Source organism: Mycobacterium sp. 1165196.3 (assembly GCF_001673415.1).
Classification (GTDB): Bacteria; Actinomycetota; Actinomycetes; order Mycobacteriales; family Mycobacteriaceae; genus Mycobacterium; species Mycobacterium europaeum_A.
Window position 1 is genome coordinate 1 of sequence record NZ_LZLU01000056.1, and the last position, 42,335, is coordinate 42,335.

Here is a 42,335-nt window from a genome sequence, read left to right on the forward strand (position 1 = left end):
TTCCGCCATCCGATCCCGCGCGCGGGCCAAGGCCCGGTGACCCTGCTCGGCGACGCCGCGCACACGATGCCGCCCACCCTGGCTCAGGGCACCAACCAGGCGTTGCTCGACACCATGGTGCTGTGCGGGGCACTGGCGGGCGTGCGTCGTGCGACAAACGTTCGCGGCGAAGACGTTTCGCGTGCGTTGCGGTCCTACGAGAAGACCCGGCGACGGCGGGTCATGGCCGTGTCGTGGGCGGCATCGTGTGCGCGGCGTCGCCGAGCAGGGTCACCGGGCCTTGGCCCGCGCGCGGGATCGGATGGCGGAAATGCGGGAACGGCGAGCGGGCCAAATCGTCGTCGGTCAAGGTGGCGAGCACCCGATCGACCGAGTCCGACCATCCGCAAAAGTGCGAGCGCATCATCTCGATCGGCCGCTGCGGCCGGACGAAGTCGGGCGACCACGGCAGGTCGAACCACCACTGCACGTCCGAGCCCCCGGCCGGCCACAGGCCGAGGTTGCCGTGCCCGCCGATGATCATCAGCGCGGCATCGCAATCCGCGATCTCCGGAAGCGTGGCCAGCCCCTGCCAGCTGCACCAGCCGGTGGGCGACGCGCCTTGGGCGCCAACGTGATCGCGCACCCGCGAGTGCAGGCCGTCGGCACCGATCAGCACGTCCCCCTCGGCCACCGTGCCGTCGTCGAACTCGACGCTGACCCCGTCACCCGTGCTTGCCAACCCGATCACCCGGGAGCCGCACCGGATGCGCTCGACCGGGAACCCCTCGAGAAGCCGATCCAGCAGAACGCGGCGCGGAACCATCCGGATGGGCGCACCCAGTCGCCGCACCATCGCGGTCACGTCGAGGCTTCCGACCCTGCGGCCCGTGGGCGTCACCGCCCGCACGGTGGCCAAGGGCCGGCCGGCGCCGTCCATGTCGACACCCAGCTGGTTGAGGACCGTCTCGCCGTGGGACCAGATCGTCACCGCGCCGCCGGCCGCCCGCACATCGGGCCGCTGCTCGAAGACGGTGACGTCATGCCCGTCGCGGAGCAGGCCCCGGGCGACGGAGATGCCCGCGACACCGGCGCCCACGACGAGCACCCGGAGCGAACGCGCGTCGCCGAACACGCGATCCTCTATAGCGAGCGTTGCAGGAGCACTTGGCCGCTGTCGGCGGCAACCACCTGCACGGCGGCGATCTGGTCGATCGGGGTCGAGATGGCGCCCGCGGGTGTCGCGGTGTGGCCGGGCACGGCCACCCACGTCGCCAACCGCGTCTGGCTGCCGTCACGACCCACCACAACCATGGCGAGCGTGTCGTGGTGCGCGTTGAGCGGCGCCAGGCACACGCAGCGCAGGTTGATGGAGGTCCCCCAGTGCTGGCTGCTGACGGCGACCGTCGACGTCAGCAGGGTGGTGCTCACCTGCGCCATCGGCTCCGACGACGCGGTCACCTGCTGGGACGGAGTCGACGACCACCCCTCGAGGCCGACGAACACCCCGATCGCCAGCACCGCGGCCGCGGCCGCCGACGCCACCCAGGTCACCACCCGGGTGCGGCGCCGGCGCCAACGAACCGTCGCCAGCAGGGACGGCAGCAACTGTGGAGACATCTCCGGGGCCGGACCGGATTGGTCGATCGCGGCCACCTCGGCACGGTCAAGCTGTGAGAGCAGGGCCGGCACTCCACTGAGATCGGCGACGGCCTCCCGGCAAGACGGGCAGCGCGCCATGTGCGTCTCGAATTCGCGGCGTTCCGCGGCCGACAAAGATCCCAACACGTATGCGGCATCCCACATCGCGTAGCGGTCTTCGGGAGGGCCGACATCCTGCACCGGCGTCCTCATTTCATCCATCTCCGTCACCCCTCAAGCATTCGGAGCCCCTCATCGGGTGACCCCAAGTTCCTGCAGAGTGAGTCGCAACGCCCGCACGGCATAGTGTAGTCGCGACTTCACTGTTCCCTCGGCGATGCCGAGGTCCGCAGCGATCTGCGTGGTGGTCCATCCGCGGTAGTAGGACCGTTCGATCACTGCTCGGTGCTCGGCGGACAACTGGGCCATCCCGTCCGCTATCAGCAACCGGTCCAGCGCCGCATTGACCTCATCCGGCGTGGACTGTTCGGGCGCACCCGATACGTCTGTGGAACCGACGACGTTGCGAAACCGCGCGCTGCGCCGGTCGTCGATGATCATGTTGCGGGCCACCGTGAACAGCCACGCCCGCGCCGAGCGCTCGGTGTCCCCGACGACCTCGGGATGCTGCCATGCGCGCAGCAACGTCTCCTGGACCACATCCTCGGACTGGCTCGCGTCCCCCGTCAGCCGCAGCGCATAACGCCACAGCACCGCGGCGTGTTCGTCATAGAGCGCCTTCATCAGAGCGGCCTCGGCAGCCCCGGAAGCCCTCCCCGTGCCAGCCACACGAGCCACTCGATCACCTCCTGCCCGGGAAACGAGCGGAGCTGAGGTTTAGTTCACCAGCGTCAGGATGCGCGGCCCCGCGTCGGTGGCCGCGACGGTGTGCTCCCAGTGTGCCGCGCGCGAGCCGTCGGTGGTGGTGACCGTCCACTGGTCGTCCAGCACCACCGTCTTGCCGGTGCCCAGCGTCAGCATGGGCTCGATGGCCAGCACCGACCCGGCGGCCAGCAGGGGGCCGCGCCCGGGCGAACCCTCGTTGGGCAAAAACGGATCCATGTGCATCTGCCGGCCGATGCCGTGCCCGCCGTAACCCTCGACGATCCCGAAGGCGCGCGAGTGGCGGGCCTCCGCGTCGCGGGTGCCCATCTCGATGGCGTGCGACACGTCGGTCAGCCGGTTACCGGGCACCATCGCCGCGATCCCGGCCTCCAGCGATTCGCGGGTCGCCTGCGACAGCGCTTCGTCGGCGGCGTCCAGCGTCCCGACCCCGAAGGTGATCGCGGCGTCGCCGTGCCAGCCGTCGAGCACCGCGCCGCAGTCGATGGACACCAGGTCACCGGACGCCAGGATCTCGGCGGCCGACGGTATGCCGTGGACGACCCGCTCGTTGACCGAGGAACAGATCGACGCCGGATAACCGTGATAGCCCAGGAACGACGGCACCGCGCCGGCGTCGCGGATCACCGACTCGGCGATCTCGTCCAGGCTCAGCGTCGACACCCCGACGATCGCGGCCGCCCGCACCGCCTGTAGCGCCGCCGCGACCACCGCGCCCGCCGCCGCCATGGCGTCGAGCTCACCGGCGCTGCGCTGCGGCACCACCTTGCGGCTCCGCAGCCGCGCCAGCGGGTTCATCCCTACTTGCCCAGCGCCTGCAACGCGCGGGCGAACACTTCGTCCATAGTGCCGACGGCGTCGACCGTCTTGAGCTGGTCGCTGTAGTACTCCAGCAGCGGTGCCGTCTCGTCGCGGTAGACCTTCATCCGGTTCAGGATGATGTCGTCGGTGTCGTCGGCGCGGCCCCGCGCTTTGAGCCGCTCCAGCAGCTCCTCCTGGGACACCCGGAATTCCAGCACCGCGTCGATGTCGGTGCCCCGGCGCCCCAGCATGTCGTGCAGGGCTTTGGCCTGTCCGGTCGACCGCGGGAAGCCGTCCAGGATGAAGCCGTTGGCCGCGTCGGCATCGCTCAGGCGGTCGTCGACGAGCTGGTTGGTCAGCTCGGAGGGCACCAGGTCGCCGGCGTCCAGGTAGCGCTTGGCCTCCAGGCCCAGCTTGGTTCCGTTCTCGATGTTGCTGCGGAACAGCTCACCGGTGGAGATGTGCGGGATTCCCAGCTTTTCGGAGAGCTTCTGGGCCTGCGTTCCCTTGCCCGCCCCCGGCGGTCCCAGCAAAACGACTCTCACTTCAGGAACCCTTCATAGTTGCGCTGCATGAGCTGACTCTCGATCTGCTTGACCGTATCCAAGCCCACGCCGATCATGATCAACACCGCGGTACCGCCGAACGGCAGATTCTGAACCGCTCCGCCATTGCCGATCTGCAAGAACAAGTTGGGCAGCACCGAGATCGCGCCGAGGTAGATCGAACCCGGCAGGGTGATCCGGCTCAGCACGAAACGCAGGTAGTCGGCGGTCGGCTTGCCCGGCCGGATGCCGGGGATGAACCCGCCGAACTTCTTCATCTCGTCGGCACGCTCGTCGGGATTGAACGTGATCGACACGTAGAAGTACGTGAAGAAGATGATGAGGCCGAAGTAGATGGCGATGTACACCGGATCGCTGGGGTCCGACAGGTAGCTGCCGACGAACTTGTCCCACCAGCTGTTGCCCACGCCGCCGCTGCCGCTGCGGATCAGTTGGGTGATCAGGTGCGGGATGTAGATCAGCGAGGACGCGAAGATGACCGGGATAACACCGGCCTGGTTGACCTTGAGCGGCAGATACGTGGAGGTTCCGCCGTACATGCGCCGGCCGACCATCCGCTTGGCGTACTGGACCGGGATCCGGCGCTGGCCCTGCTCGACGAACACGACGCCGACGATGATGACCAGCGCGGCGACCAGGACGGCGGCGAAGATCATCCCGCCGCGGCTGTCCAGGATCGTCTTGCCCTCGGCGGGGATGCGGGCCGCGATCCCGACGAAGATCAGCAGCGACATGCCGTTGCCGATGCCGCGCTCGGTGATCAGCTCACCCATCCACATCACCAGCGCCGCGCCGGACGTCATCACCAGCACGATGACCACCAGCGTGAAGATGCTCTGGTCGGCGATGATGTCCAGCGAGCAGCCCTGCAGCAGCCCGCCGTTGGCGGCCAGGGCCACGATGCTGGTGGCCTGCAGGATGGCCAGCGCGATGGCCAGGTAGCGGGTGTACTGCGTCATCTTGGCCTGGCCCGATTGGCCTTCCTTGCGCAGTTCCTCGAACCGCGGGATGACGACCGTGAGCAGCTGCACGATGATGCTGGCCGTGATGTAGGGCATCACCCCCACCGCGAACACGGTGAGTTTGAGCAGGGCACCACCGGAGAACAGGTTGATCAGCGAGTAGATCTGTCCGGCCGCGCCACCGCTGGCCTCTTTGATGCACTGCTGGACGTTCGGGTAGTTGACGCCAGGGGACGGTAACGCGGCGCCGACCCGATACAAGACGACGATGCCAAGCGTGAAGAGGATCTTCCGTCTCAGGTCGACTGTCCGCAGCGATGAGATGAAAGCGGAAAGCAACTCTTCCTCCTGCGCAGCCGGGGGTTTCCTGCATCACGCGCCCAACACCCGCAGGCCAGGACGTACGGCCGACTAATCTACAGCGCGTCAAACCGTGTACGAGACTAACAGCTGGTACGGGCAGCTCTGGTCAGGGCCTTTACTGCGCCCCTCTGGGAGACCGCCCGCGGCGCGGTTAACCGGGCGTTTGCGTCGCCGCCGCCCCACGGGAGAAAAACACAGCAAGCCGTAAGCCGCGAGGCGTAGAGTTCCCCTGACTCGTTGCATTTGCTAAATAACTTGGGAGCAGCATGACACGCACTGACCAAGACAGCTGGGACTTGGCCTCGAGCGTCGGCGCCACGGCCACCATGGTCGCCGCGGCCCGCGCGCTGGCCAGCGAGGGTTCCAATCCGATCATCAACGACCCCTTCGCCGCACCCCTGGTGCGCGCGGTCGGCCTCGATTTCTTCCGGCGCCTGGTCGACGGTGAGGTCACCGAATCCGAGGGCTACCAGGGCAGCGGCAAGGACCTGGGGCTGGAGACCGACTCGATCGCCGTGCGCACCCGCTTCTTCGACGACTTCTTCCTCGACGCCGCCCGCGACGGGGTCCGCCAGGCGGTGATCCTGGCCGCCGGCCTCGATTCCCGCGCCTACCGGTTGAGCTGGCCGGCCGGCAGCGTGGTCTACGAGGTCGATCAGCCCGCCGTCGTCGAGTTCAAGAGCACGACGATGTCGCACCTGGGTGCCGCCCCGGCCGCGGAGCGGCGCACGGTCAGCATCGATCTGCGCGAGGACTGGCCGGCCGCGTTGCGCGACAGCGGCTTCGACGTGACCCAGCCGACGTCGTGGAGCGCCGAGGGACTGCTGATGTACCTGCCGCCGGACGCCCAGGACCGGCTCTTCGACAACATCACCGAGCTCAGCGCCCCCGGCAGCAGGCTGGCCACCGAGTATCACCCCGACACCGCCGGCACGACGATGTCGCAACGCGCCCAGGAGTTCAACGACAGGTGGGCCAAAGTCGGCTGCGACATCGACCTGTCGGGGCTGTTCTTCGACGGCGAGCGCAGCAACGTCGTCGACTACCTCACCGGTAAGGGCTGGGAGGTGGCCGCCCGGCCGCGCCGCGAGCTGTTCGGCGAATACGGCCTGAAATTCCGCGACGACGAGGCGATGGCGCAGTTCCGCAACATCGTCGCGGTGACCGCCACCCTGCGTTAGCCATGCCGGAGACCGACAACAAGCGATCGGACGGCGACAGCTGGGATCTGGCGTCCAGCGTGGGAGCCACCGCCACCGCGGTGGCCGCCCGGCGGGCGCTGGCGTCCAAGGGTCCCAACCCGCTGATCGACGATCCCTTCGCCGAGCCGTTGGTGCGCGCCGTCGGCGTCGAGGCCTTCATCCGGATGATGGATGGAGACATCGAGACCCCCGAGGATGATCCGGCGTTCACCGCGCGGCGGCTCGGTGAGGGCATGGCGGTCCGCACCCGGTTCTTCGACTCGTTCTTTCTGGGGGCCGCCGACTCCGGTATCCGCCAGGCCGTCATCCTGGCCTCGGGACTGGACACCCGGGCCTACCGGCTGGCCTGGCCGCCCGGCACCGTGGTCTACGAGATCGACCAGCCGCGGGTGATCGAGTTCAAGACCCGCACGCTGGCGGACCTGGGTGCAACCCCGAGCGCCGAGCGGCGGGCGGTGGGCGTGGACCTGCGCGACGATTGGCCGGCCGCATTGCGCGACGGTGGATTTGATGCGGCCGCGCCCACGGCGTGGAGCGCCGAAGGCCTGCTGGGTTATCTGCCGCCGGAGGCACAGGACCGCCTGTTCGACAGCATCACCGCGCTGTCCGCCGTCGGCAGCCGGATCGGCACCGGCTACGTGCCCGACATGCGCGGGCGCATCGAAAAGCGGGGCCGCGAGATCAGCGAGCGCTGGCGCCGGATGGGGCTAGACCTCAACTGGGCGGATCTGGTGTACCCCGGCGAACGCAACGACGTCGTGACCTACCTGTCCGAGCGGGGCTGGCGCTCGTCGGTGCACAGCACCCCGGAACTGTATGCCGCCAACGGTTTCGAATTTCCCGAGCAACCGTCGATGGCGGCCTTCGCCGACATCCGATACGTGACCGCGACCCTGTCCGAGGAGGCGTCGTGACCCGCACCGATCGAGACACCTGGGACCTGGCCTCGAGCGTGGGCGCCACGGCGACCTGGGTCGCCGCTTGCCGGGCGCTGGCCGGTAAGCGGGCCGACGCGCTGATCGACGATCCGTTCGCCGACCCGCTGGTCCGCGCGGTGGGCGCCGAGTTCTTCATCCGGGTGCTCGACGGCGAAATCACCGATGAGACCGGCGGTCTCGATGCCGACGCCGACCCGGACGCGGAATTCAACCTGCAGCGGATGACCAACATGATGGCCGTGCGCACCCGCTACTTCGACGACTTCTTCACCGACGCAACCGCTTCCGGTATCCGCCAGGTCGTCATCCTGGCCTCCGGCCTGGACTCACGACCCTATCGCCTGGCCTGGCCGGCGGGCACCGTGGTGTACGAGGTCGACCAGCCCGCCGTCATCGAGTTCAAGTCCACGACGCTGGGCGCGTTGGGGGCCAAGCCCACCGCGCAGCTGCGCACGGTGTCGGTCGACCTGCGCGAGGACTGGCGTGGCGCCCTGCGGGACAAGGGTTTCGACGAGTCGCGGCCCAGCGCCTGGAGCGCCGAGGGCCTGTTGATGTATCTGCCGCCGCAGGCGCAGGACAGCCTGTTCGACGTGATCACCACGCTCAGCGCGCCGGGCAGCCGGCTGGCGACCGAGTACCACGACGGCGGCACCTCGGACCTGCTGGAAAGGCGCGCCAAGGCGATGACCAGGCGGTGGGGGCAATTCGGCTTCGATGTCGACGTGTCGACGCTGGTCTACCGCGGCGCGCGCACGCCTGCAGCGCAGTATCTGAGCGCCCTGGGCTGGCAAGTGTCGACCCGCACCCGCGCCGACATGTTCGCCGAGGCGGGGCTGCCCCTTCCACCGGGCGACAGCCTGGAGTCGCTGCGGCACAGCATCGCGGTCGACGCCGTACTGCCCTGACCGTCAGTGGGGGTTGGCCGCCGGTGCCCGCACGACCATCGGCACGGCCGGGAAACACCAGGCCATCTCCGAGCGCGACTTGCGCAGCGCGGCGGTGCCGTAACCCCGCTTGCGGTGATCGGGGTGGATCCAGATCCGCACGTCGACCTCGCCGCGGACCAGCTCGCCGAACACCATGCCGACCTTTTCGCCGTGGTCGATGGCCACGAACCAGGCGGCCTCCTCGTCGTCGACCCGGCCCAGCGCGGCGCTGATCTCGTCGTCGAGGTTGCCCGCCTGCCCGCCGGATCCGTCGCCCGACACGCCACCCATGTCCTCGGTGCGGACGCGGAAGATGTCGCGGTCCTCGCTCGCGGAGAACGGCCGCAGCTCGAGGGTGTCCCCCGAACTCGCGGGACGCTCGCCCAGGGTGAAGCTCAGCTGCTTGTTCAGGTCCTCGAGTTCGGTCTGGATCGTCTTTCGCGAATCCTTCGTGAGTCGGTCGAAGGACAAGCCGAATACCGCTTCGGCGCCCGTCCGCGAGGTATCGAGCAAACCGGCGATGGCGTCGATCGCCTCCGATTTGTTGCCCGCCTCCACAATCAGGTCGAGTACTTCGTGCCGTCGTTCAAGGGCTTTCAACAGTGCGTCGGCGATTTCGCGGCGGGCGGCTTTGCGGTCCTGGTCGGTCATTGCACCAGCCTAGATCGCCGGTGGCACCACCGCGCTACATCTGCGGTTCCCCAACTCCAGGAAGCGCTGGTAACGATCCCCGACCGCGCTCGCCCAGGCGGGGTCGGGCTCCACGATGCGCTCGGTGCGCACCCATCGGGCGGCATCGGCGATGGTCGTCTCGAGGCCGGCCGCCATGCGCGCCAGGAAGGCGGCTCCCAGCGCGGCCCCCTCCGCCACCCCGGACACCTCGACCGGGCGCCCGGTGGCGTCGGCGATGGCTTGCAGCCACGGCCCCACCCGGGTGCCGCCGCCGGTGGCCACGATGCGTGACACCGGCGTCCCGGACAGTTCGATGAGCTGGCGGACGACGAAGCCGGATGCCTCGTAGGCGGCCCGCCGCAGCGCGGCGGCGTCGTGGGTGAGATCCAGCGCCTCGAGCACGCCCCGGCGGTCCGGGTCGTGGAACGGGGTGCGCTCGCCCCGCAAATAGGGCGACCACACCGGCACCCGCCCGGGCTCCACGGCCGTCGGATCCGCCGGTGCCACAACGCGATCCACCCAGCCCAGGAACAGCCCGCCGGCGTTGCTGGCCCCGCCGATCTGGCTCTTGCCGGGCGTGGTGTGCGGAATGGTCCACAGGCCGGGCATCTGGCGAGCCTCGGCGATCGTCGTCCAGACAATCAGCGTGGTCCCGCACATCACCAGCACGTCGCCGTCGTGATCGGCACCGGCGACGATCTGTTCGCACAACGCGTCGATGGCGCCGGTGGCCAGCGCGGCCTCGCTGCCGTTGACCTGCCCGACGACGGCCCCCATGCTTTCCACCCGGGGCAGCTGCGAGACCTGCGCGCCCCGGTCGGCGCATGCCTCGGCGTTCCAGCCGGTCCCGTCGAACAAGGGAAACGCCGTGGCGGCGGTGGCGATGTCGATGACCGCCTGGCCCGACAGCGCGTGGTTGGCCACCGCCGGCGCGGGCCAGTAGCCGGCGGCGCCCGGCGCGTGGGCGGCCGTCCAGCGCAAGAACTCGGCGGCCTCGCCCAGTGCGGGCAGCTGCGGCGCTTGTGGGCCCGGGCCGCCGGGCGCGCGGCCCCGCGCGTCGCCGTAGAGCAGTCCCGGCGTGATCGGTGTGCCGGTGTCGTCGACGGCGGTCATCGACGGCACCATCGCCGAGACGGCCACCGCCGCGATTCCGGGTTGCCCGACCAGTTCGTCCAGCGCCGCCGACGGCCCACGCCGCCACGCCGCCACGGCGTCGTGCTCCAGCCGGTCGGGTTCGGGCACCCGCAGCTCGTGCGGGATGCGCACGCGCGCCGTCACGTTGCCGTCGGGGTCGGCGGCGATGGCCTTGACCGCGGTGCTGCCGACGTCGATGCCGATTGTGACGTCATTGCGTGACACGGGCGTCACCGTACGCCAGCATTGGCACTCGTGACGTCCAAACCGCGCGCCTTGGTGACCGCCCCGATGCGTGGGCCGGGCTTCGCCACACTGCGGGAGCTCGCCGACGTCGTCTACGACCCCTGGATCGAGCAGACCCCGCTGCGCATCTACAGCGCCGAGCAGCTGGCCGAGCGAATCACCGGCGAGGGCGCCGAAATCGTGGTGGTGGAAAGCGATTCGGTGCGGGGCCCGGTGTTCGACGCGGGCGTGCGGGTGATCGCGTCCACCCGTGGCGACCCCAACAACGTCGACGTCGCCGGGGCCACCGCGGCCGGCATCCCGGTGCTGAACACGCCGGCCCGCAACGCCGATGCCGTCGCCGAGATGACGGTGGCCCTGCTGCTTGCCGCCACCCGGCACGTGCTGACCGCGGACGCGGATGTGCGCAGCGGCAACATCTTTCGCGACGGCAGCATCCCGTATCAACGCTTCCGCGCCGCCGAGATCGCCGGGCTCACCGCGGGGCTGGTGGGCCTCGGCGCGGTCGGCCGCGCTACGCGGTGGCGGCTGTCCGGGCTGGGCCTACGCGTCATCGCCCACGACCCCTACAACCCCGACGCCCGGCACAGCCTCGACCAGTTGCTGGCCGAGGCCGACGTGGTCTCGATGCACGCCCCGGTCACCGACGACACGGCCGGCATGATCGGCGCGCGGGAGTTCGCGGCCATGCGCGACGGCGTGGTCTTCCTCAACACCGCCCGGGCCCAGTTGCACGACACCGATGCGCTGGTGGACGCCCTGACCGCGGGCAAGGTGGGCGCCGCGGGGCTCGACCACTTCGCCGGCGAGTGGCTGCCGGCCGATCACCCGCTGGTGGGCATGGGAAACGTGGTGCTGACCCCGCACATCGGGGGCGCCACCTTCGACACCGAGGCGCGGCAGGCGCAGATGGTGGCCGACGACCTGGAAGCGCTGTTGGCCGGCAACGCGCCCGCGCATATCGTCAACCCGGAGGTGTTAGGGCCATGAAGTTCGTGGACAACCCGGAAACCGCGGTGCTGGACGCCGCCAAGGACATGCTGCGCCGCGGTCTGGTCGAGGGGACTGCCGGCAACATCTCCGCGCGCCGCGCCGACGGCCACATCGTCATCACCCCGTCGTCGGTCGACTACCGCGACATGCAGCTCGACGACCTGGTGCTCGTCGACGCCGACGGCTCGGTGCTGGAGGCGGCGCAGGGCCGCGCGCCGTCATCGGAGATGCAGCTGCACCTGGCGTGTTATCGGGCGTTCGACGACATCGGCAGCGTCATTCACAGCCATCCGGTGTGGGCCACCATGTTCGCCATCGCCCACGAACCGATCCCGGCCTGCATCGACGAGTTCGCGGTTTATTGCGGCGGCGACGTCCGGTGCACCGACTACGCCGCCTCCGGCACGCCCGACGTCGGCGCCAACGCGGTGAAGGCGCTCGAGGGCCGCGGCGCCGCGCTGATCGCCAACCACGGCCTGGTGGCGGTGGGACCGCGGCCCGACAAGGTGTTGCATATCACCGCGCTGGTCGAGCGGACCGCTCAAATCGTCTGGGGTGCAAGGGCTCTCGGCGGGCCGGTGCCCATCCCCGAGGACGTCAACCGCAACTTCGCGTCCGTGTATAGCTATCTGCGGACGAACGCCTAGCCGGCCGCCGGGCCCGGCGCTAGCTGAAACTGACCGGGAGTGACTCGTACACGGTCATGTTGTTGCACAGGTCGGGCAGCGTCATCCTCGGTCGGCCGACGTCGATGTTGTTGGTATTCAACAGGATTTCATCGAGCGCGGCCCGGACCTCCGCCCGCGCAAGCATCGCACCCAAGCAGTGGTGGGCGCCGCCGCCGCCGAAGGACTGGTGGGGGTTGGGATCACGGCGGATGTCGAACCGGTAGGGGTCCGCGAAGACGTCCTCGTCGCGATTGGCCGAGCGCAGCATCGTCACCACCCGCGCACCCGCGGGGATCACCGCGTCACCGAGCGTCACATCCCTGATCGCCCCGCGCACCCAGAACATGATCGGTGTGGAGTAGCGGATCACCTCCTCGACCGCGGTGCGCCGCGTGTCCGGGTCGGATCGGTAGGCCGCGAGCTGATCCGGATTGCCGGCGAAGGCTCGGATGCCGTCGCACAACGCATTTCGCGTCGTATCGGCGCCGGCCAGGCCGAGCACGAAGAAGAAGATCTCCAGCTCGTTGGATGGCAGCAAAAAGCTTTCGCCCGATTCCGCGGTGATCTCGGTGGTGCACAGCGCGCTCCAGATGTCGTCCACGGGATGCTCCCGCTTGCGGGCGGTCAGCGCGCTCGCGTACTCGAACAGCTCCATGAACGGCAACAGATCATCGCCGCCGGGGACCGACATCTGTGCGCCGGCCGTCTTCAGCACCCGGTCGATCAAGCCGAACACTTGGGGGCGGTCGGCGTCGGGGATCCCGACGATGTCACCGATCACCGATATCGGCAGTCCCGCGGCCAGGTCGACAAACTCACCGCCACCGGATTCGACGAGTGTCGCGGCCATGGCCTTGGCCCGCCGGCGAATCCCCTCTTCCAGTTTGGCCACCGCGCGGGGTGTGAACGCGCGGGAGATGACTTTGCGGCGAATCGTGTGATCCGGCGGGTCCATGCTCACGATCGCCGGATAGGCGTCGAACAACGGTACGTCCTGGATCAGCGGGCCGCGGGTCGCCGTGAATGTTTCGTGATCGCGGTGCACGCGCGCGACGTCCGCGTGCTTGGTGCACACCCAAAACTCGCGTCCCACAGCGGATTGCACGTCGGAAGTCAGCCGCTGGTGAAAGACCGGGGTGTGGGCGCGCAACTCGGCAAACAGATCGTCGGGAAAACGCGACGCCCATAGCGCGGGGGCGGCGAGATCGATGGTCGCGCCGGTCACGATCCGTCTCGATTCCGCTTGAGCTCCTCGCGCAGGCCGGCCAGGATCAGGCGCAGTCCGTAGGCGAACGCCTCGTCACCCGGACCGTGTGCCATTCCCCCGGCGCGCCGGGTGTGTTCAAGCTGAACCGAGCCCAGCAGATGGATGTACAACGCTGCATGCGCGGCATCGAAATGCTTTTCATCCAAGCCACTTTCGCGCAGAATTGCGCGCGCGGCGCGGTTCATCTCGGCGGCCGCGGCGGTGTGCGGATGCTGCTGGAGCAGGGCCGCGATCCCGGGAACGTCGACGAGCACGTGCCAGGCATTCAGGTGCAGCGCAACCAACCGCGCTTCCCAATCGCCCGCCTGCGGCACCTCGATCTGCGTGAGGACCGATTCGATGAGCAGATCGAGCAGTTCGCGCTTGTCGCGGACGTGGTAGTACACCGACGAGGCGGCCGTACCCGCTTCGGCCGCCAGCTCCCGCATCGTCACCCGGCCGACGCCCACGCGCCTAGCCAGTTGCAGGAGGTGCTTGGTCAGGTGCGCCCGGTCCAGGGCCCCGTAGCGCAGCACCGGTACATCGACGTCGGCCTTCACGCGTCCCCCACTTCGAACAGCGTTCTATTTCGAACGGTGTTCAGATTAGAACAGCGTTCGCCTACGCTTGTCAACCATGGGGCGATACCACGTGGTTCAGTGGTCGACCGGCAACATCGGAAGGCGGGCGCTGGGCATCCTGCTGGACCGCGACGACTTCGATCTGCAGGGCGTACATGCGTTGGACGCCGCGAAGGCGGGGCGCGACGCGGGAATCCTCGCGGGCCGGCCCCCGACCGGCGTCATCGCGACGAGCGATGTCGACGCGCTGCTCGACCTGGCACCCGACTGCGTGAGCTACATGCCACGCGTCATCGACTACGCGCTGGTGGAAACGATGTTGCGTCGCGGCATCAACGTGGTCACGACGGGCGACTTCCTGACCGGCACCCACCACCGGGCTGAACTGCCGGCGCTTGAGGAGGCCGCGCGCCGGGGCGGTGCGACCTTTCTGGGAACGGGTTTCGAGCCGGGCTTCATCAACGTCGTCGCCGGCTTCCTCACCGGTGCCTGCCGCAAGGTTCGCAGCGTCAAGCTCGTCGAAACGCTGGACTGCACCACCTATCCCGTGCGGGAGGTGTGGCAGGTGCTCGGATTCGGTAAGCCACCGCGGCAGCCGCTGACGCCGATCGACCCCGCGGCTCAACGCTACGGCCTCGGTTACTTCGAGACCCTGGACATGATCGCCACAATGCTGGGGACCGAACTCGATTCGACAGAGGCGTTCGTCGAGACCGCGGTGCTGACCCGGGATCTGGATCTGGGGTGGGTGAATTACGCCGCCGGCACCGTCGGCGGCCAGCGCCGCACCTATCGGGGCTATCGCCGCGGAAGCCCGCTGGTCGAACTGGCCATCTGCTGGACCATGAGTGACGACGCGCTCGAGCCGAAATGGACCGACCCCGAGGGTTTCCGCGTGGTGATCGACGGCGAACCGCGCGTCGACGCGACGATCAGGTTCGGCGAGCCCGGGCAGGACGTGATGACCGTGCTGATGGACAGCACCGCCGTCGCGGCCGTCAACGCCATCCCGTTCCTGTGCCAGGCGCCACCGGGGGTCATCACGCCAATCGATCTGCCGCTCATCGGTTCCCGCGGCGCGTTGGGCTAACGCTGGTCGAACCCGTGATGAGCACCCGCTTATCCGCCACCGCGGAGGGCGTCGCGTCCGCCATCAGTAAAGGTTGCCGCGAAATCCGGGAAGCGTACAGTGGGAGAAGCTTGTTATATCGGCTAAGTATTAGATTGACTACCTCCGATAGGAGCACACCGTATGACTTCCACCAGGTACGAAGGCGACACCTGGGACCTGGCGTCCAGCGTCGGCGTGACCGCGACCATGGTCGCGGCGGCCCGCGCCATGGCCACCCGGGCCGACAACCCGCTGATCAACGACCCCTTCGCCGAGCCGCTGGTGAAGCTGGTCGGCGTGGACCTGCTGTCCCGGCTGGCCAGCGGCGAGCTGGACCCCGCCGAGCTGAACGACGTGCGCGACGGCGCCGCGGGATCCGCTGGCGCGATGTCGCGGATGGCCGACAACATGGCCGTGCGCACCAAGTTCTTCGACGAGTTCTTCCTGGATGCGACGAACGCCGGCATCAAGCAGGCGGTGATCCTGGCCTCCGGGCTGGACGCCCGCCCGTACCGGTTGGCGTGGCCGGCCGGGACGGTGGTCTACGAGGTGGACCAGCCGCAGGTGATCGAATTCAAAACCCGCTCGCTGGCCGAGCTGGGCGCCGAGCCGACCGCCGAGCGGCGGGTGGTGGCCGTCGACCTGCGCGACGACTGGCCCACCGCGCTGCGCAACGCCGGATTCGACCCGGCCCAGCCGACCGCGTGGAGCGCCGAGGGCCTGCTCGGCTACCTGCCGCCCGAGGCGCAGGACCGCCTGCTGGACACCATCACCGAGCTCAGCGCGCCGGGTAGCCGGTTGGCCACCGAGAGCGCGCCCAACCCCGAGCCCGGTCACGAGGAGAAGATGAAGGAGCGCATGCAGACGATCTCCGAGCGCTGGCGTGCGCACGGTTTCGAGCTGGACATGGCGGGACTGGTCTACTTCGGCGACCGCAACGAGGCGGCCGCATACCTGGCCGACCGCGGCTGGCGGCTGAACAGCGCCAGCATCACGGAACTGTTCGCCGCCAACGGACTTGACCCGCTCACCGACGATGACACGCGGATGGGCGAGATGCTGTACACCAGCGGCACGCTCGGCGAGAAGGAGGAGGCAGCCCGATGACCACCGACGCGGCAAGAACCGACGGCGACAGCTGGGACCTGGCGTCCAGCGTGGGAGCGACGGCAACGATGGTCGCCGCATCCCGCGCCGTCGCTTCGCAGGGGCCCAACCCACTGCTCGACGATAAATTCGCCGATCCGCTGGTCCGCGCCGTCGGATTGGACCCCTTCATCCGCATCATCGATGGTGACGTTGACTTCGCCGACGATCCGCTGATGAACCGCAAAGCCAGGGCCGAGCAGATGACCGTCCGGACACGGTTTTTCGACGATTTCTTCATCAATGCCACCGAAGACGGTGTGCGCCAAGCGGTGATTCTGGCTTCCGGCCTGGACACCAGGGCCTACCGCTTGCCGTGGCCCGCGGGCACCGTGGTCTACGAGATCGACCAGCCACAGGTCATCGCGTTCAAGACCAACACGCTGGCAGGCCTCGGCGCGGCCCCCACCGCCGAGCGGCGGACAGTGGCCATCGACCTGCGCGAGGACTGGGCTGCGGCCTTGCGCGAGAACGGGTTTGACGTCTCGCAGCCGACCGCGTGGAGCGCCGAAGGGCTGCTGCCCTACCTGCCACCCGAGGCGCAGGACCAGCTGTTCGACAACATCACCTCGCTCAGCGCGCCGGGCAGCCGGCTGGCCACCGAACACGTGCCGGACCCCAACGCCTTCACCGACGAACGCCTGCAGCGCATCACCGAGCGGTGGCGCAGTGCCGGGTTCGACCTTGACGCAGGTGAGCTGTTCTACCGGGGTGAACGCAGCGTCGTCGTCGACTACCTGAGCGAGCACGGCTGGGATGTGACGGCCCACGCAGTAAGGGAACTGTACGCGCACAACGGCTTCGAATTTCCCGAAGAAGTGGTGGTGGCCTTCGGTGACCTGAGCTACGTCGCCGCCACCCTCAAGTAGGCTGCTTCCATGTCACGCAGTCACGACGATGAGTGGGATCTTGCCTCCAGCGTCGGCGCGACCGCGACCATGGTCGCGGCCGGGCGCGCCATGGCGTCCAAGGATCCCCGCGGTCTGATCAACGATCCGTTCGCCGAGCCGCTGGTGCGCGCGGTCGGGGTGGATTTCTTCACAAAGATGATGGACGGCGACCTCGAGCTGGATGCGATCGAGAACGCCACGCCGGTGCGCATCCAGTCGATGGTCGACGGAATGGCGGTGCGTACCAAGTACTTTGACGACTACTTCGTCGACGCCACCGGCGGCGGGTTGCGGCAGGTGGTGATCCTGGCCTCGGGGCTGGACTCGCGCGCCTACCGGTTGCCCTGGCCGGCGGGCACGGTGGTCTACGAGATCGACCAGCCGCGGGTGATCGAATTCAAGAGCCGCACCCTGGCCGACGTCGGCGCGGAGCCGACCGCGCCGCGGCGCACCGTTCCCATCGATCTGCGCGCGGACTGGCCCGCCGCCCTCAAGGCGGCGGGATTCGACACCACGGTGCCAACGGCCTGGCTGGCCGAGGGCCTGCTGATCTATCTGCCGCCCGACGCCCAGGACCGGCTGTTCGACAACATCACCGCGCTCAGCGCACGGGGAAGCACCATTGCCACCGAATTCGTGCCCGGCATAGTGGATTTCGATGCCGAACGGGGTCGGGAGATGTCCGGTTCGTTCCGGGAGCACGGCGTCGACATCGACATGGCGTCGCTGGTGTACGCCGGTGAACGCAACCATGTCATCGACTATCTGTCCAGCATCGGCTGGAAGGCCGAGGGCGTCACCCGCACGGAACTCTTCGCGCGCAACGGCATCGAGGCGCCCGCGCCGGAGAACGACGACCCGCTCGGCGAGATCATCTTCATCAGCGCCGAGCTGGCCGGCTAGACCGGCTGGGTCCCTAGAGCCGCCAGGGCCCCAGCCACAGCGCGCTGGCGCCGTTGTAGGACCGTTCGACGTTGTCCAGGACGGCGCCGATGGTGCGGCCCAACAGCGCGGCCAGCGCGTCAGGCAGCGACGCGGCCGCCGGCTGCGAGGAGGCCCGCGGCCGCAGCATGTCCAGCAGCGAGCCGCCCGGGAGGGTGACCAGGCGCACGTCGGCGTCTTCGTCCAGTCCGGCAAGGATTTTCGCCCGGCGCAGCGCGGTACGGAAGCCACCCAGTTCGTCGACCAGCCCCCGCTCGCGGGCGTCGGCACCGGTCCACACCCGGCCCCGGGCCACGCGATCGACGGCCTCGGTGGTCAGATTGCGGCCGTCGGCGACCCGCTCCAGGAAGTCGGCGTACACCAGGTCGGCCTCGGCCTCCCGGTGGGCGCGCTGCTCGGGGGTGAACGGCGTCTCGATCGACCAGGCATCGGCATTGGCGTTGGTACGCACGGTATCCAGCCCGACGCCGAGGCGCTGCAGCAGATCGCGAATCACCAGCTTGCCGGTGATCACGCCGATGGAACCGGTGACGGTCGCGGGGCTCGCGACGATCGCGTCGGCGGCCGCGGCAATGTAATAGCCGCCGGACGCGGCGACCGCACCCATCGACGCCACCACCGGCTTGCCGCGCTTGCGCGCCCTTTTCACTTCTCGCCACAGCGTTTCCGATGCGGTGACCGAGCCGCCGGGGCTGTTGACCCGCAGCACGATCGCGGCCACCGAATCGTCGGCGGCGGCTTGCCGCAGTGCCGGGGCGATGGTGTCGCTGCCCACGGTGGATGCGCCGAACGGCAGGAACTGCGGTCCCCCACGTCCGTCGACGATCGTGCCGTCGACGTTGATCACGGCCACCGCCGGTTTGGCGCGCCGTCCGGGAACCGGGGGCACCGGCGGGGCCAGCCGCGACCGGGCCGCGCCGGCATAGCGCGACACATACAGCCGCGGTGGCGTGTTCTCCTCCGAAACATCTTTTACGCCAACCAGTTCCGCGATGCGGTCATAGGCTTCGTCCCGGAATCCGATCCGGTCGACCAGGCCAGAGGACACGGCCTCGTCGCGCAACAGCGGGGCGCGGTCGGCCAGCGCGTCCAGGGCGCCGGCATCCAGCTTGCGTGATTTCCCGACCGCCTCCCACACCTGCTCCTGCAGGCTTTCCAGCATCCGGGTGACGGCCTCGCGGTGGGCCTCGGTGAAGCCGTGCTCGGTGAAACGGTTTGCCGCCGACTTGTATTCGCCGCGGGCGACGAATTGGGCCTCGATGCCGGCCTTGTCCAACGCGTCGCGCAGGAAGGTGGCATTGCTGGCGAAACCGATCAGCCCGACGCTGCCGGCGGGCTGCATCCAGACCTCACCGAACGCCGAAGCCAGGTAGTACGACAGCGTGCCCGGGTAGGTCTCGGCCCAGGCCAGCGACGGCTTGGCGGCAGTGAAAGCGACGATGGCCTCGCGCAGTTCCTGCACCGCCGCCGCCGGCGACGCCGTCAGTTGCACACGGGCGATCAGCCCGGCGACCCGCGGATCCTCGGCCGCCCGGTAGATGGCGGCCACCACGTCGCGCAGCGCGAGCTGCCGGCTGCCCCCGCTGACGAGGGCCAGGGGGTCGAAGCCCGAGGTCTCCGGCGGAATCGTGCGCAGGTCCAACTCGAGCACACAGCCGTTGGGCACGCCGTGATGACGGGCGGTATCGACCCGGCCGGCCAGCGCCCGAACGTCGTCGACTCCGGGGATCGAAGGCAGGAAAGCGAACATGTCTGCAGACTACCGATGCACGGCCGTACGGTGGTCGGGTGAGGTTTTCCATCGCGATCCCGCAATTCGACTACGACGGCTTCGACGCAGCGGGGCTGCGCGCTTTCCTCGCGCGCGCCGAGGAGCTCGAGTTCGAGGGCGGCTGGCTGCTCGAACAGATCATCGGCCCCGCACCGCTGCTGGCTCCGCTGGAGCTGCTGGCGTATTGCGCGGCCTGCACCGAGCGCCTGCGCCTGGGCGTCGCCGTCCTGGTGACGTCGCTGCACGATCCGCTGCAGTTGGCCTCGGCCGCCACCGCGGTCGACCGACTCAGCCACGGCCGCTTGGACATTGGTGTCGCGCCCGGGGGTGGTCGGCGGCAATTCGCCGCCTTCGGCGTGGACAAGGACACGTTCATCTCGTATTTCACCGAGGGCCTGGAACTGATGAAGGCGGCCTGGTCCGACGAGCCAAGGGTGACGTTTCACGGCCGGTTCCGCGACGTCGACGACCTGCCGATATCGCCCAAGCCGGTGCAGCGCCCGCACCCGCCGATCTGGTTCGGGGGCCTGGCGCCCAAGGCCCTGGCCCGGGCGGTGCGACACGGCGACTCATTTTTGGGCGCCGGTTCGTCGACCACCGAAGCGTTCGCCGGCGCCGTGACCGTGGTGCGCCGCGAACTCGAGGAGCAGAACAAGGATCCCGCGACCTTCACCATCGGCAAGCGGGTCTATTTGATGGTCGACGACGACGCCGCCAAAGCCCGCGAACGCGTGCTGGACGGCCTGGACCGCATCTATGGCCGGATGCCCGGCGTGCAGGACGTGCCGGTCTCCGGCACACCCGACGACGTGGTGCGCGGGCTGCGCGAGGTCATCGACGCCGGGGCCCAGATGGTGCTGTTGAATCCCGTCGGCATCGACGCCGCGCAGAACCACGAACAGATGGAACGCCTTGCCGCAGAAGTGATTCCGCAGCTGAGCTAGCTAGGACAGCTCGGTGGCCGAACCGCCCGCGGCGGTGATCTTCTCGCGTGCGCTGCCGCTGAACTTGTGTGCGGACACCTCGACCTTGACCGTCAGCTTGCCGTCGCCGAGGACCTTGACCAGCGAGTTGCGGCGAACCGCGCCCTTGGCCACCAGCTCGTCCACGCCGATCGAACCACCCTGCGGGAAAAGCCGATTGAGGTCGCCGACGTTGACGATCTCGTACTCGGTGCGGAACCGGTTGCGGAACCCCTTGAGCTTGGGCAGCCGCATGTGGATCGGCATCTGGCCACCCTCGAAGGTGGCCGGCACGTTCTTGCGTGCCTTGGTGCCCTTGGTACCGCGACCGGCGGTCTTGCCCTTGGAGCCCTCACCGCGACCGACCCGGGTGCGCGCGGTCTTCGACCCCCGCGCCGGCTTGAGATCGTGCAGCTTGATCGTCATTTCTTGCTACCTCCGGTACCCGCGGTCGACGCCTCGGCCGGCTCCACCTCGACGAGGTGGCTGACCACCGCGATCAACCCGCGGGTCTGTGGGTTGTCCTCGCGAACCACCGACTGGCGAATCTTGCGCAGGCCCAGGGTGCGCAGGGACTCACGCTGCTTCCAGCGGGCCCCGATGGTGCTGCGCACCTGGGTGATCTTCAGTTGACTGCTCATGGTTGTGCCCCCGACGTCTGGGCCTCGCGTGCCGCCGCGCTGGCGATCGCGTCACCTTCCCGGCGAGCCTTGAGCATTCCGGCCGGCGCAACGTCCTCGATAGGCAGGCCGCGGCGAGCGGCCACCTCCTCGGGGCGCTGCAGCAGCTTGAGCGCGGTGACCGTCGCGTGGACCACGTTGATCGCGTTGTCGCTGCCCAGTGACTTGGCCAAGATGTCGTGCACGCCGGCGCATTCCAGCACCGCACGGGCGGCGCCACCGGCGATCACGCCGGTTCCGGGGCTGGCCGGGCGCAGCAGCACCACGCCGGCGGCCGCCTCACCCTGAACCGGGTGGGTGATGGTCCCGCGGATCAGCGGCACCCGGAAGAAGCCCTTGCGGGCCTCCTCGACGCCCTTGGCGATGGCCGCGGGAACTTCCTTGGCCTTGCCGTAGCCGACACCGACCATGCCGTTGCCGTCGCCGACGATCACCAGCGCGGTGAAGCTGAATCGCCGTCCACCCTTGACCACCTTGGAAACGCGGTTGATCGCGACAACCCGCTCCAGGTAGTTGCTCTTGTCGCCGTCGCGGTCGCGGCCACCACGACCGCCGTCGCCGCGCCGGCCGCGGCTGTCGCGGTCCCCGCGCGAGTCACGGCTGTCGCCGGCGCCTTGTCCGCCGGCCGGCTGCTCCGCCATTATGCGGTCCTTCCAGTCGTGTTCAAGCTCTTCGTCATCAGAATTGCAATCCGTTCTCGCGTGCGGCATCGGCCAGCGCCGCGATCCGTCCGCCGTAGGTGTATCCGCCTCGGTCGAAGACCACGCTGTCGATGCCGGCGGCCTTGGCGCGCTCGGCGATCAGCTGGCCCACCCGCACGCTGCGGGCTTTCTTGTCCCCCTGCAGGCTGCGCACGTCGTCCTCGATGGACGACGCGGCGGCCACCGTGGTCCCGTTCTCGTCGTTGACCAGTTGCACGTGGATGTGCCGCGCGGACCGGTTGATCACCAGCCGCGGACGCTGGCCGGTGCCGGCGATCTTCTTGCGCAGGCGTGCGTGCCTGCGCAGCCGGGAAACCCGCCGAGTCGCGGATACGCTCTGCCCCACCGGCTTTCGCGCGGCGGTGCCAGCTTGTGTTTGCGCCATGATTACTTACCTGTCTTTCCGACCTTGCGGCGGATCTGCTCACCCTCGTAGCGCACACCCTTGCCCTTGTACGGGTCGGGGCGGCGCAGACGGCGGATGTTCGCCGAGATCTGGCCGACCTTCTGCTTGTCGATCCCGGTGATGGTGAATTTCGTCGGCGACTGGACGGCGAACGTGATGCCGTCCGGAGCCTCGATCACCACGGGGTGGCTGTAACCCAGCGCGAACTCGAGGTTGGAACCCTTGAGCTGCACCCGGTAACCGACGCCGAAGATCTCCATCTTGGTGGTGTATCCCTGCGTGACGCCGGTGACCAGGTTGGACACCAGGGTCCGCGACAGCCCGTGCAGCGAGCGGTTGCGCCGCTCGTCGTTGGGGCGGGTGACCACGATCGCGCCGTCGTCGTTGCGCGACACGGTGATCGGCTCGGCCACCGTCAGGTCCAGGGCGCCCTTGGGTCCCTTCACCGACACCTTCTGGCCATCGATCGTCACGTCGACTCCGGACGGGACCGGAACCGGCTGCTTACCAATGCGAGACATAGTCTTTCGTTACCTCCCCGCCCTTACCAGACGTACGCGAGGACTTCGCCGCCCACGCCCTGTCGGGCTGCCTGGCGGTCGGTCAGCAGGCCCGAGGAGGTGGAGATGATCGCCACCCCCAGGCCACCGAGCACGCGCGGCAGATTGGTGGATTTCGCATACACCCGCAAACCGGGCTTGGACACGCGGCGCAGGCCGGCGATGCTTCGCTCCCGGCTCGGCCCGTACTTGAGCTGGACGATCAGCGACTTGCCGACCCGGGCATCCTCGGTCCGGAAATCGCTGATGTAACCCTCGCTCTTGAGGATCTGGGCGATGTTTGCCTTCAGCTTCGAGTGCGGCAACGTCACCTCGTCGTGATACGCCGAATTGGCGTTGCGCAGACGTGTCAAGAAGTCTGCGATCGGGTCCGTCATAGTCATCGAGCGCTGCTCCTCTTCATCGCTACGCTCTGCATCGTCGACATCGCGGTCATGACAGCGTTGGTACCTTCCTCGCGGTGGTTCCCGGTTTGGGCCTGTCGCGCACCTGTTCTGGGTTGGTCTTAGGGGTTGGGGCTGTTACCAGCTGCTCTTCTGCACGCCGGGCAGTTCGCCCGCGTGCGCCATCTCGCGCAGGCAGATCCGGCACAGGCCGAATTTGCGGAAGACCGCGCGCGGGCGGCCGCACTTGTTGCAACGGGTGTAGCCGCGCACCGCGAACTTCGGCTTGCGTGCGGCCTTGTTGACCAGTGCCTTCTTTGCCATCTACTCAGTTCTCCTTGAACGGAAAGCCGAGGGCCCGCAACAGCGCTCGTCCTTCGTCGTCGGTCGTCGCCGAGGTGACGACGTTGATGTCCATGCCGCGGACCCGGTCGATCTTGTCCACGTCGATCTCGTGGAACACCGACTGCTCGGCGAGCCCGAAGGTGTAGTTGCCGACACCGTCGAACTGCTTGGGCGACAGGCCGCGGAAGTCGCGGATACGGGGCAGCGCGATCGAGGTGAGGCGGTCCAGGAACTCCCACATCCGGTCCCCGCGCAGGGTGACCCGCGCGCCGATCGGCATGCCCTCACGCAGCTTGAACTGCGCGATGGACTTGCGCGCGCGACGAATCTCGGGACGCTGCCCGGTGATCAGCGCCAGGTCGCTGACGGCCCCGTTGATCAGCTTCGCGTCCCGCGCCGCATCGCCGACACCCATGTTGACGACGACCTTGGTCACCGTCGGGATCTGCATGACGTTGCCGTAGCCGAACTGCTGCTGCAACGAATCGCGAATCTCGCTGCGGTAGCGCTCTTTCAGGCGCGGCTGAACCTTTTCTGCTGTGGTCATCCTAGATGTCCTTGCCGTTGCGCTTGGAGATACGAACGCGCTTGCCGGTCTCCTCGTCGACGCGGTAGCCGACGCGGGTGGGCTTACCGTCCGAGTCGACCACCATCACGTTGGAGATGTGGATCGGCGCTTCCTGGGTGACGATCCCGCCCGACTGCGCGCCGCGCTGGTTGGTCGAAACCGCGGTGTGCTTCTTGATCGCGTTGACGCCCTCGACCAGCACTCGGTCGCGGTCCGGGTAGACCTTGAGCACCTTGCCTTTGGCGCCCTTGTCCTTACCGGCGATCACCAGGACGGTGTCGTCCTTCTTGATCTTCATTTACAAAACCTCCGGGGCCAGCGAGATGATCTTCATGAACCGCTTCTCGCGCAGTTCGCGGCCCACCGGCCCGAAGATGCGCGTCCCGCGCGGGTCGTTGTCGGGCTTGATGATCACCGCGGCGTTCTCGTCGAACTTGATGTAGCTGCCGTCGGGGCGGCGGCGCTCCTTGACCGTGCGCACCACGACGGCCTTGACGACATCCCCACGCTTGACGTTGCCGCCCGGGATGGCGTCCTTGACGGTGGCGACGATGACATCACCGATGCCGGCGTAGCGTCGCGACGAGCCGCCGAGCACACGGATGCACAAGATCTCCTTGGCGCCGGTGTTGTCGGCGACCTTCAGTCGCGATTCCTGCTGAATCACTCGATCTCCTGACCTGGGTTGCGTGTGCACGGCAGGAGAACCCACCTGGGTGAGCATTCGGCGGGCATGACCCACCAAAAACCTGACGTGCGCGGTCTTTGTCACCGAAGGGCACGCGGGGCCGATTCGCACCGGCCGAGGTCTGCCCAAGGCAACCCCTAGAGTCTAGGGGACGACCAGCTCAGAGCCAAATTCTGCGCGAAGGCGATCGAGATGGGTCGATTCTGCACCTAAAAGGGCGGCGGGTCCTCGTCGAACCCGTTGGTGGTGGGCCAGGGGTGGTTCGCCGGTGGGGCGGCTCGGGCCAGGCGTGCGTCGCGGTTGTGGCGGCGTTCGGTGGCCACGCGCGCGGCGCGGTCCTGGGCGCGGGTGCGGCGGCGTTTGGGCATCATCGCGGTGCGCTCGGCGCAGTAGTCGGACTTGGCGGCCGCCGCCCGAATATCGCCGGTGGGGGCGCAGAGTTGGGGGAACAGCAGTGCGCTGCCCGGGGTGGTGACATGGGTGCGTCCGGCCGGTGAGGTCAGGATCAGGGTGCCGTCGGGCAGCTGCTTTTCCTGCCAGCCCCAAAACGTCTTCACCAAATGATGGGTGCGGCACAGCGCCTTGAGGTTCGAGGCGTGCGTGGGGCCGCCGTCGGCGTAGGGGATCGTATGGTCGAGGTCGCAGTTCACGGCGGGCTGATCACAGCCGGGCCAGCGACACGTCAAGTCCCGGCAGCGCACGAAATCGGCCAGCGCCTTGGACGGCACATAACCCGGCTCCGGCGGCGCATCACCGGGATGAACCAGCGGTACCAGCGTGGCCGAGGCGGCCAGCTCGGCGACCAGCTCCGGTGAGATCAGGCCCTCGGCGCCCAGCTCGCAGGCCGGCGCCAAGCCGGTCCCGTCCAGACTGGCCCGCTCGGCGACCACATGAATCACCACCGCGCTCGACGCGGGCCGTTTGCCGGCCGCGCAGTCGGCGCGTCCGCAGCGACAGCCCAGCCGGTCTGCCCCGCCCGCCAGCGCGCCCAGCGCATCGGCGCGGCGCTGCGCGCGGGTGCGCGGGTCGTGCTCACACACCGTGGCCGCCAACGCGTTCAGGCGCCGGTCCAGCGCATGGGCGTCCGGGGCGAGCAGGGTGCCCTCCAGATGCGCCAACCCCTCCCCCATGTCGGCGACCCACACCTCACGCCCGGCCGCGCGCTCCTTGCGCCGCCGCACCGCATCCGCATCAGCGCGAGCCACCACCTTGTCCACCTGCGCGGCCAGCCGGCCCTGGCTCAGTGACGGCCACCTGGTCACGGTGGCGGCCAACTCCGCGTCCACCGCCGCCAGCACCTGCGGGTCGGTGATCAAATCGGTGCGGAACACGATCGTCTGAAACATCAGGTAGCCAATATCCCCGGCCGAAAACACCGCACCCACCTTCGGCAACCGTTCCCGCATCGCCCGCGCGTAGCGCAGCCGGCTGGCGGCCAACCCCTGGCTGATCCGCAGCTCGGCGGCCACCTCCGCACCCACCGCCGCCTCGGTGTCGATCGCCCACTCCTCGGTCTCGGCACACCGCGACAGCCGATAGGCGAACAATTCACCGATCGCCACCAACAGCGCGGCCGCCGCCCGATTCTCCGCCCGCGCGGCACCGCCGATCCGCTCGAGCAACCCCGTCGACACCGGCGTCGCCGACGGATAACGCCGCTCGAACCGCTCATCGAACCGCGCGATGACTGTCTCGAACATACATTCGATCATGCCACCGGCTACCGACAAGTGCGGTCAGTCGCCCTGCCGGATCCAGGCGACGATGTACAGGGTCATCGCCGTGACCAGCGCGATGAGGACCCACTGCACGATCGCCTGGTCGATCCACGACCCGGGCGGCGGGGCCCCGGGCAGGATGTTGCGCAGCGGGACGATCGCGAACAGGTTCGCGGCGTACCAGGTGGCGAACGGCGGCAGGAACTTCCTTCGGCCCAGCGCCATAGGAATGGCGACCAGCAGGGCCAGAGTGGGCAGGCTGACCAACACCAGGCAGATGCCCAGGTCGAAGATCAGGGGACCCTTGGCCCGCTTCAGGGTGATCACCACATTGCCGTTGTCGGTGGCGCGGGAGGTGGGCAGCGCGCTCGGGTCGTGCATCCGGTTGACGCTGACCTGCCACCCGTCCAGCGCCCCGGTCACCTCGACGCGGGCGGGCACCTTCCTGCGGTTCTCACCGGTGCCCACGAACGCGTCGGCCGCGATCGGCTCCGTCTGATAGGAGTCGAACGGCCAGTTACCCGGATCGCCGTGCGCCTCGATGGTGGTGCTGAGCTGGGCCGGCGCCTTGCCCTTCGGGTATTGCAGATCTCCCAGATCGCTTGTGGGATAAAGCCGGACCGCGACGTCGTTGGCCAGCACATCAAACCTGTTGTCGTACTGGGCAACTCCGGGATACGCCAGCACCTCGACGGACAGCCGGTTGGCCACCGGCTTCAACTCTTCGAGGCGCAGCTGCACGATCGTGGCGTCGCCGCCGCCCTGGCTCAGGTCCAGTGGCGGCAGGGGCCCCTCTGACCGCTGTAGAAAGTGCACGCCGAACAGCGACAGGACGTAGACGATGATGACGCCCGCGAGAATGCCGACGCCAATCGCGATCCGCGGCGCCTCCCGCTTCTGCTTCGGGGCCTCGGTGGTCATCGCCGGCCGCCGCGAGCAACACCCCGCCGGGAATACCGAAGTGCTTGCTGACGCCGGGCCGGTGCCGTCGGCGAGAACCGGTCGGAAGAGGGCGACACGCCGTCAGATGTTAGCGGACCGACGCGGCCGCCCGCGCGACGAAATCTCCTGTCCAGTAACGCATCAGGCCCGCGTCACCCATCGGCCATGCGCCGTTTACATCGCCGGCTGAAAAAGCGGCCCTCCGGCCTGGCGACACCCATTTGCTAACCCGATGACGAGTCGGCCACGCAGCGAAACCCGATGTGGGTCGTCGCGGAGTCCTGCGATTGTGGTGACCGGGCCGCCGGACGGTAACGGTGGCAGTACTCCGGCGCGCACAGGTGGCTGCCGCCCTTCAACGCTTGGTTGACGGACGGATCGGCCGGGCCCGACGGGGCGCAGCAGGACTTGGGCGGCGGGTCGAGCCGGTGACGCGCCGAGTATTCGGTGGCCGTCCACTCCCACACGTTGCCGATCATGTCGACGAGCCCAAAAGCGTTGGGGGGGAAGGTACCTACCGGCGAGGTCCCCACCCAGCCGAGCGCCCCGTCGTTGCGGTACGGAAAGCTGCCCTGCCACGTGTTGGCCATCAGCCGGCCCTCGCTGGTGGCCTCGTCACCCCAGGAGTACGTGGTCGTCGAACCGGCCCGCGCCGCGTACTCCCACTCGGCCTCGGTCGGCAGGCGCCGGCCGGCCCAGCGCGCGTAGGCGGTCGCATCCGGATACGCCACCTGCACCACCGGATGATCGCCGCGGTCGCGGACATCGCTGTCGGGCCCGAACGGGTGGCGCCAGCTCACGCCGGGCACCCACCGCCACCACTGTCGCCAGTCGCGCAGGTCGACCGGCCCGGCGGTCGGACGGAAAACCATTGCGCCCGGGCACAAATCGCCGGGGTCCGCGCCCGGATACAGCGCCGGGTCGATCGGCTGCTCGGCCACCGTCACATATCCGGTGGCGGCGACGAATTCGGCGAACTGCGCGTTGGTGACCGGGTGCCGTTCCACCGCGATCGGACCCACCGTCACGGTGTGGATCGGCGCCTCTTCGGGGTAGAAGCTGGTCGATCCCATGCGGAATGATCCGCCGGGGAGGTCGACCAGCTCGGTTAGCACCCCGTCAGGCTACGCCCGCCGGGCGCCTCAGTCGGATTGCCGATACCAGGTGAGCATGTACAGCGCCATCGCCGCGACCAGTGCGATCAACACCCAGATCACCAGGGCTTGGTCGATCCACGCGCCCGGCGGGGGCGCCCCCGGTAAAAAGTTGCGGATGGGGATGACGGCGAACAACATGGCGGCAAACCACGTGACGAACGGCGGCACGAATTTCCGTCTGCCCAAGGCGATTTGGATGACCACGGCGAAGGCCAACGCGGGCAGCGCGAAGAGAACCAGGCAGATCCCGAGGTCGAAGATCAGCGGGCCCTTGGCCCGGTGCAGGGTGATGACGACGTTGTCGGCGCGATCCGAGTCCTGGCTGGCCTCGCCGACGCGCTGAACGCTGACGTCCCAGCCGTCCAGGCCTCCGGTGACCTCCACCCGCGCGGGAATGTAGCGGCGCGCATCGCCCTGGCCGACAAGCACATCGGCGGATAGGGCGTCGGTGCGGTAGGAATCGAACGGCCAATTGTTCGGGTCGCCGTGTGCCTCGATGGTGGTCGCGACCTGCGCCGGCGACTTGCCGGCCGGGTACTGCAGGTCGCCGAGGTCGTTCGGGGGATCCATGCGCACCGCGGTGTCGGTCTTGAGCACCTCCAGGCGTTTGTCGAACATCGACTCCTCGGGGATCACCAGCACCTTCACCGTCAACCGGTTCGCGGCGGTGTCCAGCTTCTCCAGGCGCACCAGCACGACGGTGTCATTGGTGGCGTTGAGGTCCGGCGGCTTGAGCGGGCCACCCGATTTCGCGAGCAGGTGCACCCCGAACAGCGACAGGACATACACGGCGAGGAAGCCCGCGACGGCGGCCACGGCGATGACCCTGCGCCGCTTGCGCCGGTCGGGCTCGGCCGTCGACGCGGGTGCCGCGGGTGGTTGCTCCGCTGGCGCCGGAGGCGGTGGCGAGGGTGGCGCTTGATGGGACATCGGTCACACCTCCGTGGGAACTCGAACACTCGTGGACGGATGCTAGCGAACTCGCCACCGGCGCGGGCGAAGTTAAAAAATTCGTCATGTTTAGGTAATTTCCGCTGGGTCCGCTGCACCGCGCGCCGGTCCAGCGAAACGAACTTGTGGGCTCGGCGGCCACCGCGCCCCGCGCCGCCAAACCTTCGATCGCAGCCGGTGCGCGCACCAGTTCATCCGGAGTTTGTTTGCCTGTTCAACCGGTGGCGGTAGATGTCGACTGTGCAGCGCAAGCGTTGGGCACCGGTGACCGGCGTTCTGGTGGCCACCCTGGTGGTCTCGGCATGCAGCAACTCCCCCGCGAGCCTGCCGTATACCGCCGGCGCCAAGGTGGACTGCGGCGGCAAGCAGACCCTGGCGGCCAGCGGCTCGACCGCGCAGGCCAACGCGATGACCCGGTTCGTCGACGCCTATCGCCAGGCCTGCTCCGGGCAGACCCTGAACTACACCGCCAACGGGTCGGGCAACGGGATCGCCGACTTCCTTGCTGGCAGAACGGATTTCGCCGGATCGGACACACCGCTGTCGGGTGAGCAGTACGCCACCGCCAGACAGCGGTGCGGCGGCGCCGACGCCTGGAACCTGCCGGTGGTGTTCGGCCCGCTGGCCATCACCTACAACCTCGCCGCAGTCGACTCGCTGGTGCTCGACGCGCCCACGCTGGCCAAGATCTTCAACGGCACGATCACCCGCTGGGACGACCCGGCCCTGACGTTGCTCAACGCCTCCATGCCGGCCGAGGACATTCACGTCATCTACCGCAGCGACGGTTCGGGCACCACCGACAACTTTCAGGCCTACCTGCAGTCCGCGTCCGGCGGGGCATGGAACAAGGGCGCGGGCAAGGCCTTCAACGGCGACGTCGGCACGGGCGCCGTCGGCAACACCGGCATCGCGGCCGCCGTGAAGAACACCGAGGGCGCGATCGGCTACACCGAACTATCGTATGCGCTCCAGCAGGGACTGTTCGCGGCCGAGATCAAGACGCCGGCCAGCCGCAGATCGTTGCGTCCCGTCCGGATCGGCACCGACACCGTCGGCAAAACCATCAGGGGCGCCAGGATCACCGGCGCCGGCAACGATCTGGTGCTCGACCTGTCGTCGTTCTACAACCCCGCCCAGCCGGACGTCTACCCGATCGTGCTGGCGACCTACGAGATCGTCTGCTCCAAGTACCCCACCTTCGATGTGGCCAAGGCGGTCAAGGCTTTTCTACAGGCGGCCATCGGCCCCGGCCAGATCGAACTGGCCAAAAGCGGCTACATCCCGTTGTCGCCCGAGTTCCAGGCGCGGGTGTCGGCCGCGGTCGACGCGATCAGTTCGGTGGACGCACCAAAATCCGAATGAGCACAACTACGTCCGGGTAGGCGCTTTTCGATCGCGTTGTCGCCACCAGCCGATCAGGAACAGCGTCAGCGCGGTGACGAGCCCGATCAACACCCACAGCACGATGGCCTGATCCACCCACGAACCGTACGGCGGGCTGCCCGGCAGGATGTTGCGCAGCGGGACGATCGCGAAAAGCATTGCGCCGTACCACGTGGTGAGCGGCGGCAGGAACGACGTGCGGCCCAGCGCCACGGGAATGGCGACCCATAACGCCAGCACGGGCAGCGAGATCAGGACCAGGCAGATGCCGACATCGAAGATCAGCTGCCCCTTGGCCCGGTGCAGCGTGATCACCACGTCGTCCTTGAGGTCCGGGTTGTTGTCTTCGGCGTCGTGGACGCGGGTGACGGTGGCATCCCAGCCGTCCAGCCCCCCGGTCGCCTCGACGCGCGCGGCCGTCTTCTCCTTGCCGGCGCCGGACCCGGTGAACACGTCGGCCGAGATGACGCCGGTCCGGTACGAGTCGAACGGCCAGTTCGCCGGATCGCCGTGCGCCTCGATGGTGGTTGTCACCTGTGCGGGTGCCTTGCCGACCGGGTACTGCAGATCACCCAGGTCGTTGTCGGGATACAGCCGGACCGCCGCATCGGTCGTGAGCACCCCGAAGTTCTTGTCGTACAACGTGTCTTTGGGGTAGACGAGCACATTGACCGTCAGCCGGTTCGCGACGGTATCCAGCTTCTCCAGCCGCACCTGCACGACGCTGTCCTCGGCCTCGACCTTGCTCAGGTCTACCGCGGGTAGCGGGGGCGCCGATTTGGCCAGCAGGTGCACGGCGATCAGCGACAGCACGTAGATGACGACGAGGGAGGCGACGATCCCGAACGCGATCGCGATCTGCCGCCCTCGCGCGCCGGCCGGTGCCGGCGGCGCGGGTGGTCCGGCGGGCATCGGGGTACTCATCAGTCCCTCGAAAAGGCAAGCGCGATCTCGGTTTCCACGTCCACATAGGGTCGGCCGGACAGGTCGACGGTCACCTGGGTGATGATGCCTCCGGTGAAGGTGAACGGCGCCTTATAGCGACTGGAGACGCCCGACCCGCCGTTGCGCCCGACCGTGATGCCCGCGCCCGCCAGCCCGAAGGTGCCGGGGTGGGTGCTCACCCCGGTCAGCGTGCCGACGACCTTGTCGTCGATGAACAAGCTGACGTCACCGAGCGGCGTGTGACTGTTCTCGACCGTCCCGGTGCGTGAATAGCTGGCGCCGAACAGATGTCGGCCCAGTGGCACGGCGTCGGACGACGACACCTCCTGCTGGCGCTCGCCGAGGAAGTTGTACACGTAGTGCAGCCGGCCGTCCTGGATGAACAGCACATGCCCGCCGTGCGCGCCGCCCTGCTTGAACAGCACACCCTCGGCGCCAGTGGTGTCGACGGTCACCTCGGCGAGCACCGAGAAGGACCGGCCGCGGATTTCGGCGGCGGCACCGATGCTGACGTCGGCGCAGTCCGGATAGTAGATGTAGGTGTTCCGGTCGCTGACCAGATATGGCCGCGACCGGCCCAGCGTCTCGAGGATGTTCAGGTCCGACAGCGGCAGTCCGTTGTATTTGGCCGCCTCCGAGAACCACAGCGCCTTGAGTTCTTCGAGTTTGTCCGGGTTTTCGGCGGCCAGGTCGTGGCACTGGCTGCGGTCGGCCTCGATGTGGAACAGTTCCCAGCGGTCGGCGTCGAAATGCGACCAGCCGGCCGGTGTCGCCGCATGCACGGTGTTGGCAAACCAGCCCTGGTGCCAGATCCCGCGGGTGCCCAGCATGGTGTAGAACTGGGTGCTCTTGCCGGTGTCGGCGCCCGGATCGGCAAGGGCCGCCTTGAAACTCACGCCGTCCAGGGGCTTCTGGGGGATGCCCTTGAGGGTCTGCGGTGGCGCCATGCCCAGCAGGTCGTAGACGGTCGGGGTGATGTCGCAGACGTTGACGTAGGTGTCGCGAACCTCCCCGTGTGCGGCAATTCCGTTGGGCCACGAGATGATTGCCGTATCCGCGATGCCACCCTCATGGGAGGCGTACCGCTTGTAGAGCTTGTAGGGCGTGTTGAAGGCCATCGCCCAGCCGATCGGGTAATGGTTGTAGGTCTCGGGGCCGCCGAGGTGGTCGAACAGCTTCATGCTCTCTTCGACGGTGTCGATGTAGCCGTTGAAGAACTTGCCCTCGTTGACCGAGCCGTTCGGGCCACCCTCGCCGCTGGCGCCGTTGTCGGAGATGACCACGATGATGGTGTTGTCCAGCTGGCCCGATTCCTCGAGATAGTCCAGGATGCGGCCGATCTGGGCGTCGGTGTAGCTCAAGAACCCGGCGAACACCTCGGCCATCCGCGCGAACAACCTTTTCTCTTCGTCGTTGAGTGAATCCCAGGGTCGCACGGTGTCCTGCAGCGGCCACGGCTCACCGCTCGGTCCCTTCACGTCCAGGTACGGGTTGACCGGTGACAGCTCGGTGTCGGGCGGCACGATTCCGAGCGCCTTCTGCCGCTCCAGCACGATCTCGCGGTAGCGCTCGTAGCCCATGTCGAAGCGACCGGCGTAGCGGTCGGCCCATTCTTTGAATACGTGATGCGGCGCGTGCCCGGCGCCGGGGCACACGTAGGAGAACCAAGGCTTCTCGGGCGCAATAACTTTGGCGTCGCGGATGAACTCGATGGTCTTGTCGGCCAGGTCCTTGGAGAGGTGGTAGCCGTCCTCCGGGGTGCCCGGCGGGCTCACCGGGTGGTTGTCGTACACCAGGTCGGGATACCACTGGTCGGTTTCACCGCCCAGGAATCCGTAGAACCGTTCGAAGCCACGCGAGGTCGGCCAGTGCCGCTTGGTCGACGCGAGATTCGATTCCTCGAGCGGGGTCAGGTGCCACTTGCCCACGGCGTAGGTGTTGTAGCCGTGCTCGGCGAGCGCCTCGGAGAGCAGGCCGGTGTCAAACGGTATGCGGCCGTTGGCATTGGGGAAGCCCTCGGTGAACTCCTCGATGGTGGCCATGCCGACCGTCGTGGCGTTGCGTCCGGTGAGCAGCGACGCCCGGGTCGGCGAGCACAGCGCGGTGGTATGGAATTGCGAGAGCCGGACGCCACGCTCGGCGATGCGCGACATGGCCGGCATCTCCACCAGACCGCCGAAGCAGTCCCAGGTGGCGATGCCCGTGTCGTCCCACACCAGGTACAGGACGTTGGGCGCGTCGGGGGGCGCGGTCGGCGCGGCGTAGGGTCCCCAGTCCGGTTCGGAGTCCCGGATGTCGAGCTCGATCTTCCCGTTGAACTGCCCCGACCCAGTCGCCATCGCCGCAGACTACACCCGCGACGGGGCGTTCGCTGCCGCTAGCTAAAAGGGCTTACTTAGCCTTTTCCAGAATTTCGACGAGGCGCCAGCGCTTGGTCGCCGAGGTCGGGCGGGTCTCCATCAGCGATACGCGGTCGCCGATTCCTGCCGTGCTGTTCTCGTCGTGCGCCTTGACCTTCGTGGTGGTCCGGATGATCTTGCCGTACAGCGGGTGACGCACGCGGTCCTCGAGCTCGACCACGATGGTCTTCTGCATCTTGTCACTCACCACGTAGCCGATGCGCACCTTGCGCCGTCCCCGCACCTTCGGGTTGGCCGGAGTGTGCTTGGGGCCTTTGGGATTACCGTCCTTCGACGCGGCCTCGGTTGCGGCGGCCTTCTTGGGCGCGGCCTTCTTGGCTTCTGCCATCACGATTCCTTACCATCCGGCCCGGAAGCCAGGCCCAGTTCTCGTTCGCGCAGCACCGTGTAGACGCGCGCGATCTCCTGACGCACCGTGCGGAGCCGGCGGTTGTTGGTGAGCTGTCCGGTCGCCATCTGGAAACGCAGATTGAACAGCTCTTCCTTGGATTCGCGCAACCGCTCGGTGAGCTCCTCTTCGGTGAGCTCACGCAGTTCGCCAGGCGAAATTCCCACTGCCATCAGAACTGATCCTCTCGAGTCACGATGCGGGCCTTGATCGGCAACTTGTGGATCGCGCGGGTCAGCGCCGCCCGGGCGGTCTGCTCGTTGGGGTAGCTGAGTTCGAACAGCACCCGGCCCGGCTTGACGTTGACGACCCACCACTCCGGCGAACCCTTACCCGAACCCATGCGGGTCTCGGCGGGCTTCTTGGTCAGCGGCCGGTCGGGGAACACGTTGATCCACACCTTGCCGCCACGCTTGATGTGCCGGTTGATGGCGATACGAGCGGACTCGATCTGGCGGTTGGTGACGTAGGCGTGCTCCAAGGCCTGGATGCCGTAGTCACCGAAGTTCACCGCCGTACCGCCACTGGCGATGCCGCGCTGGCGGGGGTGGTGCTGCTTGCGGTGTTTAACCCTGCGGGGAATCAACATGATTCAGCTCTCCGTGCTCTGTGGTTCTGCAGCGGGTGCGGACTGGGCCGGCGCGGCGCCAGCGCCCTCTTCGGCGCTTGCGGCCGCGCGGCCGGCCTCGGTGCTGGTGGCCGTGGTGCCCGACGCGCCACTGCGACGCGGACGGGTGCCCGAAGGACGCTCACGGCGCGAACGCTCGGCACCGGCCGGAGCGGCGGCGGCCAATTCGCGCTTCCCGCCGACGATGTCGCCCTTGTAGATCCACACCTTCACGCCGATCCGGCCGAAGGTGGTCTTGGCTTCGTACAGGCCGTAGTCGATGTCGGCGCGCAGCGTGTGCAGCGGCACCCGGCCCTCGCGGTAGAACTCCGAGCGGCTCATCTCGGCGCCGCCGAGGCGGCCGGAGCACTGCACCCGAATGCCCTTGACGTTGGGCTGACGCATCGCCGACTGGATGGCCTTACGCATCGCCCGGCGGAACGCCACGCGGTTGCTCAGCTGCTCGGCGACGCCCTGGGCCACCAGTTGCGCCTGCGACTCCGGGTTGCGGACCTCGAGGATGTTGAGCTGAACCTGCTTGCCGGTCAGCTTCTCCAGGTCGGCACGGATCCGGTCGGCCTCGGTGCCGCGGCGGCCGATCACGATGCCGGGACGTGCGGTGTGGATGTCCACCCGGACTCGGTCACGGGTGCGCTCGATCTCCACGTCGGCGATCCCGGCCCGCTCCAGGCCGGTCGAGAGCAGCCGCCGGATGGCGACGTCTTCCTTGACGTAGTCCGCGTACTGCTTGTCGGCGTACCAGCGTGACTTCCAGTCGGTGGTGATGCCCAGCCGGAAACCGTGCGGATTGATCTTCTGGCCCACTAGTCTGAGCCTCCCTTCGCGTCAGAGGTCTCAGACGTCTTGGCTTCGGCCTTCGCCGCCTTCTTCGCGGGCGCTTTGGTGGCGGCCTTCTTGGCGGGCGCCTTGTTGGCCGGCGCTTTCTTGGCGGGGGCCTTCGCGGCGGCCTTGCTGGCCTCGGCGCGACGGGCCCGGGACGACTTCGCCGATCCCTGGTCCTTGCCCGGCCGGCTTTCCACCACGACGGTGATGTGGCTGGTGCGCTTGCGGATCCGGAACGCGCGGCCCTGGGCGCGCGGACGGATGCGCTTGGCGGTGGGGCCCTCGTCGGCGTAGACGGTGGCGACCACCAGGGTCGCCGGGTCCAGCCCGTTGTTGTTCTGCGCGTTGGCCGCGGCACTGGCGATCACCTTGGCCACCGGCTCGCTGGCGGCCTGCGGCGCCCAGCGCAGGATGTCCAGCGCGTCGGCCACCGAGCGGCCGCGCACCAGGTCGATCACCCGGCGCGCCTTTCTCGGCGACACCCGCACGAACCGTGCTTTGGCCACCGCCGATGGGAATTCCGTTGTGGTCATCGCCGTTTGGCCTTCCGGTCGTCCTTGATGTGTCCCTTGAAGGTGCGGGTGGGCGCGAATTCACCGAGCTTGTGGCCGACCATCGCCTCGGTGACGAACACCGGGACGTGCTTGCGTCCGTCGTGGACGGCGAAGGTGTGGCCGATGAAGTCAGGAATGATCGTCGAACGTCGCGACCATGTCTTGATCACCTGTTTGGTGTTCTTCTCGTTCTGCGTGTCCACCTTCTTGAGCAGGTGGCCGTCGACGAACGGGCCCTTCTTCAGGCTGCGTGGCATGTGCTGATACTCCTAGTCCTGGGACTTCCTCAGCGCCCGTGCTTCTTGCCGGTGCGCCGGCGTCGGACAATGAGCTTGTTGCTGGCCTTGTTCGGGTGCCGGGTGCGGCCCTCGGGCTTGCCCCACGGGCTCACCGGGTGACGACCACCGGAGGTCTTGCCCTCACCACCACCGTGCGGGTGGTCCACCGGGTTCATCACCACACCACGGACGGAGGGGCGCTTGCCCTTCCACCGCATCCGGCCGGCCTTGCCCCAGTTGATGTTCGCCTGTTCGGCGTTGCCGACCTCGCCGACGGTGGCGCGGCAGCGCACGTCGACGCGGCGGATCTCACCGCTGGGCATCCGCAGCGACGCGTAGGTGCCCTCTTTACCGAGCAACTGGATGCTCGACCCGGCCGAGCGCGCCAGCTTGGCGCCGCCGCCCGGCCGCAGCTCCACGGCGTGGATGACGGTACCGGCCGGGATGTTGCGCAGCGGCAGGTTGTTGCCCGGCTTGATGTCGGCGTTCGGGCCGCACTCCACCACGTCGCCCTGCGAAAGTCCCTGCGGCGCAATGATGTAGCGCTTCTCGCCGTCCAGGAAGTGCAGCAGCGCGATGTTGGCGGTGCGGTTGGGGTCGTACTCGATGTGCGCGACCTTGGCGTTCACGCCGTCCTTGTCGTTGCGGCGGAAGTCGATCACCCGGTAGGCGCGCTTGTGGCCGCCACCCTTGTGGCGGGTGGTGATGCGGCCGTGCGCGTTCCGGCCACCGTGGCCGTGCAGCGGGCGCACCAGCGACTTCTCCGGGGTGGAACGGGTGACTTCGGAGAAATCGGACACGCTCGAGCCGCGGCGGCCCGGGCTCGTCGGCTTGTACTTACGAATTGCCATGTCTAATCAGGTCTTCCTCTCGCGGCGGCTACGCCGGTGCCCCGAACAGATCGATCGGCTTGCTACCCGGCGCCAGCGTGACGATGGCCCGCTTGGTGCTCTTGCGCTTGCCGAATCCGGTCCTGGTGCGCTTGCGCTTACCTTGCCGGTTCGCGGTGTTCACCGATGCGACCTTGACGGAGAAGATCTTCTCGATAGCGATCTTGATCTGCGTCTTGTTCGAATCGGGGTGCACCACAAACGTGTACACGTTGTCGTCGAGCAACGAGTAGGACTTCTCCGAGATGACCGGGCCCAGAATGATGTCGCGGGGGTCAGTGATGGTCGCCATCTACGCCGTTACCTCCACATCTTTGTCGGCGGCGCCGCCGGTGGCCCCGGCGATGTAGGCGCCCAGCGCCTCAACGCTGAACACCACGTCGTCGGAGCGCAGCACGTCGTAGGTGTTGAGCTGGTCGGGAGTCAACACGTGCACACCGGGCAGGTTGCGCACGCTCTTGGCGCCGGTCTCGTCGCTGCGCCCGATCACGACCAGCACCTGCTTGCGGTCGGTCAGCGTGCCCAAGAATGCCCGGGCGTTCTTGGTCGACGGCGTCTGCCCCGACACCAGCTCGGTGATCGCGTGGATGCGGCCGTTGCGAGCCCGGTCGGACAGGGCACCGCGCAACGCCGCGGCAATCATCTTCTTGGGCGTGCGCTGGCTGTAGTCGCGGGGCTTGGGCCCGTGCACGACGCCACCACCGGTGAACTGCGGGGCGCGGGTCGAACCCTGACGGGCCCGGCCGGTTCCCTTCTGCCGGTACGGCTTACGGCCACCGCCGCTGACATCGCCGCGCGTCTTGGTCGAGTGCGTGCCCTGACGCGCCGCCGCCCGCTGCGCGGTGACGACCTGGTGCATCAGCGCGATATTGGCCGGCGCATCGAACAACTCGGCCGGCAACTCGATCGAACCCTCGACCTTGCCGCCCGGCGTCTTGACGTCAATCTTCACCGCTGCCATTACTTCTCACCTCGCTTGACCGCGCTGCGGACCACGACGAGTCCACCGGTGCGGCCGGGGACCGCGCCCTTGATCAGCAGCACGCCGTTCTCGGTATCGACCTTGTGCACCAACAGGTTCTGGACGGTCACCCGGTCGCTACCCATCCGGCCCGCCATCCGGGTGCCCTTGAAGACCCGGGCGGGGGTGGCGCAGCCGCCGATGGAACCGGGCCGCCGGTGCACCGCCTGGGCACCGTGGCTGGCGCCCTGGCCACGGAAGCCGTGGCGCTTCATGGTGCCGGCGAAGCCCTTGCCCTTGGAGGTGCCCGTGACATCGACGTAGGCGCCGTCGGCGAAGATCTCCGCCGTCAGCTCCTGGCCGACCTCGTATTCGGCGGCCGCCTCGGGGTTCTCCAGCCGCAACTCGGCCAGAAACCGGCGCGGGTTGACGCCCGCGGCGGCGTACTGACCGGTCACCGGCTTGTTGACCTTGCGGGGACTGATCTCGCCGTAGGCCAGCTGCACGGCGCTGTAGCCGTCGCGCTCGGGGGTACGGATCCGGGTCACCACGTTCGGGCCGGCCTTGACGACCGTCACCGGCACGACCCGGTTGTTCTCGTCGAACACCTGCGTCATGCCCAGCTTGGTACCCAGGATGCCTTTTCTTGCCATGAGTCGCCGATCTCCTACTGGATGTTGACGTCGACACTGGCCGGAAGGTCGATGCGCATCAGCGCGTCGACGGTCTTCGGCGTCGGGTCGAGGATGTCGATGAGCCGCTTGTGCGTGCGCATCTCGAAGTGCTCCCGCGAGTCCTTGTACTTGTGCGGTGAGCGGATGACGCAATACACGTTCTTCTCAGTCGGCAGCGGCACCGGACCTACAACGCTGGCACCCGTGCGGACGACGGTCTCGACGATCTTGCGCGCCGACGCGTCAATAGCCTCATGGTCGTAGGCCTTAAGCCTGATGCGGATCTTCTGTCCCGCCACGCTTCTCCTACCCTCACTCCTGTTGGGGCCCGGTATCCGGGCTCACATAGTCCTCAGTGCCTCCCAGCGCGCCAGTCGACGGCCCAATCTTGGGCCGATCGAGCGTTGCGCCGGATATTGCGCCGCTGTTTACCTGTCGTGGTCCACCGGCCCCCGCGGTCGGGCGTGTCACCCTCACGCAGCCTCAGCACGACAATTTCAGGATCGAAATTCGTCGCTCTCAAAGGATGGGACCGGACGCGCCCGTTTGGACGCTGGTCGTATGCCCGACCAGGCGCAAACCCGGCTCAAGGCAACCTGAACAGTATGCCTGAAGATCGTGGCCGATCAAAATTCGGCCCGGATCTGCGTCCGAATCCGCCGCACCCGCCTCGCGGACGGTAGCACCGGAGGATAACCGCGCTGGTCAGAAGCGCCTAGCTGGCGGGGCGCCGGCCCTCAGGCACCCGCCGATTCGACAGTCGCCGCGCCGGACCTGGCGCACTGGACGTGCAGGAAGCCGTCGACGGCCTCCAGCGCGCATTGCCGGTAGTCGAAATCGGGCAGGGTGGACAGCCTGCCCAGCACCAGGGGCCCGATGAGCAGGGCGATCGCCCGCGACCGGTCGACCTCCCCCAGCTCGGCGGCCTCCGGGCTGTCGAAGATGGCGTCGAAGGGCTCCGCGTACTGCTGGGCGATGCGCTCGCGCAGGGTGGTGATGGCCGCGCTGTCGGCGTTGTGGCTGCGCCGCGGCTCGGGCATGCCTTCCAGGTCGCGGCCCAGCGCCAGCCAGGACATGGCGGTCATCACGGTCGGGGCCAGGGCCACGGCCTCGGCCTGGGCCAGCACCACCGCGACCAGCCGGTCGCGCAGCGAGCCCTCGGCCGGCGGGGTGGGCGACGCCGGTATCAGGCTGTTGAAAGCCGCTGCCAGTAAGTCGTTTCCGCTCGGGAAGTGGCGATACAGGGTTGCCCGGGCGACATTGGCGGTGCGGGTGACCGCGTCGACCGTCACCGCACTGGGACCCCCCGCGCGCAGCAGCGTGACGGCGGCTTCCAGCAGCCTGGCCCGCGACCGTGCCGGGCGCGGGTCGGACGTCTCGGTGGTAATTACGCCCACCTCCCGTTTGAAAACAAGACTATCGGTCTACCTACAAGACTATTGGTCTCGAAACGTCGCACGGTCCCAAGGAGGCGCACCGCATGGTCGAAACCCTCGTCCGGAATGACCAGCGTACTGACGGGATCGGCATCGGCGGTAGCTTCCGGGCCCGAAACTGGACGCTGGCCGTCGCCTGCATGGGGGTGGCCCTGGTGGTGGCGTCGATGACGGCCCTGAACACCGCGCTCGGCGACCTGGCGGTCGCCACGTCGGCCACCGCCTCGCAGTTGAACTGGGTCGTCGACGGCTACACCGTGGCGTTGGCCTGCCTGCTGCTGCCGGCCGGCGCGATCGGTGACCGCTACGGACGGCGCGGCGCGCTGCTGACCGGACTGCTGGTGTTCTCGATCGGCTCGGTGGCGCCGGCGCTGCTGCACAACCCGTCCCAGATCATCGCGGGGCGGGCGGTGGCCGGGATCGGTGCCGCGTTCGTCATGCCCGCGACGCTGTCGCTGCTGACGGTGGCCTATCCAAAAGACGAGCGCACCAAGGCCGTTGGGATCTGGGCGGGGACGGCCGGTTCCGGCGGCGTGTTGGGCATGCTCGGTTCCGGCCTGCTGCTTCGGTTTTGGGACTGGCACGCCATCTTCTGGTCGCTGGGCATCGCCGGCCTGCTGATTTTCGCGCTGGCCTGCACCGTGGCGTCGTCACGCGACGCGGGCGCTCCTCGGGTCGATGCGCCGGGCGCGGTCCTGATCGGCGCGGCGGTCGCCGTCGCCGTGGCCGCCATCCTGGAAGCGCCGGGGCGCGGGTGGAGCGACCCACTGGTGTGGGGCGGGCTGGCGGTCGGCGCGGTCATGGCCGCGGCGTTCGGCGCGCTCGAGTTGCGCCTGGCGGCGCGGGGCCGGCAACCGCTGCTGGATGTCCGGTTGTTCGCCGACCCGAATTTCGCCACCGGAGTGACCGCGATCGTCATCCTGTTCGGCGCCACCTTCGGGTTCTTCTATATCGGCATGCAATACGTGCAGCAGATCATGGGCTACTCCCCGTTGGCGACGGCGGCAGCCTTCGGGCCGTTCATGGTGCCGCTGGGCATCTTCTCGGCCCTGTCGTTCTGGTATGTGCCCAAGCTGGGCCTGCGGCTGGTGTTGTTCGCCGGCACCCTGCTGATGGCGGTGGCGAGAATGAGTGTGGGCCAGGCGAACTCGAGGTAGGTGGAGTGCAGGTCCAGCCAGTACATGCACCCGAACCCCACCGCCATCAGCAGGGTGCCGGCGAACAACACCAGCCGCAGGCCCAGCTTGGGCACATACCAGAACGGCAGGTAC

At 68.2% G+C, this 42,335-nt stretch carries 50 protein-coding genes and 2 pseudogenes; 13 read left to right on the forward strand and 39 right to left on the reverse strand.

Going from position 1 to position 42,335, the window contains the following annotated elements:
• Window positions 1-66: 66 nt before the first annotated feature.
• Window positions 67-171: pseudogene (locus A5659_RS28925) on the forward strand (hypothetical protein); the annotation flags it as partial.
• A 61-nt stretch (window positions 172-232) separates the two neighbouring features.
• On the opposite strand, the pseudogene A5659_RS05105 reads toward A5659_RS28925, so the two are convergent.
• The 6 genes and pseudogenes from A5659_RS05105 to secY form a co-directional block, all read right to left on the reverse strand.
• A pseudogene (locus tag A5659_RS05105) lies at window positions 233-1,114 on the reverse strand (FAD-dependent oxidoreductase); the annotation flags it as partial.
• An 8-nt stretch (window positions 1,115-1,122) separates the two neighbouring features.
• Window positions 1,123-1,842, reverse strand: a complete 720-nt coding sequence (locus A5659_RS05110; protein ID WP_066881420.1) for an anti-sigma factor — start codon at window positions 1,840-1,842, stop codon at window positions 1,123-1,125.
• Window positions 1,843-1,872: 30 nt separating this feature from the next.
• Entirely contained in the window at window positions 1,873-2,418 is a 546-nt protein-coding gene (locus A5659_RS05115) for a sigma-70 family RNA polymerase sigma factor (protein WP_082972677.1), read from the reverse strand.
• 39 nt (window positions 2,419-2,457) lie between these two features.
• Window positions 2,458-3,261, reverse strand: coding sequence for a type I methionyl aminopeptidase (gene map, locus A5659_RS05120; protein ID WP_067179595.1), 804 nt, complete (start codon window positions 3,259-3,261; stop codon window positions 2,458-2,460).
• A 2-nt stretch (window positions 3,262-3,263) separates the two neighbouring features.
• The gene (locus tag A5659_RS05125; RefSeq protein WP_066869466.1) at window positions 3,264-3,809 is read right to left on the reverse strand and encodes an adenylate kinase; all 546 of its coding nucleotides are present in this window, start codon (window positions 3,807-3,809) and stop codon (window positions 3,264-3,266) included.
• Complete coding sequence (gene secY, locus A5659_RS05130) at window positions 3,806-5,131, reverse strand: preprotein translocase subunit SecY (protein WP_066869463.1); 1,326 nt, start codon at window positions 5,129-5,131, stop codon at window positions 3,806-3,808. Before secY ends, A5659_RS05125 begins: the two co-directional genes overlap by 4 nt.
• Before the next feature lie 290 nt (window positions 5,132-5,421).
• Here secY and A5659_RS05135 point away from each other — a divergent pair, with 290 nt between their 5' ends.
• From A5659_RS05135 to A5659_RS05145, 3 genes are read left to right on the forward strand one after another with little or no spacing between them, the layout of a single operon-like run.
• On the forward strand, window positions 5,422-6,336 hold the full coding sequence (locus tag A5659_RS05135) for a class I SAM-dependent methyltransferase (protein WP_066869460.1): 915 nt from the start codon (window positions 5,422-5,424) through the stop codon (window positions 6,334-6,336).
• A gap of 2 nt (window positions 6,337-6,338) precedes the next feature.
• Complete coding sequence (locus tag A5659_RS05140) at window positions 6,339-7,271, forward strand: class I SAM-dependent methyltransferase (protein WP_066869457.1); 933 nt, start codon at window positions 6,339-6,341, stop codon at window positions 7,269-7,271.
• Complete coding sequence (locus A5659_RS05145) at window positions 7,268-8,200, forward strand: class I SAM-dependent methyltransferase (RefSeq protein WP_067179597.1); 933 nt, start codon at window positions 7,268-7,270, stop codon at window positions 8,198-8,200. Before A5659_RS05140 ends, A5659_RS05145 begins: the two co-directional genes overlap by 4 nt.
• A gap of 3 nt (window positions 8,201-8,203) precedes the next feature.
• Here the strand turns inward: A5659_RS05145 and A5659_RS05150 are convergent, their stop codons facing one another.
• Both A5659_RS05150 and A5659_RS05155 read right to left on the reverse strand, forming a co-directional pair.
• Complete coding sequence (locus A5659_RS05150) at window positions 8,204-8,872, reverse strand: GNAT family N-acetyltransferase (RefSeq protein WP_067144587.1); 669 nt, start codon at window positions 8,870-8,872, stop codon at window positions 8,204-8,206.
• A gap of 9 nt (window positions 8,873-8,881) precedes the next feature.
• Window positions 8,882-10,252, reverse strand: coding sequence for an FGGY-family carbohydrate kinase (locus tag A5659_RS05155; RefSeq protein ID WP_066881421.1), 1,371 nt, complete (start codon window positions 10,250-10,252; stop codon window positions 8,882-8,884).
• Window positions 10,253-10,282: 30 nt separating this feature from the next.
• On the opposite strand from A5659_RS05155, the gene A5659_RS05160 reads away from it, so the two are divergent.
• Both A5659_RS05160 and A5659_RS05165 read left to right on the forward strand, forming a co-directional pair.
• Window positions 10,283-11,263 carry an NAD(P)-dependent oxidoreductase gene (locus tag A5659_RS05160; protein WP_067179598.1) on the forward strand — a complete coding sequence of 327 codons (981 nt, stop codon included), beginning with the start codon at window positions 10,283-10,285 and terminating at the stop codon, window positions 11,261-11,263.
• Entirely contained in the window at window positions 11,260-11,913 is a 654-nt protein-coding gene (locus A5659_RS05165) for an L-fuculose-phosphate aldolase (protein ID WP_067179600.1), read from the forward strand. Before A5659_RS05160 ends, A5659_RS05165 begins: the two co-directional genes overlap by 4 nt.
• Before the next feature lie 19 nt (window positions 11,914-11,932).
• Here the strand turns inward: A5659_RS05165 and A5659_RS05170 are convergent, their stop codons facing one another.
• Together A5659_RS05170 and A5659_RS05175 are read right to left on the reverse strand one after the other, a co-directional pair.
• Window positions 11,933-13,159, reverse strand: a complete 1,227-nt coding sequence (locus A5659_RS05170; RefSeq protein WP_066869438.1) for a cytochrome P450 — start codon at window positions 13,157-13,159, stop codon at window positions 11,933-11,935.
• On the reverse strand, window positions 13,156-13,740 hold the full coding sequence (locus tag A5659_RS05175; RefSeq protein WP_231997739.1) for a TetR/AcrR family transcriptional regulator: 585 nt from the start codon (window positions 13,738-13,740) through the stop codon (window positions 13,156-13,158). The genes A5659_RS05170 and A5659_RS05175 overlap by 4 nt, the downstream gene beginning before the upstream one ends.
• A gap of 76 nt (window positions 13,741-13,816) precedes the next feature.
• On the opposite strand from A5659_RS05175, the gene A5659_RS05180 reads away from it, so the two are divergent.
• From A5659_RS05180 to A5659_RS05195, 4 genes are all read left to right on the forward strand, one after another.
• Complete coding sequence (locus A5659_RS05180) at window positions 13,817-14,851, forward strand: dihydrodipicolinate reductase (RefSeq protein ID WP_066869435.1); 1,035 nt, start codon at window positions 13,817-13,819, stop codon at window positions 14,849-14,851.
• A 162-nt stretch (window positions 14,852-15,013) separates the two neighbouring features.
• Entirely contained in the window at window positions 15,014-15,979 is a 966-nt protein-coding gene (locus A5659_RS05185; protein ID WP_067179602.1) for a class I SAM-dependent methyltransferase, read from the forward strand.
• A complete protein-coding gene (locus tag A5659_RS05190) occupies window positions 15,976-16,887 on the forward strand; it encodes a class I SAM-dependent methyltransferase (RefSeq protein ID WP_066869429.1) in 912 nt (303 codons plus the stop codon). The genes A5659_RS05185 and A5659_RS05190 overlap by 4 nt, the downstream gene beginning before the upstream one ends.
• 9 nt (window positions 16,888-16,896) lie before the next feature.
• Window positions 16,897-17,811, forward strand: a complete 915-nt coding sequence (locus tag A5659_RS05195; protein WP_067179604.1) for a class I SAM-dependent methyltransferase — start codon at window positions 16,897-16,899, stop codon at window positions 17,809-17,811.
• Between the two features lie 13 nt (window positions 17,812-17,824).
• On the opposite strand, the gene sppA is transcribed toward A5659_RS05195, so the two are convergent.
• The gene (gene sppA / locus A5659_RS05200) at window positions 17,825-19,600 is read right to left on the reverse strand and encodes a signal peptide peptidase SppA (RefSeq protein ID WP_067179606.1); all 1,776 of its coding nucleotides are present in this window, start codon (window positions 19,598-19,600) and stop codon (window positions 17,825-17,827) included.
• A gap of 38 nt (window positions 19,601-19,638) precedes the next feature.
• On the opposite strand from sppA, the gene A5659_RS05205 reads away from it, so the two are divergent.
• Window positions 19,639-20,565, forward strand: a complete 927-nt coding sequence (locus A5659_RS05205) for an LLM class flavin-dependent oxidoreductase (protein WP_067179607.1) — start codon at window positions 19,639-19,641, stop codon at window positions 20,563-20,565.
• Here A5659_RS05205 and rplO read toward each other — a convergent pair whose 3' ends face one another.
• The 14 genes from rplO to A5659_RS05275 form a co-directional block, all read right to left on the reverse strand.
• Window positions 20,566-21,009, reverse strand: a complete 444-nt coding sequence (rplO, locus tag A5659_RS05210; protein ID WP_066869416.1) for a 50S ribosomal protein L15 — start codon at window positions 21,007-21,009, stop codon at window positions 20,566-20,568.
• The gene (gene rpmD, locus A5659_RS05215; protein ID WP_066881399.1) at window positions 21,006-21,224 is read right to left on the reverse strand and encodes a 50S ribosomal protein L30; all 219 of its coding nucleotides are present in this window, start codon (window positions 21,222-21,224) and stop codon (window positions 21,006-21,008) included. Before rpmD ends, rplO begins: the two co-directional genes overlap by 4 nt.
• Complete coding sequence (gene rpsE / locus A5659_RS05220; protein WP_066869410.1) at window positions 21,221-21,904, reverse strand: 30S ribosomal protein S5; 684 nt, start codon at window positions 21,902-21,904, stop codon at window positions 21,221-21,223. The genes rpmD and rpsE overlap by 4 nt, the downstream gene beginning before the upstream one ends.
• Window positions 21,905-21,941: 37 nt before the next feature.
• Complete coding sequence (gene rplR / locus A5659_RS05225; RefSeq protein ID WP_082972484.1) at window positions 21,942-22,310, reverse strand: 50S ribosomal protein L18; 369 nt, start codon at window positions 22,308-22,310, stop codon at window positions 21,942-21,944.
• A gap of 41 nt (window positions 22,311-22,351) precedes the next feature.
• A complete protein-coding gene (gene rplF / locus A5659_RS05230) occupies window positions 22,352-22,891 on the reverse strand; it encodes a 50S ribosomal protein L6 (protein WP_066869404.1) in 540 nt (179 codons plus the stop codon).
• Between the two features lie 23 nt (window positions 22,892-22,914).
• The gene (rpsH, locus tag A5659_RS05235; RefSeq protein ID WP_066869401.1) at window positions 22,915-23,313 is read right to left on the reverse strand and encodes a 30S ribosomal protein S8; all 399 of its coding nucleotides are present in this window, start codon (window positions 23,311-23,313) and stop codon (window positions 22,915-22,917) included.
• Between the two features lie 138 nt (window positions 23,314-23,451).
• Window positions 23,452-23,637, reverse strand: coding sequence for a type Z 30S ribosomal protein S14 (locus A5659_RS05240; protein ID WP_003873499.1), 186 nt, complete (start codon window positions 23,635-23,637; stop codon window positions 23,452-23,454).
• 4 nt (window positions 23,638-23,641) lie between these two features.
• Window positions 23,642-24,205, reverse strand: a complete 564-nt coding sequence (gene rplE, locus A5659_RS05245) for a 50S ribosomal protein L5 (protein ID WP_066869394.1) — start codon at window positions 24,203-24,205, stop codon at window positions 23,642-23,644.
• Between the two features lies 1 nt (window position 24,206).
• Window positions 24,207-24,524, reverse strand: a complete 318-nt coding sequence (rplX, locus tag A5659_RS05250) for a 50S ribosomal protein L24 (RefSeq protein WP_066869391.1) — start codon at window positions 24,522-24,524, stop codon at window positions 24,207-24,209.
• Window positions 24,525-24,893, reverse strand: coding sequence for a 50S ribosomal protein L14 (gene rplN, locus A5659_RS05255; RefSeq protein ID WP_003403649.1), 369 nt, complete (start codon window positions 24,891-24,893; stop codon window positions 24,525-24,527).
• Window positions 24,894-25,123: 230 nt separating this feature from the next.
• Window positions 25,124-26,614, reverse strand: a complete 1,491-nt coding sequence (locus A5659_RS05260) for an HNH endonuclease signature motif containing protein (RefSeq protein WP_067179609.1) — start codon at window positions 26,612-26,614, stop codon at window positions 25,124-25,126.
• Window positions 26,615-26,650: 36 nt separating this feature from the next.
• Window positions 26,651-27,553: a DUF4436 domain-containing protein gene (locus tag A5659_RS05265; RefSeq protein WP_066869388.1), complete on the reverse strand. Its 903-nt coding sequence runs from the start codon at window positions 27,551-27,553 to the stop codon at window positions 26,651-26,653.
• A 245-nt stretch (window positions 27,554-27,798) separates the two neighbouring features.
• On the reverse strand, window positions 27,799-28,689 hold the full coding sequence (locus A5659_RS05270; RefSeq protein ID WP_067179611.1) for a formylglycine-generating enzyme family protein: 891 nt from the start codon (window positions 28,687-28,689) through the stop codon (window positions 27,799-27,801).
• Window positions 28,690-28,716: 27 nt separating this feature from the next.
• Complete coding sequence (locus tag A5659_RS05275) at window positions 28,717-29,661, reverse strand: DUF4436 domain-containing protein (protein WP_067179613.1); 945 nt, start codon at window positions 29,659-29,661, stop codon at window positions 28,717-28,719.
• A 252-nt stretch (window positions 29,662-29,913) separates the two neighbouring features.
• Here A5659_RS05275 and pstS point away from each other — a divergent pair, with 252 nt between their 5' ends.
• Complete coding sequence (pstS, locus tag A5659_RS05280) at window positions 29,914-31,047, forward strand: phosphate ABC transporter substrate-binding protein PstS (RefSeq protein ID WP_231997740.1); 1,134 nt, start codon at window positions 29,914-29,916, stop codon at window positions 31,045-31,047.
• A gap of 6 nt (window positions 31,048-31,053) precedes the next feature.
• On the opposite strand, the gene A5659_RS05285 is transcribed toward pstS, so the two are convergent.
• The 14 genes from A5659_RS05285 to A5659_RS05350 all read right to left on the reverse strand — a co-directional run bounded on the left by A5659_RS05285 (window position 31,054) and on the right by A5659_RS05350 (window position 40,965).
• Entirely contained in the window at window positions 31,054-31,980 is a 927-nt protein-coding gene (locus tag A5659_RS05285; protein WP_066869376.1) for a DUF4436 domain-containing protein, read from the reverse strand.
• 11 nt (window positions 31,981-31,991) lie between these two features.
• Window positions 31,992-34,352, reverse strand: coding sequence for an arylsulfatase (locus tag A5659_RS05290; RefSeq protein ID WP_067179616.1), 2,361 nt, complete (start codon window positions 34,350-34,352; stop codon window positions 31,992-31,994).
• Window positions 34,353-34,404: 52 nt separating this feature from the next.
• The gene (rpsQ, locus tag A5659_RS05295; protein WP_066869370.1) at window positions 34,405-34,761 is read right to left on the reverse strand and encodes a 30S ribosomal protein S17; all 357 of its coding nucleotides are present in this window, start codon (window positions 34,759-34,761) and stop codon (window positions 34,405-34,407) included.
• Window positions 34,761-34,994, reverse strand: a complete 234-nt coding sequence (gene rpmC, locus A5659_RS05300; protein ID WP_055401869.1) for a 50S ribosomal protein L29 — start codon at window positions 34,992-34,994, stop codon at window positions 34,761-34,763. The genes rpsQ and rpmC overlap by 1 nt, the downstream gene beginning before the upstream one ends.
• Window positions 34,994-35,410 carry a 50S ribosomal protein L16 gene (rplP, locus tag A5659_RS05305; protein ID WP_007773582.1) on the reverse strand — a complete coding sequence of 139 codons (417 nt, stop codon included), beginning with the start codon at window positions 35,408-35,410 and terminating at the stop codon, window positions 34,994-34,996. The genes rpmC and rplP overlap by 1 nt, the downstream gene beginning before the upstream one ends.
• 3 nt (window positions 35,411-35,413) lie before the next feature.
• Window positions 35,414-36,253 (reverse strand): 30S ribosomal protein S3, encoded by an 840-nt coding sequence (gene rpsC / locus A5659_RS05310; RefSeq protein WP_066869367.1) that lies wholly within the window; start codon window positions 36,251-36,253, stop codon window positions 35,414-35,416.
• Window positions 36,253-36,804 (reverse strand): 50S ribosomal protein L22, encoded by a 552-nt coding sequence (rplV, locus tag A5659_RS05315; RefSeq protein ID WP_066869364.1) that lies wholly within the window; start codon window positions 36,802-36,804, stop codon window positions 36,253-36,255. Before rplV ends, rpsC begins: the two co-directional genes overlap by 1 nt.
• Window positions 36,801-37,082 carry a 30S ribosomal protein S19 gene (rpsS, locus tag A5659_RS05320; RefSeq protein WP_007773585.1) on the reverse strand — a complete coding sequence of 94 codons (282 nt, stop codon included), beginning with the start codon at window positions 37,080-37,082 and terminating at the stop codon, window positions 36,801-36,803. The genes rplV and rpsS overlap by 4 nt, the downstream gene beginning before the upstream one ends.
• A 29-nt stretch (window positions 37,083-37,111) precedes the next feature.
• The gene (gene rplB, locus A5659_RS05325; protein ID WP_007773586.1) at window positions 37,112-37,954 is read right to left on the reverse strand and encodes a 50S ribosomal protein L2; all 843 of its coding nucleotides are present in this window, start codon (window positions 37,952-37,954) and stop codon (window positions 37,112-37,114) included.
• A 28-nt stretch (window positions 37,955-37,982) separates the two neighbouring features.
• Window positions 37,983-38,285, reverse strand: a complete 303-nt coding sequence (rplW, locus tag A5659_RS05330; protein ID WP_007773589.1) for a 50S ribosomal protein L23 — start codon at window positions 38,283-38,285, stop codon at window positions 37,983-37,985.
• On the reverse strand, window positions 38,286-38,954 hold the full coding sequence (rplD, locus tag A5659_RS05335; protein WP_066876433.1) for a 50S ribosomal protein L4: 669 nt from the start codon (window positions 38,952-38,954) through the stop codon (window positions 38,286-38,288). It lies immediately after the preceding gene.
• The gene (gene rplC / locus A5659_RS05340; protein ID WP_066869357.1) at window positions 38,954-39,607 is read right to left on the reverse strand and encodes a 50S ribosomal protein L3; all 654 of its coding nucleotides are present in this window, start codon (window positions 39,605-39,607) and stop codon (window positions 38,954-38,956) included. The genes rplD and rplC overlap by 1 nt, the downstream gene beginning before the upstream one ends.
• Before the next feature lie 14 nt (window positions 39,608-39,621).
• On the reverse strand, window positions 39,622-39,927 hold the full coding sequence (rpsJ, locus tag A5659_RS05345; protein WP_003873519.1) for a 30S ribosomal protein S10: 306 nt from the start codon (window positions 39,925-39,927) through the stop codon (window positions 39,622-39,624).
• Window positions 39,928-40,365: 438 nt separating this feature from the next.
• Complete coding sequence (locus A5659_RS05350) at window positions 40,366-40,965, reverse strand: TetR/AcrR family transcriptional regulator (RefSeq protein ID WP_197497926.1); 600 nt, start codon at window positions 40,963-40,965, stop codon at window positions 40,366-40,368.
• A 143-nt stretch (window positions 40,966-41,108) separates the two neighbouring features.
• Here A5659_RS05350 and A5659_RS05355 point away from each other — a divergent pair, with 143 nt between their 5' ends.
• Entirely contained in the window at window positions 41,109-42,221 is a 1,113-nt protein-coding gene (locus tag A5659_RS05355; protein ID WP_231997742.1) for an MFS transporter, read from the forward strand.
• Window positions 42,222-42,335 lie beyond the last annotated feature (114 nt).

Excerpts from the sequence above, each read along its gene's own strand:
- A5659_RS05110 (WP_066881420.1), bottom strand. The coding sequence starts at position 1,842 with ATGGATGAAATGAGGACGCCGGTGCAGGATGTCGGCCCTCCCGAAGAC.
- map (WP_067179595.1), bottom strand. The coding sequence starts at position 3,261 with ATGAACCCGCTGGCGCGGCTGCGGAGCCGCAAGGTGGTGCCGCAGCGC.
- A5659_RS05135 (WP_066869460.1), top strand. The coding sequence starts at position 5,422 with ATGACACGCACTGACCAAGACAGCTGGGACTTGGCCTCGAGCGTCGGC.
- A5659_RS05140 (WP_066869457.1), top strand. The coding sequence starts at position 6,339 with ATGCCGGAGACCGACAACAAGCGATCGGACGGCGACAGCTGGGATCTG.
- A5659_RS05150 (WP_067144587.1), bottom strand. The coding sequence starts at position 8,872 with ATGACCGACCAGGACCGCAAAGCCGCCCGCCGCGAAATCGCCGACGCA.
- A5659_RS05165 (WP_067179600.1), top strand. The coding sequence starts at position 11,260 with ATGAAGTTCGTGGACAACCCGGAAACCGCGGTGCTGGACGCCGCCAAG.
- A5659_RS05180 (WP_066869435.1), top strand. The coding sequence starts at position 13,817 with ATGGGGCGATACCACGTGGTTCAGTGGTCGACCGGCAACATCGGAAGG.
- A5659_RS05185 (WP_067179602.1), top strand. The coding sequence starts at position 15,014 with ATGACTTCCACCAGGTACGAAGGCGACACCTGGGACCTGGCGTCCAGC.
- A5659_RS05190 (WP_066869429.1), top strand. The coding sequence starts at position 15,976 with ATGACCACCGACGCGGCAAGAACCGACGGCGACAGCTGGGACCTGGCG.
- A5659_RS05195 (WP_067179604.1), top strand. The coding sequence starts at position 16,897 with ATGTCACGCAGTCACGACGATGAGTGGGATCTTGCCTCCAGCGTCGGC.
- sppA (WP_067179606.1), bottom strand. The coding sequence starts at position 19,600 with ATGTTCGCTTTCCTGCCTTCGATCCCCGGAGTCGACGACGTTCGGGCG.
- rplO (WP_066869416.1), bottom strand. The coding sequence starts at position 21,009 with ATGACGATCAAGCTGCACGATCTCAAGCCGGCGCGGGGGTCGAAGACC.
- rpmD (WP_066881399.1), bottom strand. The coding sequence starts at position 21,224 with ATGAGCAGTCAACTGAAGATCACCCAGGTGCGCAGCACCATCGGGGCC.
- rpsE (WP_066869410.1), bottom strand. The coding sequence starts at position 21,904 with ATGGCGGAGCAGCCGGCCGGCGGACAAGGCGCCGGCGACAGCCGTGAC.
- rplF (WP_066869404.1), bottom strand. The coding sequence starts at position 22,891 with ATGTCTCGCATTGGTAAGCAGCCGGTTCCGGTCCCGTCCGGAGTCGAC.
- rpsH (WP_066869401.1), bottom strand. The coding sequence starts at position 23,313 with ATGACTATGACGGACCCGATCGCAGACTTCTTGACACGTCTGCGCAAC.
- A5659_RS05240 (WP_003873499.1), bottom strand. The coding sequence starts at position 23,637 with ATGGCAAAGAAGGCACTGGTCAACAAGGCCGCACGCAAGCCGAAGTTC.
- rplE (WP_066869394.1), bottom strand. The coding sequence starts at position 24,205 with ATGACCACAGCAGAAAAGGTTCAGCCGCGCCTGAAAGAGCGCTACCGC.
- rplX (WP_066869391.1), bottom strand. The coding sequence starts at position 24,524 with ATGAAGATCAAGAAGGACGACACCGTCCTGGTGATCGCCGGTAAGGAC.
- A5659_RS05260 (WP_067179609.1), bottom strand. The coding sequence starts at position 26,614 with ATGTTCGAGACAGTCATCGCGCGGTTCGATGAGCGGTTCGAGCGGCGT.
- A5659_RS05265 (WP_066869388.1), bottom strand. The coding sequence starts at position 27,553 with ATGACCACCGAGGCCCCGAAGCAGAAGCGGGAGGCGCCGCGGATCGCG.
- A5659_RS05275 (WP_067179613.1), bottom strand. The coding sequence starts at position 29,661 with ATGTCCCATCAAGCGCCACCCTCGCCACCGCCTCCGGCGCCAGCGGAG.
- pstS (WP_231997740.1), top strand. The coding sequence starts at position 29,914 with ATGTCGACTGTGCAGCGCAAGCGTTGGGCACCGGTGACCGGCGTTCTG.
- A5659_RS05285 (WP_066869376.1), bottom strand. The coding sequence starts at position 31,980 with ATGCCCGCCGGACCACCCGCGCCGCCGGCACCGGCCGGCGCGCGAGGG.
- A5659_RS05290 (WP_067179616.1), bottom strand. The coding sequence starts at position 34,352 with ATGGCGACTGGGTCGGGGCAGTTCAACGGGAAGATCGAGCTCGACATC.
- rpsQ (WP_066869370.1), bottom strand. The coding sequence starts at position 34,761 with ATGGCAGAAGCCAAGAAGGCCGCGCCCAAGAAGGCCGCCGCAACCGAG.
- rpmC (WP_055401869.1), bottom strand. The coding sequence starts at position 34,994 with ATGGCAGTGGGAATTTCGCCTGGCGAACTGCGTGAGCTCACCGAAGAG.
- rplP (WP_007773582.1), bottom strand. The coding sequence starts at position 35,410 with ATGTTGATTCCCCGCAGGGTTAAACACCGCAAGCAGCACCACCCCCGC.
- rplV (WP_066869364.1), bottom strand. The coding sequence starts at position 36,804 with ATGACCACAACGGAATTCCCATCGGCGGTGGCCAAAGCACGGTTCGTG.
- rpsS (WP_007773585.1), bottom strand. The coding sequence starts at position 37,082 with ATGCCACGCAGCCTGAAGAAGGGCCCGTTCGTCGACGGCCACCTGCTC.
- rplB (WP_007773586.1), bottom strand. The coding sequence starts at position 37,954 with ATGGCAATTCGTAAGTACAAGCCGACGAGCCCGGGCCGCCGCGGCTCG.
- rplW (WP_007773589.1), bottom strand. The coding sequence starts at position 38,285 with ATGGCGACCATCACTGACCCCCGCGACATCATTCTGGGCCCGGTCATC.
- rplD (WP_066876433.1), bottom strand. The coding sequence starts at position 38,954 with ATGGCAGCGGTGAAGATTGACGTCAAGACGCCGGGCGGCAAGGTCGAG.
- rplC (WP_066869357.1), bottom strand. The coding sequence starts at position 39,607 with ATGGCAAGAAAAGGCATCCTGGGTACCAAGCTGGGCATGACGCAGGTG.
- A5659_RS05355 (WP_231997742.1), top strand. The coding sequence starts at position 41,109 with ATGGTCGAAACCCTCGTCCGGAATGACCAGCGTACTGACGGGATCGGC.